We start from the raw sequence: 55,575 nt of genomic DNA, 5'->3' as shown, positions 1-55,575 counted from the left end.
CGAAAGGTTTGACCAGGTAATCGTCGGCACCCAACTCCAGGCCGTGCACGCGGTCTTCGACGGCGTCCCGTGCGGTGAGGAACAACACCGGAATTTCCAGACCTGCACCCCGCACGGCCTGAAGAATCTGCCAGCCGTCGCGGCCCGGCAGCATGACATCGAGGATCAGCAGGTCATAGTCACCGGTCAACGCCAGGTGCTGGCCACTGGTGCCATCGGCCACCAGTTCGGTGGTAAAACCCGCCTCGGCCAAGCCCTGGCGCAGGTAATGGCCGGTTTTGGGTTGGTCTTCGACGATCAGCAGTTTCATGGGCAGCTCTTGGCAACAGGTAACGACAGGCTTTATACCGTGGGCATCGGGACGGGAGTGCAACCTGACAAAGTTGTAATCTAGCAGTCAGCTCGCTGGCAGCCGGGCAATCTTAGAGTGCTGCCCAGGCGAATCCCACATTTCTGGAGAAAGAACGATGGCATTGCGTACACCCGGGTTGCTGGCTGCTTGCCTGCTGGCGCTGAGTTTCGATGCGGTCGCCGATGCGACTCACACCTTCGCGTTCGGCCAGCCGGCGCCGGCGAGCCAGGCCACGCGCACGGTGGAAGTGACGCTGCAGGACATTGCCTTCTCGCCCAAGTCCCTGGAGGTCAAGGCCGGCGAGACGGTGCGTTTTGTGCTGGTGAATAAAGGGCAGTTGCTTCACGAATTCAATCTGGGTGATGCGGCCATGCATGCCGAACACCAGAAAGAAATGCTGAAAATGCAGGCCAGCGGCATGCTCACCGCTACCGGCATGGGCAAGATGGACCACAGCGCCATGGGTCACGGCGATATGGGCGGCATGAAACACGACGATCCCAACAGTGTGCTGGTGGAACCCGGCAAAACCGCCGAGCTGACCTGGACGTTCGCCAAGGCCACAGGCCTGGAGTTTGCCTGCAACCTTCCCGGGCATTATCAGGCGGGGATGGTCGGCAAGCTAAGCGTCGATTGATCCAGTGGCGTTTAGGCGCGGGGGCAAAGGCTGGTAGACTGCCGGGGTTTATTTAGCCAGGTTTCCGCCATGCATCCCGCAGCCGAACATTCGCCGCTGGGCAAGTCCAGTGAATACATCTCCACGTACACCCCGTCGTTGCTATTCCCGATCCCTCGCGCGGCCAAGTGGGCCGGACTGGGCCTGAGCGCCGAGACGCTGCCATACAAGGGCGTGGATTTCTGGAACTGCTTTGAGTTGTCCTGGCTGTTGCCTTCGGGTAAACCGGTGGTGGCCATTGGCGAATTCAGCATCCCGGCCGATTCGCCGAATATCATCGAATCCAAGTCCTTCAAGCTGTACCTCAACTCGTTGAACCAGACCGCGTTTGCCGATACGGCCAGCCTGGAAACGACCCTGCGTACAGATCTCAGTGCCGCCGCCGGCAAGGCCGTGACCGTGCGTATTCGTACATTGGCCGAGATCGAGGCTGAGGGCGTGATGGCTTTGCCGGGCGTATGCATCGATGGCCTGGATATCAACGTCAGCAGTTATGAGCATCCGCGCCCGGAACTGCTGCGTTGTGATCAGTCGCGTGTTGTGGAGGAGAGCGTGCACAGCCACCTGCTCAAATCCAACTGCCCGGTGACCAGCCAGCCGGATTGGGGCAGCGTGGTGGTGGAGTACCGTGGCCCTGCGCTGGATCACGCCAGCCTGCTCGAATACATCGTGAGCTTTCGCCAGCACTCGGATTTCCATGAGCAGTGCGTGGAGCGGATCTTTCTCGACCTGCAGCGGTTGCTCAAGCCCGAAAAGTTGACGGTGTATGCGCGGTATGTGCGCCGGGGCGGGCTGGACATCAACCCGTACCGCAGCACTGAGGATGTGGCGTTCCAGAATGTGCGTCTGGCTCGCCAGTAACTATCACACAAATCAAATGTGGGAGCTGGCTTGCCTGCGATGTCGGTGTGTCAGTCATCAAATGGGTGACTGAATAATCGCTATCGCAGGCAAGCCAGCCCCCCACATTGGGTCGTGCATTTGGTCTGGGATTTAGATCAGATCCCGATGTTGCCCAAGGTGATCAGAATGTTGCGCAATGTCCCGGAAATCACCGGGTGGTCAGTGTCGAACTCGATGGCGGCTTGATTCACATCATCGGAAATACTCGGTGTTTGAGTAGCCGGCTCAAGTTCAAGCTGCAATTCAAACTTGGCAATCAAGGCTTCCAGTGCTTCACGTTTTTCTTCTGGCAGCGGCGGTTCCTGTTCCAACTGCCCGCGCAGGATCTCGACCTGTTCTTCCAGCTTTTTGCGATCAGGCATGGCGTATTTCCTTTTATCGATAGGCACTGGCATAGACCACGGCGCGCCGTGAAAGGTCTACGGGCTGACCTGTAGATTAATCCACCGGCGCCGACTGTGCATGACCTCGATCAGGGCTTCTCGCCTTTGAGCCGGCGCAGACTGATGTCAGCCAGGCAGGTGTCGAGCTCGCCGAGGTGATCGATCACCGAGTGCACGCCCAACCCGTACAGTGCCACGGTGGCTTTCGCGCGTTTGTGCTCGCGTTGCTGCTCGGTGAGTGCCTGCCAGGCTTCGGGCGCCATGCCGCACAACGAACCGCAGGACGCGAGCCCGATGGTCCACAGCCCGGCGTTGAGTCCGGATTGCAGCAAGCGCGGCTCTCCACTGATCAGCACGCAGCCTTCCAGGCGTTCGATGTTGAGTTCCATCAAGGCCTGCCAACATGCATGGGGCGCCGGCCAGCGGATCGAGGAGGGTTGTGTGGCGTTCACCCAGGTCGGCAGGGCGGCGGACAAAGGCGTGGTGACGGCGGGGGGCAGCTCATCCAGCCAGGCGCAGGGCACGCCGCGCTCCTTGAGGCTGCGCAGAATCTTCAGCGCGCCCGGCGTGGCCAGGGAACTGGAAGCGGGCGTGTCGCTACGGGCCTGGGAGCCGAAATCCACGAGGCAGCCACTCAGGCCAAACAACACGGCAGTCAAGGCGGGGGGGCTGGCGATGGCAATCTCGGCGTGAGGCATTAGGACATCCCTGAAATAGCTGTGACGCTATCGATGTGGGATGACAAGCGGATGACATTGCTGATCAAATTGTAGGAATTTTGTGCATTTGGCGTGTGACGTTTCCTGCTTGCTGCCTAAATGGACACTTCCGTCATATACTGACGGCCTTATTCAGGGCATAGCGCCCATGACAGATTATTCAAGGAGCCAAAGCTATGCGCTGGAGCCAATATTTCGCTCAGCTGTCGGTGTGCGCCACTATCCTCATGGCGCCGTTCGCCGCTCAGGCTGCGTCGGAAGATGACCCGTGGGAAAGCGTCAACCGGCCGATCTTCACCTTCAACGACACCGTTGATACCTACGCGCTCAAGCCGCTGGCCCAGGGTTATCAGTTCGTGACTCCGCAGTTCATGCAGGATGGCGTGCATAACTTCTTCCGCAATATCGGTGACGTAGGCAACCTGGCCAACGACCTGCTGCAACTCAAGCCGCACGCGGCGGGCGTCGATACCGCGCGCTTGCTGATGAACACCACCTTCGGTGTGTTGGGTTTCATTGATGTCGGCACCAAAATGGGGCTGGTGCGCAACGACGAAGATTTTGGCCAGACCCTCGGCTACTGGGGCGTAGGCAGTGGCCCTTACGTGATGCTGCCGCTGCTGGGCCCAAGCACCCTGCGTGACGCGCCGTCCAAGTACGTGGACAGCTACACCCAGCCCTACCGTTACATGAACGATATCGGCTGGCGCAACAGCACGTTCGGGCTGAACATCGTTGATACCCGTGCCAGCCTGCTCGACAGCGAGAAGCTGATCACTGGCGACAAATACACCTTCATCCGCAACGCTTACCTGCAGAACCGCGAGTTCAAGGTCAAGGACGGCAAGGTGGTCGACGACTTTTAAGTCGTGATGTTTTGAAATGAAAAAAGGCGATCCGATTGTGATCGCCTTTTTTATGCGTGGTTTTCAGTGCATTTTCAGTATCTTGAGGCCCAGGTGCTGGTCATCCCCAACGGTTTTGGTCCACACCACTTCAGTGTCGGCCTCCAGACCCTTGAGCGCCGCGTGTTCCGAATCGATGCGCACGACCAGACGGTCGCCGACGTTGAACTGGCGAGGCGCCTGCACCTGCATGCCGGAGCTGGAAAGGTCCAGGCACACCCCGGCAATCTCTTGCCCGGCATGGATCAACGACACATCGGCATCCACGCGCATGCTGATGAAATCGCGTTTTTCAGCGTAGTCGCGCTCACGTTCGCTCACAGGTTCCATCCTTACTTTGTGTTGTGGTGGTGGCTGTTCTTATAACTCTCGGTGATTTGCGGTGTAAAGACGCTCGGCGACCATCGGCATGAGCTTGAAACCCCTGGCGGATGGGAGTACCGTCTGCGCCTTAGAAGGGCACCTCTGCTTTACGGTTGTGCATGGGTAAGATCCCAATGCTTTGTAGGACAGAGAGGCTAGAAAGCGAATCCAGTAGTGCGAGCCCGGCCATTGTCGAGCTGCCTACGCCAACCTAATTCTGGCGCCGTTTGCCCACATGCAAAAAACCAGTGCCACGCTGCTGATAATCGATGACGACGAAGTAGTGCGCGCGAGCCTCGCGGCCTATTTGGAAGACAGTGGCTTCAGCGTCCTGCAGGCCAGTAATGGCCAGCTGGGTCTCCAAGTGTTCGAGCGCGACCAGCCCGATCTCGTGATCTGCGATCTGCGCATGCCCCAGATGGGCGGCCTTGAGCTGATTCGCCAGGTGACCGATCTTGCCCCGCAGACGCCGGTGATTGTTGTCTCCGGTGCCGGGGTGATGAACGATGCGGTCGAGGCCCTGCGCCTGGGCGCCGCCGATTACCTGATCAAACCCCTGGAAGACCTGGCGGTGCTGGAGCACTCGGTGCGCCGTGCCTTGGACCGTGCGCGCCTGCTGGTGGAGAACCAGCGCTACCGCGAAAAGCTGGAAACCGCCAACCGCGAGCTCGAAGCCAGCCTGAACCTGCTCCAGGAAGACCAGAACGCCGGTCGCCAGGTGCAGATGAACATGCTGCCGGTCAGCCCTTGGACCATCGACGATTTCAAGTTTGCGCACCAGATCATCCCGTCGTTGTACCTGTCGGGTGATTTTGTCGATTATTTTCGTGTGGATGAGCGGCGTGTTGCGTTCTACCTGGCCGATGTCTCCGGCCACGGTGCTTCATCCGCCTTTGTGACCGTGCTGTTGAAGTTCATGACGACACGGCTGCTGTTTGAATCCAAGCGCAATGGCACCTTGCCGGAGTTTACCCCCTCCGAGGTGCTGGGCCACATCAACCGGGGCCTGATCAGCTGCAAGCTGGGCAAGCACGTAACGATGGTCGGCGGCGTGATTGATGAAGAAACCGGTCTTTTGACCTACAGCATCGGCGGCCACCTGCCGATGCCGGTTTTGTACACTCCTGACAGTGTGCGTTATCTGGAAGGGCGTGGTCTGCCCGTGGGCCTGTTCAATGAGGCGACCTACGAAGACCACATTCTGGAGCTGCCCCCGACGTTCAGCCTTACGCTGATGTCTGATGGCATCCTGGATCTGCTTCCAGAGCCTACACTCAAAGAGAAAGAAGCCGCCTTGCCCCAAAAGGTCAAGGCAGCGGGCGGCAGCCTGGATGGCCTGCGGCAGGTTTTTGGATTGGCCACGCTGGGGGAGATGCCGGATGATATCGCCCTATTGGTGTTGAGCAGGAATCTTTGATGAGTACCGGAAGAATCCAGTTCGCCGAGCAAGACGGGACTTTCGTCCTGAAGTTTGTCGGTGAAGTGCGCCTGACCTTGTGTTCGGCGCTGGATGCGACGATTGAGCGGATTTTCACTGCGCTGAATTTCTCGGCGATCGTGATCGATCTGACCGAAACCCGCAGCATCGATAGCACCACCCTTGGCTTGTTGGCCAAGTTGTCCATTCTGTCGCGGCAGAAGGTCGGCCTGTTGCCAACGGTTGTCACCACCCACGAAGACATCACCCGTCTGTTGCAGTCCATGGGTTTCGATCAGGTGTTCAACATCGTTGATCGTCCGATTCCCTGCCCGGAGTGCCTGACCGATCTGCCGTCCCAGGACCAGTCCGAGGAAGTGGTACGGGTCAAGGTGCTGGAAGCGCACAAGATCCTGATGGGCTTGAACGAGTCCAATCGTGAAGCGTTTCACGACCTCGTGAACGCCCTCGAGCGCCACTGACGGAACGCTGCCCTTGTAGCAGCGGCGCAGGGCTTCAGGTCAGCGAATAAAAAAGGGCGGCACCCGCAAAGGTGCCGCCCTTTTTTGCCGCCTTCTGTCTTACAGCTTGGCAGTCAACAACGCCTCAAGCTTCTCTTGGTCGCGCGCAAACTGACGAATACCTTCGGCCAGCTTCTCGGTTGCCATCGGATCCTCGTTGGACAGCCAGCGGAACTGCGCTTCAGTCAGATGCACCCGCGCTTCACCCGCATGCCCTGGCGACAGCTTGCGCTCCAACTTGCCCTCGTCGGATGCCAGCTTTTCCAGCAAGTCCGGGCTGATGGTCAGACGGTCGCAGCCGGCCAGTTCTTCGATCTGGCTCAGGTTACGGAAGCTCGCGCCCATCACCACGGTCTTGTAACCATTGGCTTTGTAGTAGTTGTAGATGCGTGTCACTGACTGTACACCCGGATCATCGGCGCCACTGTAGTCGTTGCCGTTGGCCTTCTTGTACCAGTCGTAGATGCGGCCCACGAACGGCGAAATCAGGTACACCCCGGCTTCGGCACAGGCCACGGCCTGGGCGAATGAGAACAGCAGGGTCAGGTTGGTCTGGATGCCTTCTTTTTCCAGCTTCTCTGCGGCGCGGATGCCTTCCCAGGTGGAGGCGATCTTGATCAGCACGCGATCACGGCCAACCCCGGCTTTTTCATACAGGTCGATCAGACGGTGCGCACGTTTGAGAATGGCAGCTTCGTCAAACGAAAGACGGGCATCTACCTCAGTGGAAATACGGCCCGGCACCACTTTGAGGATCTCTTGGCCCACCGCTACCGCAAAGCGGTCGCTGGCCAGGCCTACGTCACCGTTGCAGTCCTGCACGCTTTCATCCAGCAGCTTGGCGTAGGCCGGAATCGATGCTGCCTTGAGCAACAGGGAAGGGTTGGTAGTGGCGTCTTGTGGCTTGAGCTTGGCGAGGGTGGAGAAATCGCCGGTATCGGCTACGACGGTAGTGAACTGCTTGAGTTGTTCCAGCTTGGAAGTCATGGGCGTGCTCTGTCCTGTGGGTCTGGTGACATTACCCGAGCGCCGACAGGCGCTCAAGGGCGCAAATGCGTTCGATCGTTTGCGAGGGCAACAACCTGAAAACAGCTGTTTGAATGACCGGCCTTGCTGGTAAATAAGAGGTCCAAATGGCTGACAGGTTCAATGTGATTGAGGTTGGCAGACGAGGTTATTGCGCGAGCATTAATTAATAAGGAGAACGCTGCTGTTTGGATAATGTGAAAAATTTTATTTTTAGTTGATTGAGTTGTTCCTGTTGTTGCCTGTGCTATACCTGATTCGCAGACGCCATGTAGGCCGATAAAAACTCTGATGACTTAACTGTCCGCGGCGAAGTGCGTGTTGCCTGTTCATTCAACTCTATTTGTTCGCGTATTGCCAAGTGCAGGAGAAATGTGATGAAACGGAATGCAGCAACATTATTCGCCGTCGTGGGTTTTCTATGTTCAACAACGGTGTTGGCAGATGTCACGGTAAAGCAGGCACTTTCCCAAGGCTGTTACGACAATGAGGAAATGCGTAAAAACATTGATGCAGCCAAGGCCGCCAGCCCCATAGGCACTCGTACTCTCGAAAAGGAAAAGGAGCTGACCTCAAGCTACGGGGACAAGATCACTTACGCCAGAGTGACGGCACCTGATACCTGGGTCTATCGAGCGTATGAAGGTGCGAACACCAACAATTGGCATGTCAGCAAGCTGAAGGAGGGCGTGATCTACTCCAAGGCCCAGAACGAAGTGCAAAGGTATATACGCGACGGCCACACCGCCGCAGATTTCTGGTTGAGGGACGGACCTGACTTACAGACTCCGGGTCTTGCCAGTGCCATCTACACAACCATGCGCTTGCTCGCGCTACAATCCAGCGACACGCCGCAAAGCCAGTTTGTGAGTTTTGCCCTGGATTACGCCACCACCGGTACATTCGGAGACGCTGTGTATGCGCTTCAGGTCAATCCGGATTCACCCATTCTTGGGTTGGTCGACTGCAAAACAGCAAAGGGTGAAGTTCAAGTTCAAATTCTGGGTGGTAAAACGTTTGACACGCTGTATCGAAAACTCAGAAGTGAGCATACGTGGAAACGATATGACCGGAATACTCAACAATGGATAGCGGTGTCCAACGGAACAGTGCCGGAGCACTAAGTAAGGTATTAGCGAGGGCCGACAACTTAGTCGCGCCCTCGTTCTCAACGCCCTTCCAGCAATGCAGCGGCCTTGTCGAGCAATTCCAGTGGGTCGCTGGCCTTATGAATATCCACCGACAACAACTGCCTGAACTTGCGTGCTCCCGGGAAACCGGTGCCCAGCCCCAGCACATGCCGCGTAATGTGGTGCATGGTTCCGCCGGTGGCCAAATGCTCGGCAATATAGGGGCGTAACTGCGCCAGCGCCTCTGCCCGGCCAATGACTGGCTGTGTGCTGCCAAACAACTGTTGATCCACATGCGCCAGCAAATACGGATTGTGATAAGCCTCGCGGCCCAGCATCACCCCATCAAACGTCTGCAGGTGCTCATGGCACTGCTCCAAGGTCTTGATGCCACCGTTGAGGTTAATCTCCAGTTCAGGGAAATCCCGCTTCAATTGCGCCGCCACGTCATAACGCAACGGCGGAATGTCACGGTTTTCCTTGGGCGACAGCCCTTCCAGAATCGCAATCCGCGCGTGTACGGTGAAACTCGTGCAGCCGGCGTCCTTCACCTGCCCAACGAAATCGCAGAGCTCGGCATAACTGTCCCGCCCATTGATCCCGATGCGATGCTTCACCGTCACTGGAATCGACACCGCATCGCGCATCGCCTTCACGCAATCTGCCACCAGGGCAGGGTGCGCCATCAGAATCGCGCCGATCATATTGTTCTGCACCCGATCACTGGGGCAGCCGACGTTCAGGTTCACCTCATCGTACCCCGCGACCTCGGCCATGCGGGCGCACGCCGCCAAGTCCGCCGGAACACTGCCGCCCAACTGCAACGCCAACGGGTGTTCGGCTTCGTCATGACGCAGAAAACGCTCATGATCGCCATGCAGGATCGCGCCGGTGGTGACCATCTCGGTATAGAGCAGGGCGTGTTTGGACAGCAGGCGCAGGAAGTACCGGCAATGTCTGTCCGTCCAATCCATCATAGGTGCAACGCTGAACCGGCGTGACGGCTCTGAGCGTAAAGGGCTAGCGTTTACTGGAGATACGGCTTTTTCGGAATTCATTAGTACTGATCTTTTATACAGCGGTTTTTACCCGTTTTCCCTTGTTTTCTAGAGTCGGTTGCTACATTGGAGTGATCGAATTCGGCAATGTAGCAACTGGAAATGGGCACGATCACAGCACGTAAGCGCAAGGACAACTCGACAGCCTACACGGCGCAGATACGGATCAATCGGGATGGCAAGACAGTTTATCAGGAAAGCCAAACCTTCGACCGTAAGCAGGTCGCCCAGGCCTGAATCAAGCGACGGGAGGCCGAGCTGGCCCAGCCAGGTGCCATCTGCTGAAACCTGTTCTCTACTCTCTGGAGTTAACTATTGGGGTCGCTGGAGATAGCCTGGCATTAATATTATTTCGAAGGTGTCCGTGCGCGAAAACTTACTATATCCAGGCATTAAGAAGAGTACGGCCAAATCGTTCCCCTCTCGAATGGGAAGGGTGAGTTTGGCCATTTATTTCAATTACCATTCTATAATGCATAATTCGTTTAAATCATGGAGGACCTGCTGTGACGTCACACACAAGCGACCTGCTAGTACAACAAGTGAATTGTTTCTATAACTACACAGTAGGGCTGGATGTCACAGAGGTAGACTTGCTCAAAACAGCCAAAAAGCTGCTCAAGTCTGGCTTAGTCAGGACCGTTTGTTTTTCGGACCTAAAGGCCATTTACCTTGATGAGAATGATGATATCCAGCTCGAATGGCTTCAACCGCAAGGACGTCAATGGGATAGTCATTGGACAGTTAGGTTCAGCGAAGCCTTGCCAAAGAAAACTGTAGGGGATCTAACCCTTTGTCTGGAGTTGTCCTTCCATGAGCGGCGCATTGAAAGCGCAGAGGCTAAACAAATACCGCTATATCTGCGAGCAGCTCTATCGCCTTTAATTCTTGAGCGCGACGACTTGAGCCTACCCATCTATCCATGGCTCAAAATTTATTCTGACGGCATTATGTCTATTAGCTTTCAATTCGACTCCAAGTGGGACAATATCAGTGAAAAAGACTTCATTCAAAATATCGTCAACTTGTTTCAATGTTACTTCGATCGCATTTGGGTTGAAGCAGAGCTTCAGCGAATTGATGGAGAGCAACTTCTGCCCGGCGCCTTCGAGGGTGAAATTTCAATTGGTGGCCAGAACATTGTTGACCGAAAAACCCGTAAGCTCGTTAAAGAAATGCGCCGAAGAGCTAAAGCGGTACTTGATGAGTCCCTCTGCGCGGAAGGGCGAGTTTTCAACTTGCACGGAGAATCATGGATTCTGCACCAAATCGCCGGTTCCGAAGAAGATGCGGAATGGGAAGCAACAATTGACCTATGCCGATCCATCTACATAAACGCCATCGCCTCACAAGTAGTAGTGAGGAGTAATAAAAAAAACAAGGTAACGGCGGGAGTCCAGTTATGGCAAGGCCGTCCATCAATCTCACTAATGCGATTTGTAAACCAGCCCAAATGCAAAAATGAACTCTTCGAAAAATACGGGCCCTCGATTTCACGAATTCTGATGCGCTCCCCTGAAGTTGACAGTCCACCGCCGCTACCACCTGATTTACGTCCTTTCGATGATTATTGTTTTCACGGCAACAGAGCGCTATTGCTCTGGACTTGGATGCGGCCATGCAATGCACATGAAGATGCTTGGCGGGATGCAAACACTCGGGCTCATTTGATGGAGAATCAAGCGAGGGCTGAGCACTTTGAGTACCACAACATGCGTATTGCCCGAGCATGCGCGATCGCGAGCTCGCCACTTTCGGATGAGCGTCTTGTTTATGCGTACGAAACCCTAGCAATCGCAGACACCGTAATCCACCAATCAAGCCACTCGGGAGAAATCACAGAGGCTCTGGAATACTTGATGAGTGCCGCAGGGACAATGAACCTGGTTGCATCCGGTAAGGAGCAGGCAAGGTGGCACTTGGATGAACGTCGCTTTAGGTACGAAAAGTTGAGGTCTCGTGTGGATCGGTGGCTGGCGGGCGTGTTTGGGTTCGTTGGTGCTGCGGGGCTGGCTGACTTAGTCATTCAGCCGTTTCTCAAAGCAGTATATTCCGGTTGGGCAGACTGGTTTACCGGTTTGGCTGCATTCGCGATCGCATCATTCGTGGTTGGAATTTTTGCGGTTCCCATCTGGTTCGTTAACAAAATAAAAAAGGAATAGTTCTAATACTGGGGCTACTTACTAACAAATCGCTGACACCGGCCATTGCTTTTGCTGGAGCGAAAGCAATTTCGAGGAGTCCTCGGAAGGTGACGCTGGCGCAGGTGAATCGCCCCTGATTTCATAGACGCGCTCAATTGTCTGACTTTTGCCAATTAGCCAGTTCTGAATGACGGAAGCGGGTCGGAAGTCGCCTGACCCGACCGGCGGCTTTTGGCCGAAAACTGCCTGTCACGAATGATTCCACTAGGCAACGAGCTGTGCTGTCCGCGGTCAACAGCAGATTTCGGTATGGACAAATTAGACTCTGAAAGCCCTTCACAGGGGGATGTCCATGGCCATGGTGTATTCAGCGGAAAACTAGAGTCGGCGCGGGTTTCACTCATGTCCATGGGTTGACATCTTTCCTTTAGATCGACGAGGCTTTCGCTGATTTGACCGGTATCGGTGAGCTGGACGCTTTAGGCCAGCAGATTCGGACCCAAGTGCTTCGCTGCACTGGTATCCCGGTCGGTATTGGTATCACTCACACAAAGACCTTGGCGAAGCTGGCAAACCACACCGCGAAACGCCTGCAGGGTCTGCCCTGATCAAAATTCATGGCGCGCGATTGTAGTGGCTGTGCAAAAAATGCGCAAAAAAGTTGTTTTTAATAATTATTCGTATTGTTGTGTTGGGGGAGGTTACTGAATGGATTATCGGAATAGTGAGCCTAATGGAGTTTATATAGATGAATTTGGCCGTATAACGGAGGCGTCTGGAAGTTTTGAGAAAGCCCCACGGGATGTCGTTTATACATGGGAACCCAATGTTCTAATTAAGAAAAAGAATGGTTATTCGAGGCTGGAGATTTTTTTTGCTGCGATTATAGCTGCGTGTCTTACAATATTTTTCTTAGTTATGCCAACTGATTTTACGATTGAGTTGTCGAGGGAAACTCTGAAGTCTATAGATTATAAGGTCGTTATTGCCATTTTAGGGCTGGCGATAGGGGTGTTCCTTTGTTATGTGCAATATCGCGAAAACGCAAGTCCAAAACGGAAATCGTCAACGAGCTTTGTAGAGCTAGATGAACGTGCTAGTAATATAAAGTTTGAGTCACAAATTCTTGAGTTAAAGCACCTTCTTCATACTGCAAAATCGAAAGGGGTCGAACTATCGGACGAAAGCTCTAAGGTTGATGTTGTCGATTCACAGCAAGATCTTCGGGATGTTACCTCTGTTGAAAGTTACATTCAGGCAATTACGAAGTCTCTTGATAGGCATATAGAGCTTTCGGAAAAGAAGGCTTCTAAACTACTTGATACTGGGGCAATGTATCTGCGTAGGGGTATCTACTTTTATGTCGCTTCAATATTTGTTTGGCAGCTAATTGCTCATATGTGGGGTGTTGATAAGCAGTTGGTTTTTGGGGTGGTGTCATGCTCGTTGACATTCCTAGTGGTTGAATTTTTGGCGGCATGGTTTCTTAAGCAGTATCGAAGTTTCATAGATTCCTCTATTCAGTTTATGAAAGTTAAATCTGTTTTTGATCGTTACTTGTTATCCTATTATGCAGTTAGGGAGTTTGCTGGTGAAGGCTCCGAGGATATGGTCGAGTCGAAGGCGCAGATTTTGAAGGTGCTGTCGGAAGAGATCAAATGGCCTGAGGCATTAAATACGAAAACGGCTGATATTAATCACATGGTTCAAATGTTCGACTCATTGGCCGGAGTGCTTGAGAAGATGAAAAAGGTGCCTGCAAGAAATGAAGCGGGCGGCACTTGAGTGGTAAACATTGGGTGGTTACTTGAACTCTTCTGATCCCTAAACAAGCGGTTGGTAGCAGTGGTGAACTACGGACTTTTCACAGTTTTGAATAACCGAAACTCAGATAGGGATAGATCAATGTGGGAATTTTTTGCTAGTGACGTTGGGAAGGTTGCTCTTGGAGGTCTCATCGCAACGACCGGCTCTTTGATCCTATTTGCTTTGGGATGGGTGAAGGAGTCGCGCCTCTCATCCAAAAAGCAAGAAATCGAAGCTCAGCACCTTGGCATTCGGCTGGTACTTGTCCTAGATAAGCTTGTAGCCGATTGTTACAACGCGGTACACGATCCACTTTTCACGGATGACCAGGGCTACACCCATAGCACGGTGCAAAACCCTGAATTCGCGCTTCCTAAAGGCGGCGACTATCGGGTACTACCGACCCAGCTTATGTACGACATCATGTCGATGCCCAATCGACTCAACGCGATCAAAGAAGGCCTGGAGTCTGTCGGGGACCAGTCTTCCCCACCTGACTACGAAGAGTATTACCAGTACCGGGATGAAAACCTGTCAAAGCTAGGGTTAAGAGCAATCGGACAAATCGAATCTCTCTGTGAGAGATACAAAATCCCACCACCTGAACGGCCTAAGTATTACGACCCAAAGCAAGACTTAATATCCAAACTGGAAAGAATGGAAGAAATTGACAAGATGCGCGCTACATTTTGAGGGGCGACCACGCTGCCTGTTCAGCAATGAGCAATGCAGTCATTGATCCGTCCAAAGCCCCTCCAATTTAGGTATGTTTAATTTCTACACATACCACAGGCACGGTCTGAGACTGTTGACTTTGCTGGCGGCGACCAATGTTTACGGCGGTTTAACTCGGCCTCATATCCTTTGGTGCACGGTTCAACTCCACTTGGGCCCACCAAAATACAAGCCGTGGATAACCCGGCTTTAGTGTGTCTGGTGCAGCCATTTTAATGTGGCGGGTCTGACTACCTCCTTATCTAGCAAAAAACCTGTACATACTCTTACACAATCAGGGTGTGCCTTGATGGCGTTATGACGCGACTCATTTCTTGAGCACCTTGCATCATCTGGCAAAGGAGTGAATGGCACCCAGTTCGTATGCGTCCGGCCAAGTCATCTACCCAGCCTCGCAAGGCCAAGACATGATGTGCACTTAAAATTTAAGTGGGCACCAGTTCTAACCTATTAAGCGGGTATTTCATGCAGCCAACACGCCGTTCCTATTCAAAATCCTTCAAAGCCCAGGTCATTCAAGAGTGTGCCCAGCCCGGCGCTTCTATTGCCAGCATCGCACTCGGCCATAGCCTCAACGCAAACCTCGTCCACGTACGGTAGGTGCTACGGCGCAGGCGCACCATTTCGCTAAGGTGGGCAGTTGCGAGGCGCCCAGGTTAACCTACCCATTACAATCAAGTCATCGCGTCTAGGCGGTACGACGTTAGGCAGCCCGCTAAATAAAGTTCAGAACCCTAGGTCTTCAGGTACTCATCCATATCCAGCTCGGGAAACTTGCGCGTCATGAACTGCAGAGCATCCGGATCCCGGTTGTCCCGATAATGTCGTACGGCATTCAGGACATCGATTCCGCTCCACATCTCGGTCCATAGGATTTCGGGTTGGTGGCGCAGCAACACCTTCAGTGCTTCCAGAGAAGTACCGCCCAAATCGGTCACATGTCTTGCCGCTGAATGCCCTTGACGGTCGACAGCATGAATATCGGCTCCCGCCTGCAGCAGGCGCTCCATGATCTCGGGGTGACGTCTGTTGGTCGCCCACATCAAGGGCGTCAGTCCAAGAAAAATCGGGTCCTTGATGGGCTCGTCCGGATGCTTACCAGCCGATAATAGCGCTTCGACCACCATCAGGTCACCATTCATCGCTGCTTTCGCCAACGCGCCATCCTCGGCATACATACCGCCACGTCGCACTAGCTCCACAGCCAAGGCGGATTGCTTGTAGCCAATTGCACAACTGAGAGCGGTTTCTCCCCATTCGCCACGCAGATAACGCAACCTCCACGGCCGCGCCAATTGCAATGCAGCTTGGTCATTGCCCAGTTCGATCTCTTGAAAAAGTCGAGAGCGAATGGTTCGGCGAAACCAATGGTTCAAATGGTAAGAATTCCAGTGTTCTGGAACAGTGAAAACGAAAGTTCTCCACCCAGGAATCCGTATAACAAAAACACTTGTCATCATGCACCCGGCGCTGAAATAGATGGCCAGATACTATCGCTGCACGTTCCAATCCAGAACCCTCAGCTTTTGCTTGTACTCCTGAAACACCTATGTGTGCCGCCGTACTCGAGCAAATGAGCCGCAGATCCCGGCAGGTCGAGTTTCTGAATGCCCACGCGGTGATGTTCATCGGGTGTACAGAGTATCTGAGCGGGAAGCGGTGATGTTGCAGCGCTTGCGCTGGTGGTGAAAGTCAGACAGGCGAAAAATGTGGGGATGCAAAGCTTCATCGCATTGTTCCTTAGTGAGAGCCCACATTCACGGTGGTGTAGCCTCGGGTCCAAACCTTTCCTGTGTCTTGCCATAGAGTTCCCCGCTGACAGTTACCTTAAAAATGCTTTGAGGCGCTACCGGTCAGGCAAGTCGATGGTTGCTTAAAGTTTGCTACAAGAGCAGCGCCCAAGTGTTTTTTGAGTAGTAATTCAGGGAGCTAAAGGGAGACCTGCGTCCAATCCATCATAGGTGCAACGCTAAAGCGCCGAGACAGTGCGGGGCTTGATTCTGCTGGGCTAAAGCTTTGTTTATCTGGCATTTTACTCAACGTGTTTTGGGGCGAGTCGGTGTGATACAGCGATCACTTTCAGAACAGGGGCGCAATTCTAACAAGAGACCCAGGCGTTCGCCTGAAAACACGCTTTGCCGGTGCAGACCGGTGCAATGCCTTGGTAGTGCCCTGCCTACGTTGCATAAGCAGGGCGGCTGTAGGATGGGGCGTTGTCGTTATTTCACGAGCGCATGCCCAATGCTTGTCGCTGGATCGCTTTGCAAAAAGTTTGTCACGAGCGTGTTGAATGCCTGGGGATTTTGCAGGAACGCGAAGTGGCTGGTGCCTGGAATAAATGCCAGCGACGCATTGGGGAGGGTATTGGCAATGTAGCGAGTATGTTCTGGGCGGATAGCCTCGTCATGCTCGCCGTCAACGACCAGCACGGGGGCTTTGATGGTTTTCAGTTGTGCTTCAGTCCAATCCGGCTGGGTGCTGTACATCAGCGTCAGCTGAGCATTCAACTGTTCAAACCCCTTGGGGGTTGGGGACAGCGTTGCATATTCCTGCGGGGCGCGTTTCAGCATTTGCGCGAAGGCCGGTTTTTTATCGGCGCCGGTGAATGTTCCAGCGGTATCAACGTTTGCGCCAAAGGCGACGACGCGGTCAACTTTAAGTGGATAGCGCATGGCCAGGTCCAGAGCGGTAATGCCGCCATCGCTCCAGCCCAGAAAGTTGGCCTTGGCCACCCCGAGTTGGGTCATCAGGACTGCGACGTCGTCGGCAAACAAGTCATAGCCGAGGGGCTGTTCGCCCTGGGAGCTACGACCGTGCCCGCGGGTGTCTACGGAAATGACTTTAAAGTGTTTGGAAAGCAATGCTGCCTGGTTAGCCAGGTAGTCCGAATTGGCAGGTCCACCGTGAAGTATGACCAGTGGATAACCCTCGCCGCTGATGGAATAGGCCAACTTTATTCCATTGACATCCGCTGTTTTAAACAAGGCTGAATTTTTTGGCGTGGGTGGCAGGATCTCCCATTGATTGGCTGCTGCATGGGCAGTGCCTCCCGCTAAAAGGCCGGCGAGTAAGCCGGCATGAAGGAGGGTCGTGCGCAGGGTGATGAAGGGGGTGTTGAACAGCGAGAAGTTCATGAGCATTTACCTAGAGTTCAAGAAAAAAGTAACGTACTTGATTAGCACTAGGGAGACGCCTGAGAGGGAAATCTATTCCTGACTGGTGGTTTTCCGTAGGGCGGGTAAATGCTCTTTGGTCGAAGAGACAGAGGGCGCGCGGTGTTTTGAGGCCTGGGAGCAAACGCTCAGGCAGCGTTATCGGCAAGGTTGCAATATTGCCCTTTGAAATACAGCAACGGCTGCGTAGCAGGGCCTTCTTGCACGTTGAGCGCTTTCACTTCGCCGATCACGATCAGATGGTCGCCGGCAACATGTTCGGCGTGAATTTCGCAATCAAGCCAGTGCAGGCTGCCGGCAATGATCGGATTGCCCAGCGGCGACTTCTGCCACTCGACGTCCTGCCACTTGTCTGTCCCTTTGCGGGCGAACTGGTTGGAAATCCTGACCTGTTCACCCGAGAGGATGTTGACGACGAATCGACCGGCCTGGCGAATCTTGGGATAACTGGCCGAGCTGGACATTACGCTGAATGACACCAGTGGCGGGCTCATCGACACGCTATAGAACGATTGGCAAGTGAAACCAATCGGCTCGTCATCAATGTGCGATGTAATCACTGTGATACCGGATGCGTAGTGTCCGAGAGCTTCGCGAAAGCTCAATGGCTCGATAGCGGTATGGGGACGTGACATAAGTAAGTCCTGAATGGTGTTCGCGACTCGACACCAGTGAGGCGGGCATGGCGCAGCGTAATGATCTGGTTGATTCAAACGGCGCCAATGCCTGCTCCGATGTCAGTGCTGCACTAGTTCGAAAGTTCTCTTCGGACGATTTCTGCACCGGCACTCAATGCATTCAGCTTGCCCCTGGCCACGCGGCGAGACAGCGGAGCCATGCCGCAGTTGGTGCAAGGGTAGAGTTTGTCGGCGTCTACAAACTGAAGTGCCTTGCGCAACGTAGCGGCCACTTCCTCGGGCGTTTCAATGGTATCGCTCGCCACATCGATGGCGCCGACCATTACTTTTTTGCCACGAATGAGCTCAATGAGGTCCATGGGCACATGCGAGTTGTGGCATTCCAGCGAAATGATATCGATGCTGGATTTTTGCAGTTTGGGGAAGGCTTCTTCGTATTGCCGCCACTCTGACCCCAGGGTCTTTTTCCAATCCGTGTTGGCCTTGATGCCATAACCGTAGCAAATATGCACCGCGGTTTCGCATTTAAGGCCTTCGATGGCCCTTTCCAGGGTGGCAACGCCCCAATCATTTACCTCATCAAAGAACACGTTAAAGGCGGGCTCGTCGAATTGGATGATATCCACGCCGGCTGCCTCGAGCTCCCTGGCTTCCTCATTGAGGATCTTGGCGAATTCCCACGCCAGTTTTTCGCGGCTCTTATAGTGGTTGTCATAGAGCGTATCGATCATCGTCATGGGACCCGGCAGCGCCCATTTTATGGGCTGTTGGGTTTGCTGACGCAAGAACTTGGCATCTTCCACAAACACCGGTTTCTGGCGGGCAACAGCGCCTACCACAGTCGGTACGCTCGCATCGTAGCGATCACGAATTCTGACGGTTTCACGTTTTTCGAAATCAACGCCGCTGAGGTGTTCAATAAACGTGGTGACGAAATGCTGGCGAGTTTGTTCACCGTCGCTGACGATATTAATACCGGCGTGTTGTTGTTCCTGCAATGACAAACGCAAGGCATCCTGCTTGCCTTCAATCAAGGCGTCGTCTTGCAATTTCCAGGGTGACCAAAGGGTTTCCGGTTGTGCCAGCCAGGATGGTTTGGGGAGGCTGCCGGCAGTTGAAGTGGGTAACAGTTTTTTCATAAGAGATAACCTTGTGTTTTTAATGAGTCAAAGCGCGTAGTGGGCGGACCACTGCTCAAGCGTGGCCTGGTAGGGCTTGATAAAGTGCTCTTCGACAAACGCGCCTTGCTCGACCGCCAGACGGCTACGCTCTTCGCGGTCGTAAACAATTCGGGTTAACGAATAATCCTGGTGTTTCAAACTCGGTGTATAGGACTTTCCTGCTGCAGAGTTCGCGTTGTAGATCTCGGGACGGTAGATCTTCTGGAAGGTATCCATGGTGCTGATGGTGCTGATCAGCTCGAGGTTCGTGTAGTCACCCAGCAAATCGCCGGCAAAGTAAAAGGCCAGCGGAGCGACGCTGTTGGGTGGCATGAAATAGCGCACCTTCAAGCCCATCTTCTTGAAGTACTCATCGGTCAGAGAGTAATCATCCTGCTGGTATTCAACACCGAGTACCGGGTGCTGATTCTCAGTGCGTTGATAGGTCTTGCTGCTCGAGACGCTCAGGCAGATAACCGGGGGCTTGTTGAAGTGCTCCTTATAGGTATTGGAGTTGACGAAACACTTGAACAGTTTTCCGTGTAGCTCTCCAAAATTCTCAGGGGTGCTGAACGTCGACTGGTTCTTGTTGTGCCCCAGCAATAGCACGCTGAAATCATAGTCTCGCACGTAGGAGGAGAAGTTATTGCCGATCATGCCCTCGATACGCTCGTTTGTTTTGCGATCGACAATGTTGGTTTTCAATATTTCAATCAAAGGCAACGCCTTGTCGCTGCGATCGGCATCCAGTTTCATTTCAATGGAGATGATTTCAAGTTCAACCGTGTAGCGGTCACCCTTGGGATTGTCCCAATGCGCCAGCGCATTGAAGCGGTTGTCAATCATCTTCAAGGTGTTGCGCAAGTTCTCTTGGCGACTCTGGCCACGGGCCAGATTCGCAAAATTGGTCGTAATGCGTGTGTTGTCCGAGGGATGATAGTTTTCATCGAAACTCGTGCTTTTGATCGTGAATGCAAATTCTGTATTCATTGTAATTGGCTACCCTGATGTCTGAGATAACGCCTGAATGCGCAGGCTGTTTTGTTATCCTGGCGGCTTATTTTCTAAGATTGACGGGCATTTTAGGCGGGGCCATGGGTTGACTGAAAACGAATTGATTTCACTAAATCTTTAGTCATATTCATGAAGGGACGGCGCAGGTCACCAGGCATCCTGGCTTGCGGTGCAGCGCTCTTTCAAACCTCTGCAATCCTGCGACCGGACGAAATTTCATCATTTCCCGTGGCATTAAGGTTTAGGCTCCTGTCCACGAGAGGATTCCATGCCTCAGCCCTCAGGAAACTGAAAAATGATCTTGAATCTTGCCAAAGTTGGAATGGTCGCCAGTGTGTTGCTAGTTGAGGCGTGCTCGTCGGGTTCGTCGAGTGTGGGTAGTGACCCTTGCTTTTCGGGAGGATGCCAGGCGTTCGGTGACCACATCCTCAACAAGGCCACCAAAATGAGCTTTGGTGGCAGTGGGCTCGGTAGTCGTTATGGTGAGTACGGTTCCGGGTTGTTGAAGGACGACTGACCTGGACGCAAGGCTACTACGCAACCCGATACGCTCGCCCCCTCCCTGGCAGCATGAACCAGCCGTGCAGTTTACGGCTGAGTGGCGGACCTGTATTGGCGTAGCAGGACGCTGGCGATCACACATGAGCTGCCAAGAATAAAGCCCAGGACGGCCCCGAGGAGCGTGAGTGCTTTTGCATTTTCATTATTGATGACTTTGACATCGTCAATGAGGTTGAAGGCTTTAAGGCCGTGCTCTGAGGGGGGTGTTGAGAGATTAAGTGCCAGGGCATTGCTATTGGCTTGATTGAGTGCGGTGTTTAACTTGGCCTTGGCAAGTTCTTTTGTGTCAGCTGTGAAAGACGCGATATAAAGAACAGGATCGTCTTTTCTGGACGAAGGCATGACCTGTTTCAAGTGGACCGAGTGGGCGGTCAACGTCCCAATCGCGGTATAAAATATATCGCTTTGCAGAGTGCTCAATATTTTTGGTTCTAACAGTGTGTGTTTTTCAATTGAGGCAATAGCCTCATTATAAGGCGCTAGAAGTGAAGGTTTGGAGAGATAGGTGCTAGCCGTCCATTGCTCAGGTGATAATGCATGAATTGACAACGAGATTATGGCTCCCGCAATGGTCGTTGCGATGATGACTATTTTGTTTCGCAGCAAGGCCTGAAGAAAGGGCATCAAATCTATTTCATCTTCAGAGACGTTACTTTTTGGGTGGTTTGAGGGCAGCACAAAAAATCCTTTTGTCGTATAAAAATATGCGCTTTAAAACTCGTCCATGAGCGGGTTGAATTTTATTCAATCCGGATGCGATCTTGTCTTTTTGATAGTTTTCCGTTTGCCTCACACTGTTTAGCTGTGAAGACCTCAGCATAGCAGTCGCCTGAGTGGGCATTATTAAGTTCCGACGACCTGTCTGTTTATGCCTGTCTCGCTGAGCAGTTGCCCACGCCTTTGCCGCCAACAATAAAAGTTGGTGGCATTGCGATATCACGTTGCTTCAGTCGGTGTCGATCTTACTTGCTGTAGGGTAATTGTCTGTTTGCTGTGGGAAGTTTCAGGCTTGGACAGCGCTCGAACCCAAAATCAACCGAACCCCTAACGCACCCATCACCACGCCTGCCGTGCGATCAAACCAATGCTTGGAGCGCAGATACAGCGCACGTGGACGCTCGGACGAAAACGCCAGTGCCACCACCGTGTACCAACCCGCTTCAATGGCGAAAATCGCCGGCAACAGCACGGCAAAGGTCCAAACCGGTGGATTGGCCGGTAAAAACGCCGCGAAGATACTGCCGTAGACAATCGCCGCCTTGGGGTTGCTCAACTGTGTCACGGCAGCCAGGGAGAAAGATTTGCGCACGCTCTGTGGGCGGCCATCGGCGGTGGTGGGCACGACGATCGGGCTTTTGGCCGAACGCCACAGTTGCACGGCGAGCCATACCAGGTAGGCGCCGCCAAGGATTTTCAGGATCACGTACAACCACTGCGCCTGGGCGAGCAGGGTTTGCAGCCCGAGCAGACCCAGCCCGCCATATACCACGCCGCCAACACCCATGCCCATGGCAGCTGCCAGTGCGTCACGGCGAGAGAGGGCGATGGCGGTGCGGGTGACGAAGACGAAGCTGGGACCGGGGCTGGCGGCGCCGACTGCGATGGCGCCGAGGATGCTGAGCAGGGGGAGGGTGATATCCATGGAAAGCCCTTCTTTTTGTGCTGCGTGAGTTGGGGATAAAGATGTCTCAACAGCACAACAGTTCAGGGCCCGGGTTTATTCCCTGCGATCAATGCCCGCCTTTCATGCGTCGCGCCATCACGTAGAGGCCCAGCCCCACCAGCGCTGTCGCCGCGCCGATGTAGCCGGTGCTGGTCCAGCCCAGCCCGGCGGTAATCGCCATTCCGCCAAACCATGGCCCCAGCGCGTTGGCCAGGTTGAATGCGGCGTGGTTGGATGCCGCCGCCAGGCTCGGGGCTTCATGGGCGATATCCATCAGGCGGATCTGCAAGGGGGCGGCCAGTGCGACCATCGTACCGACCAGCCCCATGCTCAGCAGCACGCCCCAGAGTGAGGCTGCCGCGAAGGGGAAGAACAGCAATACCGCCATTGACCACACCAGGATCAAACCCACCGCACGGAACTGCAAACGGTCGAAGAGCTTGCCACCGGCGATGTTGCCGATGATGCCGCCGATGCCAAATGCGGCCAGGCCAAAAGGAATCCATTGGGGGGTAACCCGGGTCACTTCCAGCATGGTCGGCGCCAGGTAGCTGAAGACGCAGAACATTCCGGCAAAACCGATGGCACCGATGGACAGGGCCATCCACACCTGGGGTTTGGTAAAAGCGCGCAATTCCTTGCGCGGGTCGCTGCGTTGTTCGTCGTGGCGGTGCGGCACGAACTGCCAGACCAGCGCGATCGTGCACAGGGCAATCACGCTGACCAGTGCAAACGCCGAGCGCCAGCCCAGGTGTTGGCCGAGGAAGGTGGCGATGGGGTTGCCCAGCAGCATCGCCAAGGTCAGGCCCATCATCACGCGCGCTACCGCATCGGCGCGCTTGTCGTTGGGCACCATGCTGGACGCGACCACGGCGGCAATCCCGAAATAGGCGCCGTGGGGCAGGCCGCTGATAAAACGGAAGGCTACCAGCGAGCCGAAGGTCGGCGTGAAGGCCGTGGCGAAGTTGCCCAGGGCATACAAACCCATCAGCAACAGCAGCATATGCTTGCGCAGCAGTTTGGCGCCCAGGATCGCCAGCAGTGGCGCGCCGACCATCACGCCGAGGGCGTAGGCGCTGATGGCATGGCCCACCTGGGGCTCGCTCAGGTTCAGGTTATGAGCGATGTCAGGCATCAGGCCCATGATGGCGAATTCGCCAGTACCGATCGCGAAGGCGCCCACAGCCATGGCCGCTTCCATCTTGGCAGCGCTGCGCGCGGGCAGTACGTGCCCCGGTGTTTGGTGGATAGACATGGATCGCTCTGTATTGAAGGGTGGTACGGGGAGGAGGCGTCGATGCTACGCAAGCTGCGGCAAGGGTGTCTAGAACAGCCTTTTGCCTGAGCGTTCCAGGGCTGTGACCCCAGGTCGCGCCCGTCGGTCTTGACAGCTGTGGAGCAAAACCCGCGATTTAGAGCTGTCAATTGGCCAAACGGAGCATAAACGCTGTTTGGCGTGATATTCTGCGCGCCGTCTTGGTCTAGTCTTTCCCCGGTGCGTACACCTGTATACGTCCCGGCGGTTGGCTGTCGGCCAGGTAGCTGAAGCCAATAATGATAAGAAGTCAGCGCAGAAGGGACATAAAAGTGAGGTCGATGCATCGGCCTTGTGTGCCCACCCTGCGGTTTCCGAATGAATGTGCACACCCCACGGTGCGTTGCCTGGCGCAGCGTGAAGGCGGGTTGCCCATGATCAGGGGCGGTAGGGCGGATGGCGTTTTATCATAGGTGCTACTGATGTTTAAAAAAGTAAACACTGCCCTGCTGGGGCTGGCTTTGTCGCTGGGGATCACGTCCGTTCACGCGGCAGAGGCAAAGAAAGTCGATGTGCTGCTGATCGGCGGCGGCATCATGAGTGCCACGCTGGGTGTCTGGCTCAATGAGCTGGAGCCGGGCTGGTCGATGGAGATGGTCGAGCGTCTCGACGGCGTGGCCGAAGAAAGCTCCAACGGCTGGAACAACGCCGGTACCGGTCACTCCGCCCTGGCTGAACTGAACTACACCCCGGAAGACAAGAACGGCAACGTTGAGATCCCGAAAGCGGTCGAGATCAACGAAGCGTTCCAGATCTCCCGTCAGTTCTGGTCCTGGCAGGTCCGCCAAGGCGTGCTGAAGGACCCGCGTTCGTTCATCAACACCACACCGCACATGAGCTTCGTGTGGGGCGATGACAACATCAAGTTCCTGAAAAAACGCTACGAAGCCCTGAAGGCCAGTCCGCTGTTCGCTGGCATGCAGTACTCCGAAGACCCGGCGCAGATCGCCAAGTGGGTTCCGCTGATGATGGAAGGGCGTGACCCGAACCAGAAAATCGCGGCTACCTGGAGCCCGCTGGGTACCGACATGAACTTCGGCGAGATCACCCGCCAGTTCGTCGCTCACCTGCAGACCACGCCTAAGTTCGACCTGAAACTGTCGAGCGAAGTGCAGGACATCACCAAGAACGCCGACGGTTCGTGGCGTGTGAGCTACAAAAACCTGAAGGACGGCACCAAGACCGAAACCGACGCCAAGTTCGTGTTCATCGGCGCTGGCGGTGGTGCACTGCACTTGCTGCAAAAGTCGGGTATTCCTGAAGCCAAGGAATACGCTGGCTTCCCGGTAGGTGGTTCGTTCCTGGTGACCGATAACCCAGCGGTTGCCGAGCAACACCTGGCCAAGGCCTACGGCAAGGCTTCGGTTGGCGCGCCACCGATGTCGGTTCCGCACCTGGACACCCGCGTGCTGGATGGCAAGCGCGTGATCCTGTTTGGCCCATTCGCGACCTTCTCGACCAAGTTCCTGAAAGAAGGCTCGTACCTGGACCTGCTGACCAGCACCACCACCCACAACATCTGGCCAATGACCAAGGTCGGTATTCGTGAATACCCACTGGTCGAGTACCTCGCCGGCCAACTGATGCTGTCCGATGACGACCGCTTCAAGGCGCTGCAAGAATACTTCCCGAACGCCAAGCAATCCGACTGGCGCCTGTGGCAAGCCGGCCAGCGCGTGCAGATCATCAAGCGTGACGAAGAGCAGGGCGGCGTCCTGAAACTCGGCACCGAAGTGGTCAGCTCCGCCGATAACACCATCGCAGGTCTGTTGGGGGCATCGCCAGGCGCGTCCACCGCGGCTCCGATCATGCTGACCGTGCTGCAGAAAGTGTTCAAGGACAAGGTCGCGACGCCTGAGTGGCAGGCCAAGCTGCACCAGATCGTACCGAGCTACGGCACCAAGCTGAACGACAGCCCGGAAGCGGTTGCCAAGGAATGGGCCTACACCGCCGAAGTCCTGCAACTGCCCACGCCGCCTGTGATTCCGCAAATGGCTGCACCAAAGGCCACCGAGGCTGCCAAGCCTGCGGCTGAGCCGAGCAAGCCGGCGTCCGACCTGGCGCTGTAAGCGACACCTCGATGTACAAAAGCCCGCTGAACCGGTAACGGTCAGCGGGCTTTTTCATGGGGTTGATTCAGAGCGTGAAGCCGTTTTTGACCTGCTCGTAAAGGTGCAGGGCCAGCGCGTTACTCGAGTCGCACAACAGGTACAGATGATGTTCCGGCAGTGCTGGCAAGTTGAACTTTGCGCTGACCGGTACAAGCCCCATGCCCATACGGCTTTCTTCTATCAGGCCCATGGCGGCGCCACTTCGAATACAGGCTTCGACGGCTGATGAGTTGGGACTTTCCATCAGTACCCGATGATAGACGCCGTGATCTTGGAGGGCTTGCAACGCTGCTGCACGGTACGGGCAGCCGGAGATCGGCACGGTGATCGGCAGCGGTGCATGAGGGGCGCAATGGAACCCTTCGGCGGCTACCCACAGTGGCTGGACCGGGCCCAGACGTTCGCCCTGTTCCAGCGGCAGTGCGCTGACGGTCAATGTCAGATGGAGTTGGTTGGCGATGAAGAGTTTCAGTAGTTCGCCGCTGGTGCGGGCTTCGATTTCCAGTTCGAGCAGCGGGTTGTCGGCGATCAAGCGCGGCAGGCAGGCTTGAATGAAGGCGGGGGCGTAGGTGTCGGGGATGCCGAGGCGGATTTTCCCTTCCATGCGCTGAGGCATCAGAGCGATCAACAGGCGGTCGTGACTTTTTAGGAATTCCGTGGTGTCTCCCAGCAGTTTCTTGCCGAAGAGCGTCAGTTCCACCCCCTGGTTGTTACGGCTGAACAGTCGCTGGCCCACCTGATCTTCCAGCTTCTGGATGTGCGTGGTCACGGTCGAGGCACTGCGGTGCACGTGATCGGCCGCTTCGTTGAAACGACGGAAGCGCGCCACGGCATGGAAGGTGCGGAGCAATTCAATATTCAGCCGAGGGGTCATGATTTCACTTTTACGGATAATAGGTGCAGGTTATTCAAATATACACAAGGATGTGAGGCCCTTAGCCTTCCAGTCAACTCACACCGACTGGAGGTCTCATGAAGCGATCCACCCTGGGGCTGTTGCCATTGCAGGCAGCCTTCGTGCTGTCGTGGAGTTCCGGCTATATCGGCGCCAAACTGGGGACGCAAGGTGGCGAGGCCTTCAACCTGCTGTTCTGGCGCTTCCTGCTGGTCACGGTGTGTCTGGGCGTGTTTTTGAATAACCGGTTGCGGACGGTGTCATGGATGCAGATTCGCCATTACGCGGTGATCGGCTTTCTATCGCAATTCCTGTACCTGAGTTGCCTCTATGTGGCGATACAAAAAGGCTTGCCGCCGGGTATCGCGGCGATCATCGCTGCGCTGCAGCCCTTGATGACCGCGGCGCTGTCGTCACGCAGTACTACTGAGCGCAGTGGCGCCTGGCAATGGTTGGGCCTGCTGATCAGCTTTGCTGGCGTATCGGTGGTGATTGCCGGGCAATACAGCAGTGAAGGGCAGACTGTCGGAGTGCTCATGTACCTGATGCCGCTGGTGTCAGCACTGGGCCTGACGTTGGCGACCCTGTACGAACGTCACTCCGTACAACCGGAGCAGACAGGCCTGGTGTTGCCGCTGTTCATTCAATCTCTGTTGAGCCTGGTGGGTTTTACCGTGGCGGTACTCTGCACCGGCACGCTGAGTATTCCCCATACCACCGAGATGTTGGTCTCGATCGTCTGGCTGACAGTGTTTTCCACCTTCGTCGCTTATCTGAGCCTGTGGATGCTGTTGCGAACGATGACCGCCACGCACGTCGCGGCCTTGGTCTATCTGGAGCCGCCGGTCACTCTGGTGTGGGCTGCGTGGCTGTTCGGCGATGTGATTCAACCCGCAACCTATGCCGGTATCGCCGTGGTGATCGCAGGGTTGATGCTGGTGCGGGTGACGCGACGTGGAGCGCTTTGCACCTCCTGATTGCACGTTAGATCGGCTTCCGGGTGCCCAACAGTCGAACCTCCCGCAACAGTGCGGCACCGAGTTGGTCGGTGCCCAGCTCGCGGTAGCCGACCGCCTTGATATCACCATTTTCTTCTGCCTGGATGATGATCACCGGCGTCTCCTTGCCGGTGGTTTCGTCCACATGCAGGGCATACTGGGGGATGTCCAGCTTGATCGGCGTACCTGCCGCCAGGCCTTTCACATTGATCAAAAACGCCGCGCAACCGGTGTCCACATCCGTGCTGGTAGCGGAGCGACCGCTGACAAAGCAGGTTTGCGGCAAATCAGGCCAGGCAATCGTGTCGGCATTGGCCAGGCTTGAGGTTGTGGTCAAGGCAGCGATAAGCAGCGCGCGCACGTGGGTCGTTCTCTTGATCAGGTTTGAACGCGACTTTTACCAAAGCCCGGCTTGAGCCGCAACGCCGAACTCACGCGAGGCGTTTCATGCCCGCGGTCCTGGCAGCGTCGAGGTCGAAAGTGGCCGTGTACTTGCACCCTGCCGCGTGGGCGCAGCGTTCGATCAGGCAGTCTGCAAAGTCGGCTTTGTTGGAAGTGAACCGCCGCAAGGCCTGCCAGACGATTTCGGCATGCTCGATGATCAGCTCCCGGGTGCGCAACAGCGTCTCCAGAACGTTGATCACGTCGCTTTTGGCCGACTGATAGCAACTTTGTAAAACCCAGACCAGTTCCACCACGGACACCAGGCTGACAAAACCCGGCGACGCCGTAGTGAGCGACTCGATCAACTCGCAGGCCTTGGGCGATTGGGTCGGGTCATCCTGAGTGACGTAACGAACCAGTACATTGGTGTCCAGGCCGATCATCCTGCCTTGGCTCCCTGTGCGGCAATTGCACGGTTCATGTCCTCGATGGACACCGGCTGGGCAGGTTTGCGGATCAACCCCTTGAGGTCGTGCACGGTCTTGCTGGCGGCAATGATGGAAAACCGGCCGTCGTCCGTTTCTACGAACTCGACGCGGTCTCCGGTTTCCAGGCCCAGAGCGGTTCTGACTTGAACCGGAATGGTGATTTGGCCTTTTGAGGTCAGTGTGGCGGTCGCCATATTGAATATCTCCATCGTGATGCTCCTTACCTTAGGGTAAGGAATGCTGGAGGACAAGATCCGTTGGTCCATAGGGGGCTTCTCTGGTGTGGGCGAGTCGGAACAGGTAAAAAGATAGCCCGACAAATGACGTCGACACGCCTGAATGCCCCTGCAAAGAGATACAGCATATGACTGACCGCCAACTCATCATTCCCCCCGTCATGCAGGCCATCGTCGAACGTGCCGGCTACGTGCCCGCCGTCAAGGTCGGCAAGACGCTTTACTGTGCCGGGCAGGTGGGCCGCACAGCGGCACTGGCCGTGATCGAAGACCCCGAGGCGCAATTCGTCGCCGCCTGGGAGAACCTGCGACTAGTGCTGGAGGAGGGAGGGTGCAGCTTTGACGATGTGGTGGACATGACCACGTATCACGTGGATATGAGCCGGCACATGGCGGTCTTTCGAGAGGTGAAAAACCGTCTGTTCCCACGCGGACATTGCGCCTGGACCACGATCGGGGTGTCCGAACTGGCACACCCCGGTCTGCTGGTGGAAATCAAATGTGTGGCGGTGCAACGCTGATTTATTGCACCACTCGGTAGCACGGTACATACGCCGCACCGCCCGGCAGTTTCATGCGGTGCTGGGCGACGAACGCCTGTAGCAGTTCATCCAGTGGCTTCATGATGGCGGGGTCGCCGTGGATCTCATACGGGCCGTGCTGTTCGATCAGGCGAATGCCCTTGTCCTTGACGTTGCCCGCCACAATCCCGGAGAACGCACGGCGCAGGTTGGCCGCCAGTTCGTGCGGGGGCAGGGCGTGGCTCAGTTGCAGGCTGGCCATGTTGGCGTGTGTCGGGTCGAACGGGCGCTGGAAGCCCTCGTCGATCTTCAGCAGCCAGTTGAAGTGGAACGCGTCGTTGCGCTCACGACGGAATTGCTTCACCGCCTTCAGGCCGGCGGTCATCTGGCGCGCCACTTCGGCCGGGTCATCGATGATGATCTGGTAGTGCGCCTGCGCCGCTTCGCCCAGGGTGGCGCCGACGAACGCGTGCAGTTGCTGCAGGTATGGCGCGGCGTGCTTCGGTCCGGTCAGGACGACCGGGAACGGCAGGTCGCGGTTGTCCGGGTGCATCAGGATGCCCAGCAGATAAAGGAATTCTTCGGCCGTGCCGGCGCCGCCAGGGAAGATGATGATGCCGTGGCCGACACGCACGAAGGCTTCCAGGCGTTTTTCGATATCCGGCAGGATGACCAGTTCGTTGACGATCGGGTTCGGTGCCTCGGCAGCGATGATGCCCGGTTCGGTCAGGCCCAGGTAGCGACCGCCGGTGATGCGTTGTTTGGCGTGGGAAATGGTCGCGCCTTTCATCGGACCTTTCATCACGCCCGGGCCGCAGCCAGTGCACACGTCAAGGCTGCGCAGGCCCAATTCGTGGCCGACCTTCTTGGTGTATTTGTATTCTTCGGTGTTGATCGAGTGGCCGCCCCAGCACACCACGATCTTCGGCTCTACACCGGGGCGCAGCGTGCGGGCGTTGCGCAGCAGGTGGAACACGTAGTCGGTGATGCCCTGGGAGTTGCTCAGATCGATGCGCTGGCTGTCCAGCTCGTTCTCGGTGTAGACGATATCGCGCAGGGCGCTGAACAGCATCTCGCGGGTACTGGCGATCATTTCGCCATCGACGAATGCGTCGGCAGGCGCGTTCAGCAGTTCCAGGCGCACGCCGCGATCCTGCTGGTGGATGCGCACTTCGAAGTCTTTATAGGCGTCGAGGATGGTCTTGGCGTTATCGATATGCGCGCCAGTATTGAGGATCGCCAGGGCGCACTGGCGGAACAGGGTGTAGATGCTGCCGGTGCCGGCTTCGCTCAGTTGTTGCACTTCACGCTGGGAGAGGGTTTCGAGGCTGCCCTTGGGGCTGACGGAGGCATTGATGACTTGGCGTTGGGGCATTCTGATTCCTTGAAAGCACAGCCATTGCACCGGTAAAGGGCCGCAATGGCTCTGGAAGAGTGGGCGCCGAGTTCGGTCGCACGAGACGGTTATTTACCTCAGGTACAAGGCCGAGCGCAAACACCGTCCACCCCCATCATGCCGCAGAACTTACTGAATCAGCTTCCAGTTTTTGTAGAAAACCCGACGCAGGGTAAACACCAGGCCGGCAAAGCCCGCAATAACCGCATTGAGAATCGACGGCAATGGAGTCGGGCGGACGATATCGATAAACAGGCAGTAGCGCTTGGCGTCATTTTTGTTGAAGGACGCGTGCATCAGCGTGTCGTCGAAAATGAACAGTGGGTCGTCGTGCCAGTAGTGCTTGTGCTTGCCTACCTGAATGTAGACGCCCTCGTGATGGGGGGCTGGCGCCATGTTGTAGAGCACGCGGAACATCATGCGCAGCGGGCCGAAGTGAAAAGAAGTGGAGCGGTTTTCGTTGAAGACCGATACGCCGATGGTTTTCACGAATGGCAGTTTTTCCCGCAGCCGTGGAATATCCAGAGTGGTCTCGATGGGGCGACCGTACCACTGGAAAAACAGCATTCCGCGCTTCTTCTCGGCCATGCGCTCATCGAGATAACCGATGATTTCATCCTTGTGCGCCATGGCGTCGTCGATCACCTGTTGCAGGTCCTTGCGCCAGGCGGTCGGCAGGTCGGCCATCGTATACACATGGCGGTTGCGGCTGCTCACCAGGTCGAACAGGGTGTTGAACGGCGCCAGCAACCAAGTGTTACGGCCATTGCCGATGAAGTATTTCTTGAGAGTGTCGCGGTCGTACAGGCCATTGCGCAGGAAGTCGTAAATGCCGCACACCACTACAAGCAGCAGAAACCCGAGGGTCGTGCGGGGAAAGCAGTAAATGACCAGCAGGACACCCAGCGCCCACGCGGCGGAAACCAGTTTTTTGCGAACAGCGCTTTTACTCATGAAACTCGGCTCCGGAGCGCGAAATAATTCGAAACAAAGTCGCTATGATAGGGGGTTATTGCCGCGCCGGGCGTTTTAAATATTGCGAAATTGTGAAGACGTTGAACAAAATTTTACGTTTGTGGCCTGCACGTTAGCTCAAGTGTCACAAAAAGCCCGGAATGGATTGAATTTTGTAAACAGAAGATTTGCGACTATCGTGACGCTTCGTTTTTTCGGACGTCATAGACCGGTACGATTGAAGTTGAATGGCCACCACTGGCCTTCGGCACCTTGGAAGAGGCAGAAATTTTATGATCATCAAACCGCGGGTTCGTGGCTTTATCTGTGTGACCGCTCACCCTGTTGGCTGTGAGGCGAACGTCAAGGAACAGATCGACTACGTGACGCAACACGGCGCCATCGCAGGCGGCCCGAAGAAAGTACTGGTCCTGGGTGCTTCCACCGGCTACGGCCTGGCCGCGCGCATCAGTGCTGCGTTTGGCTGCGGCGCCGACACCCTGGGCGTGTTTTTTGAGAAAGAAGGCGAAGAGGGCAAGTTGAGCTCGGCCGGCTGGTACAACAGTGCCGCGTTCGAGAAGTTTGCCGTCGAAAAAGGCCTGTACGCCAAAAGCATCAACGGCGACGCGTTTTCCGACGAGATCAAGCGCCTGACCATCGAAACCATCAAGAAAGACCTGGGCAAGATCGACCTGGTGGTCTACAGCCTGGCCGCGCCACGCCGTACCGACCCGCAAGGCGTGGTGCACAACTCCACCCTCAAGCCGATCGGCAAGTCCGTGACCCTGCGCGGTATCAACACCGACAAGGGCGTCGTGGTCGACACGACCCTGGAGCCGGCGACCCAGGAAGAAATCGACGGCACCGTCAAAGTGATGGGTGGCGAAGACTGGCAGTTGTGGATCGACGCCCTGCGTGACGCCGACGTCCTGGCCGAAGGTGCCAAGACCACCGCGTTCACCTACCTCGGCGAGAAGCTGACCCAGGACATCTACTGGAACGGCTCCATTGGCGAAGCCAAGAAAGACCTGGATAAAAAAGTCCTGACCCTGCGTGACAACCTCGCGGCGTTCAAGGGCGACGCCCGTGTGTCGGTGCTCAAGGCCGTGGTCACCCAGGCCAGCTCGGCGATCCCGATCATGCCGCTGTACCTGTCGCTGCTGTTCAAAGTGATGAAAGAGCAGGGCACCCACGAAGGCTGCATCGAGCAGGTCTACGGCCTGTTCAAGGACAGCCTGTACGGCAGCGAGCCAAAGCTGGACGCCGATGGCCGCTTGCGCGCCGACCTGGCCGAGCTGGAGCCGAAAGTCCAGGATGCCGTGGCGGCCCTGTGGAACCAGGTGACCGACGACAACGTCAACGAAATCAGCGACTTTGCCGGCTACAAGGCTGAGTTCCTGCGTTTGTTCGGCTTTGAAGTCGATGGCGTGGATTACGATGCCGACGTCAATCCGACCGTGAAGATCAATGGCCTGATTCAGGCCTGAAGCGCGCTTCACAATAGATGAAGACTTTTGTGGGAGCTGCCTGCGATGCTATCGCGGGCAAGCCCGGCTCCCACAAAAGCCCGCTCCCACATTTGTATTGTGTAACGCTCAGGAACCTTCCTACACGCCATCGCGCTCCCGGCGACCCTCACAATCTGCCAGACTCCCAGCGCTATCACTCACGCTAACGGAGGATCTGATGACGATTCGTGCAGTAGTTTTTGATTTCGGCGGTGTTCTGTTCGATTGGAGCCCGCAGCACCTGTATCGCAAGCTGATTGCCGACGATCACGAACGGCAATGGTTTCTCGACACTATCTGTACCCAGGCCTGGAACACCGAGCAAGATGCCGGTCGCACCCTGGCTGACGGCACCCGCAGCCTGATCACCCAATACCCTCAACATGAAGCCTTGATCCAGTCCTATTACGACCGCTGGCATGAAATGCTGCGCGGCCCGTTGCCGGAAGGGGTGGCGATCCTTGAAGCCCTGCATCAGGCCGGCATGCCCTTGTTCGGGCTCACCAACTGGTCCGCCGAAACCTTCCCGTACGCCCGGGCCAACTACCCGTTCCTGCAGCGCTTTCGCGATATCGTCGTGTCGGGCGAGTTGAAGCTGATCAAACCGGACCCCGCGATCTATCACGCCAGCCTCGATCAGGTACGCGCCCACCTGCCGGATATCCAAGCCGCAGAAGTCGTGTTCATCGACGATGTGGCCGGTAATATCGAAGCCGCCGTGGCCCTCGGCTGGCAGGGTATTCACCATGTATCAGCCGAGCGCACCGCTGCGCGCTTGCGTGAGTTGGGTGTGGCGTTCTAAAGCGCCCACGTCTCCATCGCGAAGTCCACGAATGCGCGCAGTTTGGGCAGGCGGTAACGGTCCTGGCGATAGAGCAGGTGCATGGGCCGGCTGGGGAGTTTGTAGGACGTCAACAAAGCCACCAGCTTGCCGCTCTCCAGGTCCGGCTGTACCAGGGCATCGGCCAGCATGATGATGCCCATGCCGTTGACCGCCGCCTGCCGCAAGCCTTGCGAACTGTTGATGGTCAGTGAGCCGGATACCGGAACCTCTACGTCGCCCTCATCGCCGCTCATGCGCCACAGTTTGCCGGTGTCGCGCCAGTTATCGTTCGCCGGGTAAGCGAACGCCAGGCAGTCGTGCTGTTTCAGGTCATCGGGCTTCGACGGCGTGCCGCGTCGCGCCAGGTACTCAGGCGACGCGCAGAGGGTAAGGGTGTAGGCCTGCATGGGCCTGGCGATCAAGCTGGAGGTTTCCAGTTCGCCAAGACGGATCGCCACGTCGAAGTCGCTGTCGACCAGGTCCATCCGTTCATTGCTCAACACCACGTACAAATTGATAAGCGGGAAGCGCCGGGAAAACTCGCTCAAGGCCGGCATCAGGCGTTCGGTGCCGAACACCGGTGGCGCGGTGATGCGCAGGTTGCCTTTGGGGATTTCGCTGTGGGTCTGCTCGGCCAGCCGTTCAGAGTCGGCCACCAGGCCCAGCACTTCCAGGCAGCGCTGATAATACTGCCCGCCAAACTCGGTGAGGCTTTGTTTGCGCGTGGTGCGCTTGAGCAGGCTGACCCCCAGCCGTTGTTCAAGCGCACGCAGGTGGTTGCCGACCATGGTGGTCGACATTCCGCATTCCAGCGCTGCAGCGGTCATGCTGCCGGTTTCGACCACTTTCACGTAAACCGACATCGCCTGGAACAGATCCATTATCAAGCCCTTATTTAAAGTCATTGCAGGAATGCGCAGTTTATCCATCCGGGGTGGTTAACGATACTGCACCCACCCAAACGAAAACCGGAGCCTGCCGCCATGACTGCCGCCTGTCTGATGACCACTTATCAACCGCTGGACCTGAGCTTTACCCGTGGCTTGGGCACGCGTCTGTGGGACCAGCGTGGCCGCGAGTACCTCGATGCCGTGGCCGGTGTGGCGGTCACCAATGTCGGCCACTCCCACCCGAAATTGGTGGCGGCCATCAGCGAGCAGGCGGGGTTGCTGCTGCACACCTCCAATCTTTACAGCATCGACTGGCAGCGGCGCCTGGCGCAGCGGCTGACGCAGTTGTCGGGCCTGGACCGTGCGTTCTTCAACAACTCCGGCGCGGAAGCCAACGAGACGGCATTGAAACTCGCCCGGCTGCATGGCTGGAAAAAAGACATCGAAGAGCCGCTGGTGGTGGTGATGGAAAACGCCTTTCACGGGCGCACTCTCGGCACCATGGCGGCCAGCGACGGGCCCTCGGTGCGGTTGGGTTTCCAGCGCCTGCCGGGAGATTTCGTCAAAGTGCGCTTTGGTGATTTGGCCGCGCTGGAGGCTATCACCCAACAGTTCGGCACGCGCATCGCCGCCGTCCTGTTGGAGCCGATCCAGGGGGAAAGCGGTGTGCTACCCGCGCCGCCGGGTTATTTGAAAGCCCTGCGCGAGCATTGCACGGGCCATGGCTGGCTGCTGATGCTCGACGAAATCCAGACCGGTATCGGGCGCACCGGCACCTGGTTTGCCTTCCAGCATGAGGGCATCGTGCCGGACGTGATGACACTGGCCAAAGGCCTGGGCAACGGAGTGCCCATCGGTGCCTGCCTGGCCCGGACAGCGGTGGCGCAGTTGTTTACGCCGGGCAGTCACGGCAGCACCTTCGGCGGTAATCCGTTGGCGTGTCGGGTGGGCTGTACGGTGCTGGACATCATCGAAGAGCAGGGGCTGTTGCAGAATGCCGCCCAACAGGGCGAACGCTTGCTGTCGCGCTTGCGGGTGGAATTGAGCGAGCATCCGCAGGTTCTGGCGATTCGTGGGCAGGGGCTGATGATCGGCATCGAGCTGGCCAGTCCTTATCGCGACCTGGCCCAGCGGGCAGCACAGGAGCATGGCCTGCTGATCAATGTGACGCGGGGCAAGATCATCCGCCTGCTGCCGCCGTTGACCCTGGATACCAAGGAAGTGGAGATGATCGTAAGAGCCATCACCCGCCTATTGGATTGAAACACAATCAAACTGTGGGGGCGGGCTTGCTCGCTCCCACATTCGACCTGGGTGATTTTCAAGGCCAAGGCCGGAGACAGCCTGTTCTGTGCCCAGGCCACGCATGAAGGGCTGACCGGCGGCCTAAAAGGTCACTTCCATATTGAGCGTCGGCGTCGACGTGCGGCTACCCCGCCCGCCGTCCACGCCGAACTTGTTGTGCCAGTACTCGTAACCCACACCGAGGTAAAGGTTAGGCTTGACGCTTGTGCCCGGGCGTACCGCCACCATCAGCGCGGTGCGCATCAGCGCTTCCGGTGCGGTGTCGCGACCATGGTAGTCATCGCCTTTTTCCCCGACGTAATTGATGAAGCCCTGAAATCTCGCGCTGTGATTGGCGATCTCGAAAGGGCGCATCCAGGTCAGATTGAGCATGTAGGTATCGTCGAAGGTGTGATTCGACTCCTGTGCGCCGGGAATGCCGGTGTGGTTCTTTTCCTTGTAATACAAGAGGCTCAGGTCCAGCACGCCGACGGTGTTGAACTTCAGCGTCGGGCCGAGCACCAGCGCGCGTTTTTTCGCCGAGGCAAGGTTGTTGTTGCGGCTGGCGTCGAAGCCCAGGGTCAGGGCGTAGTCCTTGATCAGACCAGTGCCCAACGGCATGTCGAACACCCGCGAGGCATATACCTGGTGCCGGTAGACGGCATACACCTCGCTGCCTCCGTGGTCGGTGCCCTTGCGTGGGTCGCGGCTGTCGGAGAGGAACACATCGAGGTTCAGAAAGTTGCTGCCGTAGCGGTAGCCGCTGGCATGGGTGAAGCTGTAAATGCGTTTGCTGAAGTCATCGGGGTTATTCGGATTGGTGAACTGTTGGCCGTAGCGAAATCCTACGCTGTTGTTCATCCACTCCACTGCGACGGCCTCCCCGCCGCCGAGCAGTGACAGTAATACGGTTGCGCCGTGCAATGCCTTTTTCATTGTTCTGATTCCTTTGGCGTTTGGCTCATGGCGGTTCTGCAAGGGCCGCCGGGCGCAGTATTCGCCCAAGGACGGCGCGGGCCAAAGAACAGAATCTCGCCTGGGCCGATGCCGAAATGGCAGCAGCAAAACTAGCTTGAAAGTCAGGAAATACAAGGCGCCAAGGCCGACTCCTCACGTTCGCGCAGGGCGATTTCCTCACCCAGCAGGTGGGTCAGGGCCTGTACGGCAACAGGCAGGTCGCGGTCTTTGCGGGCATACACGCCGAGGTCACTGAAGATCCCGCCCTGGTCGCTCAGTGGGACGTGCAGCAGTTCACCGCGCGCCAGGTCAGCCTCGATGCCGATGCGGGTCTGGAAGGCAATGCCCAGTTGCTGGCGCACCAGTTGCCGCGCCAGTTCCATGGAATTGCTGTGCAGCAACGGTTTGTGGCCACTGGCTGTGCGGCGATGCAACGGCGCGATCAGATGGTGCACCGACAGCTCGCTCTTGGCCTGGATCACGCCATGTTCACAACACTGCCCGTAGCTCACACGGAGTTGCGTAGCCAGCGCATGCGCCGGCGTCATCAATGCGCCCAAGCGGAAATGCCCGACACACAACTGTGTGATTTCGCTGCTGCGGGGCAGGGCAAACGCCAGGCCAAGGTCGGCCTGGCCCTGAATCACCGCGGCAGGTATGGAGCGCGAACCCTGCACCGTGACGCCGATGGTCACCTTCGGATAGCGCTCGCGCATGCGCCTGAGGGCGGCCGGCAACAGTTCGACGGCAGCCCCTTCCACCGTGGCGATCTCCACGTGCCCGGTCTGCACGCCGTGCAAGCCATCCAACTCGCCACGCATGCGCTCAACATCCTGCAACAGCAGCGTCACGTGACGGCTGAGTATCTCGCCGGCGGCGGTGACGCGCAGTCCGCCGGGCAGGCGATCGAACAGCGCCGCGCCCATCTCGTCTTCCAGTTTGAGGATCTGCCGGTTCACCGCCGATGACGCGACATTCAGGCGCCGCGCGGCCTCGCGGATCGAATGGCAGCGCCGCACCATGTCGAAGTAGTAGATGGCCGGGGCGTGGAGGCGCAGCTTGCGATTGAGCATTTTTTTCAGGTCCTTTTGCGCAAGGCTTCAAGCCACAAGGCTGGGCGGCTGAATGGATTTTTGTAACTTTAGTAATGCTTGTATTGTGAAATTGATTGTATACAACTCTATGGACATCCCATCTTTCCTTTGCATACAGTGAGCGCACAACAAAAACAGAGACCCCTCACCATGACTATCCCGAAGGCGTCACCGCAGCGGCCAGAAGATGAGAATCTCGGCGTCGCGGCCAACATGGCTTACGGCCTGCAACATGTGCTCACCATGTACGGCGGTATCGTGGCCGTACCGTTGATCGTCGGTCAGGCGGCGGGTTTGTCGCCGGCGGACATCGGCTTGCTGATTGCCGCGTCGTTGTTCGCCGGCGGCCTGGCAACCCTGTTGCAAACCCTGGGTTTGCCGTTCTTCGGCTGCCAGTTGCCGCTGGTGCAGGGCGTGTCGTTTGCCGGTGTGGCGACCATGGTGGCGATTGTCGGCAGCGACGGTGCTGGTGGCGTACCGGCGATTCTTGGGGCGGTGATGGCCGCTTCGCTGATCGGGTTGCTGATCACCCCCGTGTTCTCGCGGATCACCAAGTTTTTCCCACCTCTGGTGACCGGTATCGTGATCACCACCATTGGCCTGACCCTGATGCCCGTCGCGGCGCGCTGGGCCATGGGCGGCAACAGCCGCGCGGCGGATTTCGGCAGCATGCCGAACATCGGCCTGGCGGCGCTGACCCTGGTGCTGGTGTTGCTGTTGAGCAAGATTGGCAGCGCGACCATCTCACGGTTGTCGATCCTGCTGGCGATGGTGATCGGTACCGTGATCGCGGTATTCCTGGGCATGGCCGATTTCTCCGGTGTCATCCAGGGACCGATGTTCGGCTTTCCCACGCCCTTCCATTTCGGCATGCCGACCTTCCATGTGGCGGCGATCATTTCCATGTGCATTGTGGTGATGGTGACGTTGGTGGAGACCTCGGCGGACATTCTGGCGGTGGGTGAGATCATCGACACTAAAGTCGACTCCAAGCGCCTGGGCAACGGCTTGCGCGCCGATATGCTGTCGAGCATGTTCGCGCCGATCTTCGGTTCGTTCACCCAGAGTGCGTTCGCCCAGAACGTCGGGCTGGTGGCGGTGACCGGGGTGAAAAGCCGCTTCGTGGTGGCGACGGGCGGGGTATTCCTGGTGGTGCTCGGCCTGCTGCCGTTCATGGGACGGGTGATTGCGGCAGTACCGACGTCGGTGTTGGGCGGTGCCGGGATCGTGTTGTTCGGCACCGTGGCGGCGAGCGGCATTCGCACCCTGTCCAAGGTGGATTACCGCAACAACATGAACTTGATCATCGTCGCCACGTCCATCGGTTTTGGCATGATCCCCATCGCAGCGCCGAGCTTCTACGATCACTTCCCCAGCTGGTTCGCGACCATTTTCCACTCGGGCATCAGTTCGTCGGCGATCATGGCGATCCTGCTGAATCTGGCGTTCAACCACTTCACCGCCGGCAATTCGGACCAGCAGTCAGTGTTCGTGGCGGGGACCGAGCGCAGCCTGTGCTTCCACGATGTGGCGGCGTTGCGCGATGGGGATTACTTCCGGGGCGGCAAGCTGTTTGATGCTGAGGGTAAGGAGATTCCACTCGTAGCTGATGTATCAAGGAAGACCGCGAAACCTGAAACCACCGAAGTCTAAAGCCGATTGAGAAACCCATGTGGGAGCAGGCAAGCCAGCTCCCACATTTTGATTTAGCCAGCTTTAAGCTTTGGGTACGGCATCGAGCAGGCCTCATCCAGAAACTTCACCACCGTCCCCATGCACGCCTGGCGTTCTTCCACATGGGGCATGTGGCTGGAGTCTTCGAACAGCGCCCAGCGCACATCCGCGATCTCATCCAGGAACGGCTTGACCACCAGTGGCGTGGCTTCGTCGTGTCGACCGGAAATCACCAGGGTCGGTACGTTGATCGCCGACAGCCGGCCGATCACGTTCCAGTCTTTCAAGCTGCCGATCACATGGAACTCGGTCGGTCCGCTCATGGCGTGGTACACCGTCGGGTCCGAGTCGACCTGGGCAAAGGTGCGCGCCACTTCGTCCGGCCACGGGTTGACCCGGCACACGTGCTGGTCGTAGAACACCCGCGACGCCGCGAGGTATTCCGGGTCTTGATAGGTGCCGGCGGCTTCGTGCTTGAGCAAGGTTTCATGCACGCCTGCGGGCAACAATTTGCGCAGACGATTGGCTTCGCTGACCCAGGTGCGCATGCAGGTCGGGGAGTTGGCCGGGATGAACGCGCGCAGGCCCCGGGGTTGCAGGATCGCGTGCTCGCTGCCCAGCATGCCGCCCCAGGACTGCCCGAGGATCGCGTAATTGTTGCTGATCTGCAGGTGGTCCAGCAGGTTGTTCAGTTCTTCGAGGAACAGGTTGACGGTCCAGAACGATGGGTCTTTGTCGGGCAGGTGCGTCGAGCGGCCATTGCCCAGTTGGTCGTAATGGATCACGGCATGACCGCTGGCGGCGACATCCTTGAAGGCGTCGACGTAGTCGTGGGTGCAGCCGGGGCCGCCATGGATGACCACCAGAGGTGTGCGGCCGGTGTTGAGATCGCCCGTGACGCGGTACCAGGTATGGTAGGCGCCGAAGGCCGCATACCCTTCGCGGATTTTTTCGATGAAGTCCATTTCGTACCCTGCGCTGAAAAAAGGATCAGGGACACCATAGTCCGCACACAGGGTTTAGGTAACTAGCAAAACAGCTAGGTTTTTGTCGGTGGGTCAGTCTTCGAGCAAACGGTAGTGGGTGGCGCGAACCACGGCTTGCACGCGATTCTTGGCCCCCAGTTTATGCATCGCCGAGGCCAGGTGCAGGGTGACCACCGCCAGTGACCGGTTCAGTTGCGCAGCGATTTCTGCAGCGGTCAGGCCCTCGGCGGCCCATTTCAGGCATTCGCGTTCGCGCTTGGTCAGGTGAATGTGCGGATAGACGCGCAGTTCCTTGCTGAATAAGGGGTAGGCCGCTTCCTGCAAGGCGTGGGTAATCAGAGAAAAGTCCGACAACGTCTGCTGGGCATCCTGTAGCACGGTGCGCGCCTTGCCGGTCCGCAGGCCGGTCAGTGAGGCGAAACCGCCCCGGGGCAAATGGATGGGCACGCTTACGCCGCAGGTCAGTTGCTGCTCGTGCAGGTAAGTGGAAACCGGGGCGTGGCAGGGGTCGATGATCTTTTGCAGCGCGGTCTCGGCCTTGGCTTCGTAGGACCAGACAAAGGGGGACACGCTGTTCAAGGCCAGGTGTTGCACCGGGTCGATCTGATAGAACCCTTCGCTGCACCACAGGGTATGCCAGTCGGGCGGCGTGTTGCGCAACTCCAGTACCGAGGGCGTGATCAAGGTACCGTCGTGGTCGATCGGCACCGGCGTGTAGTCGTACACCAGTGCATCGAAGCCCAACTGCTGGGCAAGGATGAAGGTGTTGTCCATCTGTTCATCCAGGCTCCTGCCCGGCATCAGACGGTGGTTGAAGGCGGTCAGCTTGGCCAGCATCCGTTCTGCTCCCGAATTCATTTGAATCTCGACTTGCTGCAAGTAGAATGCCACGCCCCGGCGAAGGACTGCCAGGCCAAACCTATAAGAAATGCTAGGTTATGGACGCGCGGCATCCTCGGTAGTGTTGGCCAGATAAACGGCCGCTACCTGCCAGGCCGACACAAGACAAGGAATGTATGCATGTGGCGTGAAATTGCTCCCGACCAGCGGTACACCGTGCAAGTCGACGGCCATGACCTCGTGGCCTACAGCTTTGGCGAAGGCGACGAGGTGCTGTTGTGCCTCAACGGTGGCCCGGGCCTGCCGTGCGACTACTTGCGCGATGCCCACGGTTGGCTCAAGGCGCACAACCTGCGCGTGGTTGCATTCGACCAGCTTGGCACGGGCGCATCAGCCAGACCCACCGATGTTTCCCTGTGGGAAATCGGCCGTTATGTCGAAGAAGTCGAAACCGTGCGCCAGGCCTTGGGTCTGGGGCGTGTGCACCTGCTCGGGCATTCCTGGGGTGGCTGGCTCGGTATCGAGTACGCCATTCATTACCCCGATGCACTGAAAAGCCTGATCCTCGAAAACACCGTCGGCGACATTCCACACCTGTCCCGGGAGCTGGAACGCCTGCGCGGTGCCCTGGGCAGCGAGACCGTGGCCATGATGCAGCGCCACGAGGCCATGGGCACCCTGGATCACCCGCAGTACCAGGCGGCGATCACCTTGCTCAACTACCGCCACGTGTGTCGCCTGGACGAGTGGCCGGAGCCGGTCAAACGCTCCCTGGGCGACTGGAACATGGGGCCCTACGAAACCATGCAGGGCCCCAACGAATTTCTCTACATCGGCAACCTCAAGGACTGGAACCGCCTCAAGGAGATGGCCGAGTTCAAGATGCCGATCCTGATCACCACAGGCCAGCATGACGAACTCACTCCGGCCTGCGCCCAGCGCATGAAGCTGGCGGCACGCCACGCCGAGTTGCATGTGTTCCCCAACAGCAGCCATATGCCGTTTTATGAAGAACCCCAGGCGTATTTCCCGGTGCTGCTGGACTTTCTCGCTCGCCACCGGGGCTGACGGATGAACCTGGCGCGCTACCGTTTTGTGTTGTCCCGGCCGCTGCAATTGCTGCCGGTGCTGTTCGGCATCAGCCTGATCACCTTCGTGCTGGTGCGCTCGATTCCCGGTGACCCGGCGCGCGCGTTGCTGGGCTCGCGCAGCACACCGGATGCGCTGCTGAAGATCCGTGCGCAATACGGTCTCGATCAACCGCTGTGGCAGCAATATTTCTACTTCCTGAAGAACCTGCTCAAGGGTGACCTTGGGCAATCGCTGTTGTACAAGGTCGATGCCCTGAAGCTGATCGTCACCCGCATCGAACCGACCCTGGTGCTGGTGCTCGGCAGTGTGCTGTTGGCGCTGTTGATCGCGGTGCCGCTGGCCACGCTGGCCGCGCGCAACAAGGGCGGCTGGGCGGATAACCTGATCCGCGTGTTCACCACCGTTGGCCTGGGCATGCCGGCATTCTGGCTGGGCTTGATGCTGATTCTGTTACTGAGTGTGCAGTGGGGTTTGTTCCCGGTGTCTGGCTACGGTCGCACCTGGCTCGACAAGGCCCACCATATGGTGCTGCCGTGCCTGACCATCGCCCTGGCGTTGTCGGCGGTGCTGGTGCGCAACCTGCGGGCGAGCATGTTGATGGAGTTGCAGGCTGATCACGTCACCGCCGCGCGGGCGCGTGGGGTGTCGGAGGCGCTGGTATTTCGCCGCCATGTGTTGCCCAACTCGCTGGTGCCGGCGGTCAACCTGCTGGCGGTGAACATTGGTTGGCTGATCAGCGGCACGGTGGTGATCGAAAGCCTGTTCGCCATTCCCGGCATCGGTCAATTGCTGGTACGTGGCATCTTCACCCGCGACTACATGGTGGTGCAGGGCGTGGCCATGGTGCTGGCCTGCGCGACCGTGGTGGTCAATTTCATCGCCGATGTGGTGACGGTCACCCTCGATCCCCGAGTGAAGATGCAATGAGCAGTCGCCCGTTGGTCGCGCCCTGGCGTTTGCGCCTGCGTTTCGGTTTTCGCAATGGCCGCCTGACGGCCGCGTGGGGCTTGCTGATTCTGCTGGGGTGGCTGGCCCTGGCGTTGTTCGCGCCGTGGATCGCGCCCTATGATCCCATCGTGCAGAACACCGAGATCAGCTTGATCGGCCCCAGCCTGGCACATCCCTTTGGCACCGATAACTACGGCAGGGATATCCTGTCGCGGGTGATCTGGGGCGCACGCATCGACCTGCAACTGGCCATCGTCGGGGTGATCTTCCCGTTCATCATCGGTACCTTCATCGGCGCGGTTTCGGGTTACATCGGCGGGCGTTTCGACAGCTTCTGCATGCGTGTGATAGACGTGATCCTGGCGTTCCCTTTCCTGGTGCTGATGCTGGCGATCATGGCCATCCTCGGCCCGGGCCTGCAGAGCTTTTACATCGCCATGGCACTGGTGGGCTGGGTGTCGTATGCGCGGTTGATCCGCTCGCAGATTCTGGTGCTCAAGGAGAGTGACTTTGCCCTGGCCGCCAAAAGCCTGGGGTTTGGCCATGGGCGCATTCTGTTCCGGCATTTGCTGCCCAACGCGCTGTTCGGCTCGATTGTGTTTTCCATGTCGGACGCGGTGCTGGTGTTGCTCAACGGCGCCGCCGTGAGTTACCTGGGCCTGGGCGTGCAACCGCCCACCGCGGAGTGGGGGACGATGGTTGCCGAGGGCCAGGCCTTTATCACCACCGCCTGGTGGATCTGCACGTTTCCGGGCCTGGCCATCGTGACCCTGGCCATGGGCTTCAGCCTGCTTGCCGATGGCGTGGCGCAAGTGTTGGGGGATCGCTCATGAGCCTGTTGCAGGTACGGGACCTGAGCGTGATCGCCCACACTGCCGGGCGCGACGTCACGCTGGTGGACCGTGTGTCTTTCGACCTGGCCGAAGGCGAGATCCTCGGTCTGGTGGGCGAGAGCGGTTCAGGCAAAACCATGGCGTGCCGTGGGCTGATGCGTCTATTGCCGTCGCCCAACCTGCGGGTGCAGGGCGGCGCGGTGCGGCTGGCTGGCCAGGATCTGCTGACACTCGACGACGCGGGGATGCGTGCCGTGCGAGGCGGGCAACTGGGCATGATCTTTCAGAACCCCAGCAGCCACCTCGACCCGCTGATGCGCATCGGTGAGCAGATCGCCGAGGGCATCCGCTTGCATCAAGGCGCGTCGAAAAAGGAAGCGCGCCAACAGGCCATCGAGGTACTGCGCCAAGTCGGCATTCCCGATCCGCAAGCGCGGGTCGACAACTACCCTCACGAGTTTTCCGGCGGCATGCGCCAACGCGCGATGATCGCCGTGGCCCTGGGCTGCAACCCCAGGGTGTTGATCGCCGACGAGCCGACCACCGCATTGGATGTGACGGTGCAGGCGCAAATCCTGCGTCTGCTGCTGGACCTGCGTGACCAGCGTGGCTTGTCGATCATCATGATCACCCATGACCTGGGCGTGGTCGCGCAAACCTGCGACGCCATCGCCGTGATGTACGCCGGGCGCCTGTGCGAGCACGGCAGCAAGTACGACCTGCTGGCGCAGCCGCAGCATCCCTACACCGCGGGTTTGATCGATTGCCAGCCGGCCCACAGCAGCGGTCATGCCCTGCTGCGCTCGATTCCCGGTCAGCCGCCGTTGCTGGATGCCTTGCCCGGCGGTTGCCGTTTCCATCCGCGCTGCCCGCAGGTGGGCGCCTTGTGCACCGAGGTGCTGCCCGAAGGTGCGCGCGTGGCCTGTCATTACCCGTTGGGAGCGCACCCATGAGCCTGTTGCAGATCAAGGACCTGGAGGTGAAGTTTGCTGCGTCCGGCACTGGCCTGTTCGGGTTGAACAAGCAGTGGGTGAGGGCGGTGAACGGGGTGTCGTTGAACCTTGCCGCCGGTGAAACCCTGGGGCTGGTGGGGGAGTCGGGCAGCGGTAAAAGCACCCTGGGCCGGGCGATTCTGCACTTGAACCCGATCAGTGCCGGGCAGGTGTTGTTCGACGGTATCGATATGGCCCATGGCAGCGGGCTCGACATCACGCGCCTGCGCCATGAAACCGCGATGATCTTCCAGGACCCTTACGCTGCGCTGAATCCGCGTCACACCATCGGCGAAACCATCGCCGAAGTGCTGCGGGTGCAACGCAAGGTCGCACCAGAGCAGATTCCGGCTCGTGTGAATGAGCTGCTTGACCTGGTTGGCCTGCGCCCCGAGTTGGCCAGCCGCAAACCCGGCTCCCTCAGCGGCGGCCAGTGCCAGCGTGTTGGCATCGCTCGGGCGCTGGCAGTGGAGCCGCGCCTGATCGTCGCTGACGAGTGCGTGGCGGCGCTGGATGTGTCGATCCAGGGGCAGATCATCAACCTGCTGCTGGAACTGCAACAACGCATGAACCTGGCAATCCTGTTTATCGCCCATGACTTGGCCATCGTGCGGCGCCTGTGCGACCGCGTGGCGGTGATGTACCTGGGCAAGATCGTCGAAGAAGGGCCGGTGGAGGCGGTGTTCACCGCGCCGCGCCATCCGTATACGGCGGCGCTGATCGAGGCGATTCCGGAGATCGATCCCCATCGGCCCCTGCCCGCCGAACCCCTGCCGGGAGAACCGCCGAGCCCGCTGAACTTGCCCACGGGTTGCGCCTTTCACCCGCGCTGTCGGCATGCACGGACGATGTGTTCCGTGGTGTTGCCGCCGACCCATTTTCTGCACGAGCATCGATACAGTTGCGTGCTTGAAGAACCGTTGAACCTTCCTGCCATTCATGAACAAGGAGTTATGACATGCAATCCCGTCACTTGAAGTTGCTCGCCGCCGCCACGCTCACGGCGTGGTCGCTGACTGCCGGTCTCGCCCAGGCCGCCGGTGTGCTGACCATCGGCTGCCGTGAAGACAGCACCACGTTCGACCCGATCAAAAGTGCGCAGAACCGCGACACCTGGGTGTTCGCCAACGTCTACGACACTCTGGTGCGCGTGGACAATTTGGGCACCAAGATGGAGCCAGGGCTGGCAGAAAGCTGGGACATCTCCAAGGACGGCCTGACCTACACCTTCAAGCTGCGCGACGCGAAGTTCTCCGATGGCTCGACGATTACCGCTGACGATGCGGCGTTCAGCCTGTTGCGCATCCGTGACAACAAGGCTTCGTTGTGGGCTGACCCGTTCAACCTGATCAACACCGCCAAGGCGACGGATCCGAAAACCCTGGTAGTCACGCTGAAGACCCCGGCTGTGGCTTTCCTTTCGCAACTGGCATCGCCGACGGTATCGATCCTGTCGGAAAAAGCCATGACCAAGATGGGCGAAGACGCCTATTCGGAAAACCCGGTGACCTCCGGCGCGTTTACCGTTGATGAATGGCGCAAGGGCGATCGCGTCATCCTCAAGAAGAACCCGAACTTCTGGCAGGCCAAAAATGTGAGCCTGGACGGCGTGGAGTGGGTCTCGGTGACCGACGACAACACCCGCATGCGCATGGTGCAGAACAACGAGCTGGATACGGCGATCTTCGTGCCGTTCTCGCGGGTCGAAGAGCTGAAGAAAGACAAGAACGTAGTGGTGCATTCCGACCCGTCCACCCGTGAAGATCATCTGTTGATCAACCACGAGCACGGCCTGTTGGCCAAGCCGGAAGTGCGTCAGGCGCTGGACATGGCCATCGACAAACAATCGCTGGTCAAGACCGCCACGTTCGGTCAGGGCACTGTGGCGTATTCCTACATTCCAAAGGGCTCGCTGTACCACTACGCCAACAACCTGCAACGCCCGTACGACCCGACCGCCGCCAGGAAACTGCTGGAGCAGGCGGGTGCCAAGGACTTGAAGCTCAACTACGTGGTCAACGCCGGCAACGAAGCCGACGAGCAAATTGCGGTGATCATCAAGGACCAGTTGGCCAAGGTCGGCGTGACCGCCAACCTGCAAAAGGTCGACCCGACCCAGAGTTGGCAGATGCTGGTGGACGGTGACTACGATATCTCGGTGATGTACTGGACCAACGACATCCTCGACCCGGACCAGAAGACCACGTTCGTACTGGGCCACGACACCAACCAGAACTACATGACCCGCTACAGGAACGACAAGGTCAAGGAGTTGGTGGCGACCGCTCGGATCGAGTCTGACCCGGTCAAGCGTGAGCAGATGTATGTGGAGCTGCAGAAACTGGCGAAACAGGATGTGAACTGGATCGACTTGTACTACAGCCCGTATATCAACATCTCACGCAAGAACATCAGTAACTTCCTGCAAAACCCGCTGGGTCGCTTCACCCTCGAGGAAGTGGTGAAAAACTAAGTTCCAGAGAACACTGCAATACAACTGTGGGAGCGGGCTTGCCCGCGAAAGCGGAGTGTCAGTCAACAGAGATATCGACTGATCTACCGCATTCGCGGGCAAGTCCGCTCCCACATTTGGATCTGCGTCCTTCCTGTTACTGCGCGTCGAACGCCTGGCCATTGATGCCGGCACTGTCCGGTCCCATCAGGTACAGATACACCGGCATGATCTCTTCAGGCGCGGGCCTTTCCATCGGGTTTTCTCCCGGATACGCCTGAGCCCGCATGCTCGTGCGCGTGCCGCCCGGGTTGATGCTGTTGGAGCGTACTGATGCAACGCTGTCGAGTTCGTCGGCCAGGGTTTGCATCAGGCCTTCGGTAGCAAACTTCGATACCCCGTAAGCGCCCCAATACGCACGGCCCTTGCGCCCCACGCTGCTGGAGGTGAACACCACCGACGCATCCTGGGACAGCTTGAGCAGAGGCAGCAAGGTGCTGGTCAGCATGAACATCGCGCTGACATTGACCTGCATCACCCGCATGAAATTTTCGCCCGACAGCTGCTCGATCGGCGTGCGCGGGCCGATGATCGAGGCGTTGTGCAGCAGACCATCGAGGTGGCCGAACTCCTTTTCGATCATCGCCGCCAGCTCATCGTATTGATGGGGCAGGGCGGTCTCCAGGTTGAACGGGATCACCACCGGCTGAGGCTGGCCGGCAGCTTCGATTTCGTCATACACCTGGGCCAGGTTGGCTTCGGTCTTGCCCAGCAACAGCACGGTGGCGCCATGGGCGGCGTAGGTTTTCGCCGCCGCTGCGCCAATCCCGCGGCCGGCGCCAGTCACCAGGATGACCCGGCCTTTGAGCAATTCTGGACGTGCGGAGTAATCAAACATAAATAGCCTCGACAAAATTCAGCGGGGTACAAACACCAGACTTGAAAGCTGTAGAGATCCCATATTCAGGTCTCCATTGGCCCTAGCAGCTGCACAGTGCGTTATCCAGCACCTTGCGCAGCTCGAGCGGGTGATCCACCACCACGTCGGCGCCCCAGTGGCGCGGGTTGTCGTCCGGGTGAATGTAGCCGTAGGTCACCGCCGCCGTACGGGTGCCTGCGTCACGGCCAGACTCGATATCGCGCAGGTCATCGCCGACAAACAGCACGCTGGCCGGGTCCAGGTCGAGCATCTTGCAGGCCAGGATCATGGGTTCCGGGTCCGGTTTGCTGTTTTTCACGTGATCCGGGCAGATCAGCAGCGCCGAGCGCTCGGCCAGGCCCAACTGCTGCATGATCGGCTCGGCGAAGCGCAGTGGCTTGTTGGTGACCACGCCCCAGATCAGCTTGGACTTCTCGAGGTCTTCCAGCAGTTCGGCCATACCGTCGAACAGTTTGCTGTGGACCGCGCAGCCTTTGAGGTAGCGCTCGAGGAATTCCTGGCGCAGTGCTTCAAAACCAGGGGATTCCGGGTCCTTGGAGAAGGTCACGGCCACCATCGCCCGCGCGCCGCCGGATATTTCATCGCGGATGTGCTGAGGGTTGATCGGCGCCAGGCCACGGTCGGCGCGCATGGCCTGGCAGATAGCGATAAAGTCCGGCGCGGTGTCCAGCAAGGTACCGTCCATATCGAAGAGAACCGCTCGCAACTTCACAGGCTCACTCCTCGCGCAGGGTCTGGATCATGTAGTTGACGTCAACGTCGTTGGCCAGCTTGTAGTGCTTGGTCAGCGGGTTGTAGGTCAGGCCGATGATGTCCTTGACGGTCAAGCCGGCCTGACGGCTCCAGGCCCCCAGCTCGGACGGGCGAATGAATTTCTTGAAGTCATGGGTGCCGCGGGGCAGCAGCTTCATGATGTATTCGGCGCCGATGATCGCAAACAGGTAAGCCTTGGGGTTGCGATTGATGGTGGAGAAGAACACTTGGCCGCCTGGCTTGACCATGCGGAAGCAGGCGCGGATCACCGACGAAGGGTCCGGCACGTGTTCCAGCATTTCGAGGCAGGTGACCACATCGAATTGCTCGGGCATTTCTTCCGCCAGGGCTTCGGCGGTGATCTGGCGGTATTCCACGTTCACGCCGGATTCCAGTTGGTGCAGTTGGGCCACGGCCAGAGGGGCTTCGCCCATGTCGATGCCCATCACGGTGGCGCCCCGTTGCGCCATGGCTTCGCTGAGGATGCCGCCGCCGCAGCCCACGTCCAGCACCTTTTTGCCGGCCAGGTTGACGCGTTCGTCAATCCAGTTGACCCGCAGCGGGTTGATGTCGTGCAGGGGCTTGAACTCGCTTTCGCGGTCCCACCAGCGGTGGGCCAGGGCTTCGAATTTGGCGATCTCGGCGTGGTCGACGTTGCTCATGGTGAATCCTCTGAATCTGATAATCGGTTTGCCGGTCCTGAACGGCAAGGTTCAGGACCTGCGTTATTCGGTGTGCCCGCTGATGCGCTGGCCCCAGGCGATCGCCGTGGCGGTCAGTTGCTGTTCATCCATGCGGGTCAATTGCCGGTCGTCGAGCAGTTGCTTGCCGGCGACCCAAAGGTGTTTCACACAATCGCGTCCGGTGGCATATATAAGCTGTGAGACCGGGTCGTAGACCGGTTGTTGCGCCAGCCCCGACAGATCGAAAGCGACGATATCCGCGGCCTTGCCCACCTCCAGTGAGCCGATCTCGGTTTCCAGGCCCATGGCCCGCGCGCCGTTGAGGGTGGCCATGCGCAGGGCGCGGTGGGCGTCGAGGGCGGTGGCAGCACCGGCGACGGCCTTGGCCAACATCGCGGCGGTGCGGGTTTCGCCCAGCAGGTCGAGGTCATTGTTACTGGCGGCGCCGTCGGTCCCTATGGCCACATTGACGCCAGCCTGCCACAGACGTTCAACCGGGCAAAAGCCGCTGGCCAGTTTCAGGTTGGATTCCGGGCAGTGGATGATGCTGGTGTTGCTTTCTACCAGCAATGCCAGGTCATCCTCGCTGATCTGGGTCATGTGAACGGCCTGGAAGCGTGGGCCCAGCAGGCCGAGGCGGCCCAGGCGCGCCAGCGGCCGCTCGCCGGTCTGTTCCACGGCTTGTTGTACCTCGAACGCGGTTTCATGCACATGCATGTGGATCGAGGCGTCCAGCTCCTCGGCCATGATCCGGATCTTTTCCAGGTTTTCATCGCACACGGTATAGGGCGCATGGGGACCGAACACGATTTTGATGCGTGGGTGATGCTTGAGGTCGCCGAACAATTCCACGCCCTGGCGAATGGCCTCGTCGGCAGTGCTGGCGCCCGGGATCGGGAAGTCGAGGATCGGGAATGCGATTTGTGCGCGTATGCCGCTGTTGTGTACGCAGTCGCTGGCGACCTTGGGGTAGAAGTACATGTCGGAGAAGCAGGTGATGCCGCCCTTGAGCTGCTCGGCGATGGCCAGGTCGGTGCCGTCGCGCACAAACGCTTCGTCGACCCACTTGGCTTCGGCGGGCCAGATGTGTTTTTCCAGCCAGGTCATCAGGGGCAAGTCGTCGGCCAGCCCGCGAAACAGGCTCATCGCCGCATGGCCGTGGGCATTGACCAGGCCGGGACTGAGCAGCATGCCCGGCAGTTCGCGCACTTCGCGGGCCTCCAGCTTCAACGCTGCCGTTCGTGGCCCGATAAACGCAATGCGCCCGTCGCGGATGCCCAGGCCGTGTTCCTTGAGCACCACGCCGGCGGGTTCGACAGGTACCAGCCAGGTGGGCAGCAGTAAGAGGTCGAGCGGGGCGGCAGTGGTGGTCATCGCAGGCTTCTTCCCGGGCAGCTATATAAAGAAGGGCGAAGTATACCCGAGCGTCCTGACTGGCGGATCGCTATAATCGGCGGCTTTTGTTCATGAGTGCGGAGTAAGGGATGCGCGATCGACTGTTGGCTGCGGAGAGAGTGAAGGCCATCGATTGGCGTGATGGCGCGCTGTACCTGCTCGATCAGCGTGCCTTGCCGTCCCGGGAAAGTTGGGTGGCCTGCGCCACGGTCGACGAGGTCGCCGCGGCCATTCGCGGGATGGTCGTGCGCGGGGCGGCGGCGATCGGCATTGCCGCCGCCTATGGCCTGGTACTCGCCGCCCGTGAACGGATCGCCGAGGGCGGTGACTGGCAGGCGGGCTGGGAGGAAGACTACGCGCTCTTGGCCGATAGCCGTCCAACCGCGTCAAACCTGTTCTGGGCGCTGAAAAGCATGCGCGACCGCCTGGACCGTCTCAAGAAGCACGCCGATCCGCTGGCCGCGCTGGAGGCCGAGGCGATCGCGATCCATCAGAGCGACCGCGAAGCCAACCTGACCATGGCCCAGTTAGGGGTGGAGCTGATCCGCAAGCACCAGGGGAACGCCCAGGCGATTCTCACCCATGGCAATGCCGGCGCGCTGGCGACGGGGGGAGTGGGCACGGCCCTCGGCGTGATTCGTGCGGCTTTCCTGGAAGGCATGGTCGAGCAGGTCTATGCCAACGAAACCCGGCCCTGGCTCCAGGGTTCGCGGTTGACGGCATGGGAGCTGGCGGGCGAGGGCATTCCGGTGACCGTCAACGCCGATTCGGCGGGCGCCCATATTCTCAAGACCAAAGGGGTGACCTGGGTGGTCGTCGGCGCCGACTGCATTGCGGCCAATGGCGATGTGATCAGCAAGATCGGCACCTATCAGTTGGCGGTATCCGCCATGCACCATGGCGTGCGCTTCATGGTGGTGGCGCCCAGCTCGACCCTGGATCTGATGATAGCCAGTGGCGATGATGTTGCGCTTGAAGAGCGGGATGCCGATGAGCTGCTGGAGGTGGCCGGACAGAGGTTTGCTGCGGATGTGCAGGCCTACAATCCGGTGTTCGACGTGACCCCCGCCGACCTCATTGACGTGATCGTGACTGAAAAGGGCGTCGTCGAGCGGCCGGACACTGCCAAGCTGGCCAAATTGATGTGCCGCAAGCGGCTGCATTAAGGGGTTGGCGCCGGCGAAGTCGTCATCGCAGGCAAGCCTGCTCCCACATGGAATGTGTTCACAGGTCAAAATGTGGGAGCGGGCTTGCCAGCGATTGGCGTTGAAAGTCAACAAATCCATTGGATCAGCCCCCTGAAAATAGCGCGGGACAGCCTCTGAGCCTCTCTCGTCGCCCTCAAGCCTGTCATCCGTCAACTAACTATGCTCCATGCGCGTCAGGGGGATAGGTGCGTGGCGGCGATTGTGATAACATCCGGCGGTTTCCAGGGTTGCCCCGAGGGGCTGCCTCTAACGTGCAGATCCGTGTCATAACTCGTTGATTTGTCGTAAGTCGTTGTCAGGCACTCGGCCGGCGGCGGCGAGCTTCGTTCGTCCCATATGGATGTGACGAGGTTTCACCCGAAAAAGGAATCAGGCTTCTCATGGGCGAACTGGCCAAAGAAATCCTCCCGGTCAATATCGAAGACGAGCTGAAACAGTCCTACCTCGACTACGCGATGAGCGTGATTGTCGGTCGGGCACTGCCTGATGCGCGCGATGGCTTGAAGCCCGTGCACCGGCGTGTGCTGTTCGCGATGAGCGAGCTGGGTAACGACTGGAACAAGCCGTACAAGAAATCTGCCCGTGTTGTCGGTGACGTGATCGGTAAGTATCACCCTCACGGTGACACTGCGGTGTACGACACCATCGTCCGGATGGCTCAGCCGTTCTCCCTGCGCTACCTGCTGGTAGACGGGCAGGGCAACTTCGGTTCGGTCGACGGCGACAACGCAGCTGCCATGCGATACACCGAAGTGCGCATGACCAAGCTGGCGCACGAACTGCTGGCCGACCTGCATAAAGAAACCGTGGACTGGGTGCCGAACTACGACGGCACCGAAATGATCCCGGCGGTCATGCCGACCAAGATCCCCAACCTGCTCGTCAACGGTTCCAGCGGTATTGCCGTGGGCATGGCGACCAACATCCCGCCGCACAACCTCGGTGAAGTCATCGACGGTTGCCTGGCCCTCATCGACAACCCCGAGCTGACCGTCGATGAGCTGATGCAATACATTCCCGGGCCGGACTTCCCGACCGCCGCGATCATCAACGGTCGTGCCGGTATCATCGAAGCCTACCGGACTGGCCGTGGCCGCATTTACATGCGCGCGCGTTCCACCATCGAAGACATCGACAAGGTCGGTGGTCGTCAGCAAATCGTCATCACCGAACTTCCTTACCAGTTGAACAAGGCTCGCCTGATCGAAAAGATCGCCGAGCTGGTCAAGGAGAAGAAGCTCGAAGGCATCACCGAACTGCGTGACGAGTCCGACAAGGACGGCATGCGTGTCGTGATCGAGCTGCGTCGTGGCGAAGTGCCGGAGGTGATCCTCAACAACCTCTACGCCCAGACCCAACTGCAGAGCGTGTTTGGTATCAACATCGTCGCGCTGATCGATGGCCGTCCACGGATCCTGAACCTCAAGGACTTGCTGGAAGCCTTCGTGCGTCACCGTCGCGAAGTGGTTACCCGCCGCACCGTGTTCGAGCTGCGCAAGGCTCGCGAACGCGGGCACATCCTGGAAGGCCAGGCGGTTGCGCTGTCGAACATCGATCCGGTGATCGCGTTGATCAAGGCATCGCCGACTCCGTCGGAAGCCAAGGAAGCGCTGATCAGCACGCCTTGGGAGTCCAGTGCGGTGATGACCATGGTCGAGCGCGCCGGTGCCGACTCGTGCCGTCCGGAAAACCTCGACCCGCAGTACGGCATGCGCGAGGGCAAGTATTTCCTGTCACCGGAACAGGCCCAGGCCATTCTGGAACTGCGCCTGCACCGCCTGACCGGTCTGGAGCACGAGAAGCTGCTGGCCGAGTACCAGGAGATTCTCAACCAGATCGGCGAGCTGATCCGCATCCTCAGCAGCGCCGTGCGCCTGATGGAAGTGATCCGCGAAGAACTGGAAGTGATCCGCGCCGAATACGGCGATGTGCGCCGCACCGAAATCCTCGATGCCCGCCTGGACCTGACCCTGGGTGACATGATCCCGGAAGAAGATCGCGTGGTGACCATCTCCCATGGCGGCTATGCCAAGACCCAGCCATTGGCTGCGTACCAGGCCCAGCGTCGTGGCGGTAAAGGCAAGTCGGCTACTGGCGTGAAGGACGAGGACTACATCGCTCACCTGCTGGTCGCCAACAGTCACACCACGCTGCTGTTGTTCTCCAGCAAGGGCAAGGTGTACTGGCTGAAAACCTACGAAATCCCGGAAGCGTCCCGTGCTGCCCGGGGTCGTCCGCTGGTCAACCTGCTGCCGCTGGATGATGGCGAATACATCACCACCATGCTGCCGGTCGAGGAATACACCGAAGGTCACTACATCTTCATGGCAACCGCCAACGGCACCGTGAAGAAGACCCCGCTGGAATCCTTCAGTCGTCAGCGCAGCGTGGGCCTGATTGCCCTGGAGCTGGATGAAGGCGATGTGTTGATTTCTGCGGCCATCACCGATGGCGAGCGTGAAGTCATGCTGTTCTCCGATGGCGGCAAGGTCACGCGCTTCAAGGAATCCGACGTTCGCGCCATGGGTCGTACCGCCCGTGGTGTGCGCGGCATGCGTCTGCCGGAAGGACAGAAGCT

Annotated in this window: 55 protein-coding genes and 2 pseudogenes (2 of these 57 running past the window's edge); 28 read left to right on the top strand and 29 right to left on the bottom strand. The window is 58.1% G+C overall.

Annotation, left to right across the window (positions count from 1 at the left end; translation table 11 throughout):
• Positions 1–310 carry the 5' end (the start) of a heavy metal response regulator transcription factor gene (locus tag ACW9IN_RS03660; RefSeq protein ID WP_457364588.1) on the bottom strand. It extends 371 nt beyond the left edge of the window, so 310 of the gene's 681 nt are visible here — the first part of the coding sequence; the start codon lies at positions 308–310; its stop codon lies off the left edge, out of view.
• A gap of 157 nt (positions 311–467) precedes the next feature.
• On the opposite strand from ACW9IN_RS03660, the gene copI reads away from it, so the two are divergent.
• Entirely contained in the window at positions 468–989 is a 522-nt protein-coding gene (copI, locus tag ACW9IN_RS03655; protein ID WP_457364587.1) for a copper-resistant cuproprotein CopI, read from the top strand.
• Positions 990–1,058: 69 nt separating this feature from the next.
• Entirely contained in the window at positions 1,059–1,889 is an 831-nt protein-coding gene (gene queF / locus ACW9IN_RS03650; RefSeq protein ID WP_457364586.1) for an NADPH-dependent 7-cyano-7-deazaguanine reductase QueF, read from the top strand.
• A 137-nt stretch (positions 1,890–2,026) separates the two neighbouring features.
• On the opposite strand, the gene ACW9IN_RS03645 is transcribed toward queF, so the two are convergent.
• Entirely contained in the window at positions 2,027–2,293 is a 267-nt protein-coding gene (locus ACW9IN_RS03645) for a DUF4404 family protein (RefSeq protein WP_457364585.1), read from the bottom strand.
• Positions 2,294–2,403: 110 nt separating this feature from the next.
• A complete protein-coding gene (locus tag ACW9IN_RS03640; RefSeq protein ID WP_457364584.1) occupies positions 2,404–3,012 on the bottom strand; it encodes an HAD family phosphatase in 609 nt (202 codons plus the stop codon).
• Between the two features lie 248 nt (positions 3,013–3,260).
• Here ACW9IN_RS03640 and ACW9IN_RS03635 point away from each other — a divergent pair, with 248 nt between their 5' ends.
• A complete protein-coding gene (locus ACW9IN_RS03635) occupies positions 3,261–3,899 on the top strand; it encodes an MlaA family lipoprotein (RefSeq protein WP_457364746.1) in 639 nt (212 codons plus the stop codon).
• 63 nt (positions 3,900–3,962) lie between these two features.
• Here ACW9IN_RS03635 and ACW9IN_RS03630 read toward each other — a convergent pair whose 3' ends face one another.
• Complete coding sequence (locus tag ACW9IN_RS03630) at positions 3,963–4,259, bottom strand: PilZ domain-containing protein (protein ID WP_457364583.1); 297 nt, start codon at positions 4,257–4,259, stop codon at positions 3,963–3,965.
• A gap of 277 nt (positions 4,260–4,536) precedes the next feature.
• Here ACW9IN_RS03630 and rssB point away from each other — a divergent pair, with 277 nt between their 5' ends.
• The gene (rssB, locus tag ACW9IN_RS03625; RefSeq protein ID WP_457364582.1) at positions 4,537–5,718 is read left to right on the top strand and encodes a two-component system response regulator RssB; all 1,182 of its coding nucleotides are present in this window, start codon (positions 4,537–4,539) and stop codon (positions 5,716–5,718) included.
• Positions 5,718–6,200, top strand: a complete 483-nt coding sequence (gene rssC / locus ACW9IN_RS03620; protein WP_003172602.1) for an anti-sigma factor antagonist RssC — start codon at positions 5,718–5,720, stop codon at positions 6,198–6,200. Before rssB ends, rssC begins: the two co-directional genes overlap by 1 nt.
• A gap of 99 nt (positions 6,201–6,299) precedes the next feature.
• Here rssC and tal read toward each other — a convergent pair whose 3' ends face one another.
• Positions 6,300–7,226, bottom strand: a complete 927-nt coding sequence (gene tal, locus ACW9IN_RS03615; RefSeq protein WP_457364581.1) for a transaldolase — start codon at positions 7,224–7,226, stop codon at positions 6,300–6,302.
• Between the two features lie 416 nt (positions 7,227–7,642).
• Between tal and ACW9IN_RS03610 the strand changes: the two genes are divergently transcribed.
• A complete protein-coding gene (locus ACW9IN_RS03610) occupies positions 7,643–8,389 on the top strand; it encodes a hypothetical protein (protein ID WP_457364580.1) in 747 nt (248 codons plus the stop codon).
• A 44-nt stretch (positions 8,390–8,433) separates the two neighbouring features.
• Here ACW9IN_RS03610 and dusA read toward each other — a convergent pair whose 3' ends face one another.
• Positions 8,434–9,453, bottom strand: coding sequence for a tRNA dihydrouridine(20/20a) synthase DusA (gene dusA / locus ACW9IN_RS03605; protein ID WP_457364579.1), 1,020 nt, complete (start codon positions 9,451–9,453; stop codon positions 8,434–8,436).
• 102 nt (positions 9,454–9,555) lie between these two features.
• Between dusA and ACW9IN_RS03600 the strand changes: the two are divergent.
• From ACW9IN_RS03600 to ACW9IN_RS03575, 6 genes and pseudogenes are all read left to right on the top strand, one after another.
• Positions 9,556–9,687, top strand: a pseudogene (locus ACW9IN_RS03600) (site-specific integrase); the annotation flags it as partial.
• A 359-nt stretch (positions 9,688–10,046) separates the two neighbouring features.
• Positions 10,047–11,615: a hypothetical protein gene (locus tag ACW9IN_RS03595; RefSeq protein ID WP_457364578.1), complete on the top strand. Its 1,569-nt coding sequence runs from the start codon at positions 10,047–10,049 to the stop codon at positions 11,613–11,615.
• Positions 11,616–12,028: 413 nt separating this feature from the next.
• Positions 12,029–12,193: pseudogene (locus tag ACW9IN_RS03590) on the top strand (Y-family DNA polymerase); the annotation flags it as partial.
• Positions 12,194–12,305: 112 nt separating this feature from the next.
• On the top strand, positions 12,306–13,382 hold the full coding sequence (locus ACW9IN_RS03585) for a hypothetical protein (RefSeq protein ID WP_457364577.1): 1,077 nt from the start codon (positions 12,306–12,308) through the stop codon (positions 13,380–13,382).
• A 120-nt stretch (positions 13,383–13,502) separates the two neighbouring features.
• A complete protein-coding gene (locus ACW9IN_RS03580) occupies positions 13,503–14,096 on the top strand; it encodes a hypothetical protein (protein ID WP_457364576.1) in 594 nt (197 codons plus the stop codon).
• A gap of 507 nt (positions 14,097–14,603) precedes the next feature.
• Positions 14,604–14,738: a transposase gene (locus ACW9IN_RS03575; protein ID WP_457364575.1), complete on the top strand. Its 135-nt coding sequence runs from the start codon at positions 14,604–14,606 to the stop codon at positions 14,736–14,738.
• Positions 14,739–14,872: 134 nt separating this feature from the next.
• Here the strand turns inward: ACW9IN_RS03575 and ACW9IN_RS03570 are convergent, their stop codons facing one another.
• The 5 genes from ACW9IN_RS03570 to ACW9IN_RS03550 form a co-directional block, all read right to left on the bottom strand.
• Positions 14,873–15,514 (bottom strand): ankyrin repeat domain-containing protein, encoded by a 642-nt coding sequence (locus ACW9IN_RS03570; protein ID WP_457364574.1) that lies wholly within the window; start codon positions 15,512–15,514, stop codon positions 14,873–14,875.
• A gap of 843 nt (positions 15,515–16,357) precedes the next feature.
• Positions 16,358–17,272: an alpha/beta fold hydrolase gene (locus tag ACW9IN_RS03565; protein ID WP_457364573.1), complete on the bottom strand. Its 915-nt coding sequence runs from the start codon at positions 17,270–17,272 to the stop codon at positions 16,358–16,360.
• Positions 17,273–17,439: 167 nt separating this feature from the next.
• Positions 17,440–17,946, bottom strand: a complete 507-nt coding sequence (locus ACW9IN_RS03560) for a flavin reductase family protein (RefSeq protein ID WP_457364572.1) — start codon at positions 17,944–17,946, stop codon at positions 17,440–17,442.
• Positions 17,947–18,059: 113 nt separating this feature from the next.
• Entirely contained in the window at positions 18,060–19,088 is a 1,029-nt protein-coding gene (locus tag ACW9IN_RS03555) for a methionine synthase (RefSeq protein ID WP_457364571.1), read from the bottom strand.
• A gap of 27 nt (positions 19,089–19,115) precedes the next feature.
• On the bottom strand, positions 19,116–20,099 hold the full coding sequence (locus tag ACW9IN_RS03550; RefSeq protein WP_457364570.1) for a DUF1852 domain-containing protein: 984 nt from the start codon (positions 20,097–20,099) through the stop codon (positions 19,116–19,118).
• Between the two features lie 319 nt (positions 20,100–20,418).
• Here ACW9IN_RS03550 and ACW9IN_RS03545 point away from each other — a divergent pair, with 319 nt between their 5' ends.
• Positions 20,419–20,640: a hypothetical protein gene (locus ACW9IN_RS03545; protein ID WP_457364569.1), complete on the top strand. Its 222-nt coding sequence runs from the start codon at positions 20,419–20,421 to the stop codon at positions 20,638–20,640.
• Between the two features lie 71 nt (positions 20,641–20,711).
• Here the strand turns inward: ACW9IN_RS03545 and ACW9IN_RS03540 are convergent, their stop codons facing one another.
• The 3 genes from ACW9IN_RS03540 to ACW9IN_RS03530 form a co-directional block, all read right to left on the bottom strand.
• On the bottom strand, positions 20,712–21,362 hold the full coding sequence (locus ACW9IN_RS03540; protein ID WP_457364568.1) for a Wzz/FepE/Etk N-terminal domain-containing protein: 651 nt from the start codon (positions 21,360–21,362) through the stop codon (positions 20,712–20,714).
• A 325-nt stretch (positions 21,363–21,687) separates the two neighbouring features.
• Positions 21,688–22,326, bottom strand: coding sequence for a LysE family translocator (locus ACW9IN_RS03535; RefSeq protein WP_457364567.1), 639 nt, complete (start codon positions 22,324–22,326; stop codon positions 21,688–21,690).
• Positions 22,327–22,414: 88 nt separating this feature from the next.
• The gene (locus ACW9IN_RS03530; RefSeq protein WP_457364566.1) at positions 22,415–23,602 is read right to left on the bottom strand and encodes an MFS transporter; all 1,188 of its coding nucleotides are present in this window, start codon (positions 23,600–23,602) and stop codon (positions 22,415–22,417) included.
• Between the two features lie 482 nt (positions 23,603–24,084).
• Between ACW9IN_RS03530 and mqo the strand changes: the two genes are divergently transcribed.
• Positions 24,085–25,731 (top strand): malate dehydrogenase (quinone), encoded by a 1,647-nt coding sequence (mqo, locus tag ACW9IN_RS03525; RefSeq protein ID WP_457364565.1) that lies wholly within the window; start codon positions 24,085–24,087, stop codon positions 25,729–25,731.
• Positions 25,732–25,798: 67 nt separating this feature from the next.
• Here the strand turns inward: mqo and ACW9IN_RS03520 are convergent, their stop codons facing one another.
• Positions 25,799–26,647: a LysR family transcriptional regulator gene (locus tag ACW9IN_RS03520; protein ID WP_457364564.1), complete on the bottom strand. Its 849-nt coding sequence runs from the start codon at positions 26,645–26,647 to the stop codon at positions 25,799–25,801.
• Positions 26,648–26,745: 98 nt separating this feature from the next.
• Between ACW9IN_RS03520 and ACW9IN_RS03515 the strand changes: the two genes are divergently transcribed.
• Positions 26,746–27,645, top strand: coding sequence for a DMT family transporter (locus ACW9IN_RS03515; RefSeq protein WP_457364563.1), 900 nt, complete (start codon positions 26,746–26,748; stop codon positions 27,643–27,645).
• Between the two features lie 7 nt (positions 27,646–27,652).
• On the opposite strand, the gene ACW9IN_RS03510 is transcribed toward ACW9IN_RS03515, so the two are convergent.
• From ACW9IN_RS03510 to ACW9IN_RS03500, 3 genes are all read right to left on the bottom strand, one after another.
• Positions 27,653–28,027, bottom strand: coding sequence for a hypothetical protein (locus ACW9IN_RS03510; protein WP_457364562.1), 375 nt, complete (start codon positions 28,025–28,027; stop codon positions 27,653–27,655).
• A 70-nt stretch (positions 28,028–28,097) separates the two neighbouring features.
• Complete coding sequence (locus ACW9IN_RS03505; RefSeq protein WP_457364561.1) at positions 28,098–28,493, bottom strand: PIN domain-containing protein; 396 nt, start codon at positions 28,491–28,493, stop codon at positions 28,098–28,100.
• Positions 28,490–28,747: an AbrB/MazE/SpoVT family DNA-binding domain-containing protein gene (locus ACW9IN_RS03500; RefSeq protein ID WP_457364560.1), complete on the bottom strand. Its 258-nt coding sequence runs from the start codon at positions 28,745–28,747 to the stop codon at positions 28,490–28,492. Before ACW9IN_RS03500 ends, ACW9IN_RS03505 begins: the two co-directional genes overlap by 4 nt.
• 155 nt (positions 28,748–28,902) lie before the next feature.
• On the opposite strand from ACW9IN_RS03500, the gene ACW9IN_RS03495 reads away from it, so the two are divergent.
• On the top strand, positions 28,903–29,295 hold the full coding sequence (locus ACW9IN_RS03495; RefSeq protein WP_457364559.1) for a RidA family protein: 393 nt from the start codon (positions 28,903–28,905) through the stop codon (positions 29,293–29,295).
• Between the two features lies 1 nt (position 29,296).
• Here the strand turns inward: ACW9IN_RS03495 and ppnN are convergent, their stop codons facing one another.
• Both ppnN and ACW9IN_RS03485 read right to left on the bottom strand, forming a co-directional pair.
• Complete coding sequence (ppnN, locus tag ACW9IN_RS03490; protein ID WP_457364558.1) at positions 29,297–30,670, bottom strand: nucleotide 5'-monophosphate nucleosidase PpnN; 1,374 nt, start codon at positions 30,668–30,670, stop codon at positions 29,297–29,299.
• A gap of 150 nt (positions 30,671–30,820) precedes the next feature.
• Positions 30,821–31,645, bottom strand: a complete 825-nt coding sequence (locus ACW9IN_RS03485) for an aspartyl/asparaginyl beta-hydroxylase domain-containing protein (RefSeq protein ID WP_457364557.1) — start codon at positions 31,643–31,645, stop codon at positions 30,821–30,823.
• Positions 31,646–31,938: 293 nt separating this feature from the next.
• Here ACW9IN_RS03485 and fabV point away from each other — a divergent pair, with 293 nt between their 5' ends.
• Positions 31,939–33,132, top strand: a complete 1,194-nt coding sequence (fabV, locus tag ACW9IN_RS03480) for an enoyl-ACP reductase FabV (protein ID WP_457364556.1) — start codon at positions 31,939–31,941, stop codon at positions 33,130–33,132.
• A gap of 199 nt (positions 33,133–33,331) precedes the next feature.
• Positions 33,332–33,955 carry an HAD family hydrolase gene (locus ACW9IN_RS03475; RefSeq protein ID WP_457364555.1) on the top strand — a complete coding sequence of 208 codons (624 nt, stop codon included), beginning with the start codon at positions 33,332–33,334 and terminating at the stop codon, positions 33,953–33,955.
• Here the strand turns inward: ACW9IN_RS03475 and ACW9IN_RS03470 are convergent.
• Complete coding sequence (locus ACW9IN_RS03470; protein WP_457364554.1) at positions 33,952–34,857, bottom strand: LysR family transcriptional regulator; 906 nt, start codon at positions 34,855–34,857, stop codon at positions 33,952–33,954. The genes ACW9IN_RS03475 and ACW9IN_RS03470 overlap by 4 nt on opposite strands.
• A gap of 102 nt (positions 34,858–34,959) precedes the next feature.
• Here ACW9IN_RS03470 and ACW9IN_RS03465 point away from each other — a divergent pair, with 102 nt between their 5' ends.
• A complete protein-coding gene (locus ACW9IN_RS03465; protein WP_457364553.1) occupies positions 34,960–36,129 on the top strand; it encodes an acetylornithine/succinylornithine family transaminase in 1,170 nt (389 codons plus the stop codon).
• 123 nt (positions 36,130–36,252) lie between these two features.
• Here ACW9IN_RS03465 and ACW9IN_RS03460 read toward each other — a convergent pair whose 3' ends face one another.
• Together ACW9IN_RS03460 and ACW9IN_RS03455 are read right to left on the bottom strand one after the other, a co-directional pair.
• Positions 36,253–37,086 (bottom strand): nucleoside-binding protein, encoded by an 834-nt coding sequence (locus tag ACW9IN_RS03460; RefSeq protein WP_457364552.1) that lies wholly within the window; start codon positions 37,084–37,086, stop codon positions 36,253–36,255.
• A 143-nt stretch (positions 37,087–37,229) separates the two neighbouring features.
• Positions 37,230–38,180, bottom strand: a complete 951-nt coding sequence (locus ACW9IN_RS03455) for a LysR family transcriptional regulator (RefSeq protein WP_457364551.1) — start codon at positions 38,178–38,180, stop codon at positions 37,230–37,232.
• Positions 38,181–38,351: 171 nt separating this feature from the next.
• Here ACW9IN_RS03455 and ACW9IN_RS03450 point away from each other — a divergent pair, with 171 nt between their 5' ends.
• Positions 38,352–39,854: a nucleobase:cation symporter-2 family protein gene (locus tag ACW9IN_RS03450; RefSeq protein ID WP_457364550.1), complete on the top strand. Its 1,503-nt coding sequence runs from the start codon at positions 38,352–38,354 to the stop codon at positions 39,852–39,854.
• Positions 39,855–39,907: 53 nt separating this feature from the next.
• On the opposite strand, the gene ACW9IN_RS03445 is transcribed toward ACW9IN_RS03450, so the two are convergent.
• On the bottom strand, positions 39,908–40,840 hold the full coding sequence (locus ACW9IN_RS03445; RefSeq protein WP_457364549.1) for a proline iminopeptidase-family hydrolase: 933 nt from the start codon (positions 40,838–40,840) through the stop codon (positions 39,908–39,910).
• A gap of 93 nt (positions 40,841–40,933) precedes the next feature.
• Positions 40,934–41,698, bottom strand: a complete 765-nt coding sequence (locus ACW9IN_RS03440; protein ID WP_457364548.1) for a LuxR family transcriptional regulator — start codon at positions 41,696–41,698, stop codon at positions 40,934–40,936.
• A 183-nt stretch (positions 41,699–41,881) separates the two neighbouring features.
• On the opposite strand from ACW9IN_RS03440, the gene ACW9IN_RS03435 reads away from it, so the two are divergent.
• The 6 genes from ACW9IN_RS03435 to ACW9IN_RS03410 are packed head-to-tail and all read left to right on the top strand — an operon-like array spanning position 41,882 to position 48,039.
• Positions 41,882–42,769 carry a proline iminopeptidase-family hydrolase gene (locus tag ACW9IN_RS03435; RefSeq protein WP_457364547.1) on the top strand — a complete coding sequence of 296 codons (888 nt, stop codon included), beginning with the start codon at positions 41,882–41,884 and terminating at the stop codon, positions 42,767–42,769.
• Positions 42,770–42,772: 3 nt separating this feature from the next.
• On the top strand, positions 42,773–43,720 hold the full coding sequence (locus tag ACW9IN_RS03430; protein WP_457364546.1) for an ABC transporter permease: 948 nt from the start codon (positions 42,773–42,775) through the stop codon (positions 43,718–43,720).
• Positions 43,717–44,574 (top strand): ABC transporter permease, encoded by an 858-nt coding sequence (locus tag ACW9IN_RS03425; protein WP_457364545.1) that lies wholly within the window; start codon positions 43,717–43,719, stop codon positions 44,572–44,574. Before ACW9IN_RS03430 ends, ACW9IN_RS03425 begins: the two co-directional genes overlap by 4 nt.
• Positions 44,571–45,527: an ABC transporter ATP-binding protein gene (locus tag ACW9IN_RS03420; protein WP_457364544.1), complete on the top strand. Its 957-nt coding sequence runs from the start codon at positions 44,571–44,573 to the stop codon at positions 45,525–45,527. Before ACW9IN_RS03425 ends, ACW9IN_RS03420 begins: the two co-directional genes overlap by 4 nt.
• The gene (locus tag ACW9IN_RS03415) at positions 45,524–46,543 is read left to right on the top strand and encodes an ABC transporter ATP-binding protein (RefSeq protein WP_457364543.1); all 1,020 of its coding nucleotides are present in this window, start codon (positions 45,524–45,526) and stop codon (positions 46,541–46,543) included. Before ACW9IN_RS03420 ends, ACW9IN_RS03415 begins: the two co-directional genes overlap by 4 nt.
• Positions 46,525–48,039 carry an ABC transporter substrate-binding protein gene (locus tag ACW9IN_RS03410; protein WP_457364542.1) on the top strand — a complete coding sequence of 505 codons (1,515 nt, stop codon included), beginning with the start codon at positions 46,525–46,527 and terminating at the stop codon, positions 48,037–48,039. The genes ACW9IN_RS03415 and ACW9IN_RS03410 overlap by 19 nt, the downstream gene beginning before the upstream one ends.
• Before the next feature lie 136 nt (positions 48,040–48,175).
• On the opposite strand, the gene ACW9IN_RS03405 is transcribed toward ACW9IN_RS03410, so the two are convergent.
• The 4 genes from ACW9IN_RS03405 to ACW9IN_RS03390 form a co-directional block, all read right to left on the bottom strand.
• Positions 48,176–48,916: a YciK family oxidoreductase gene (locus ACW9IN_RS03405; RefSeq protein ID WP_457364541.1), complete on the bottom strand. Its 741-nt coding sequence runs from the start codon at positions 48,914–48,916 to the stop codon at positions 48,176–48,178.
• An 82-nt stretch (positions 48,917–48,998) separates the two neighbouring features.
• Positions 48,999–49,670, bottom strand: a complete 672-nt coding sequence (mupP, locus tag ACW9IN_RS03400) for an N-acetylmuramic acid 6-phosphate phosphatase MupP (RefSeq protein WP_457364540.1) — start codon at positions 49,668–49,670, stop codon at positions 48,999–49,001.
• Between the two features lie 4 nt (positions 49,671–49,674).
• On the bottom strand, positions 49,675–50,373 hold the full coding sequence (gene ubiG / locus ACW9IN_RS03395; protein WP_010211967.1) for a bifunctional 2-polyprenyl-6-hydroxyphenol methylase/3-demethylubiquinol 3-O-methyltransferase UbiG: 699 nt from the start codon (positions 50,371–50,373) through the stop codon (positions 49,675–49,677).
• 63 nt (positions 50,374–50,436) lie between these two features.
• Entirely contained in the window at positions 50,437–51,768 is a 1,332-nt protein-coding gene (locus ACW9IN_RS03390) for a TRZ/ATZ family hydrolase (RefSeq protein ID WP_457364539.1), read from the bottom strand.
• A 110-nt stretch (positions 51,769–51,878) separates the two neighbouring features.
• Between ACW9IN_RS03390 and mtnA the strand changes: the two genes are divergently transcribed.
• Together mtnA and gyrA are read left to right on the top strand one after the other, a co-directional pair.
• Positions 51,879–52,955 carry an S-methyl-5-thioribose-1-phosphate isomerase gene (mtnA, locus tag ACW9IN_RS03385; protein ID WP_457364538.1) on the top strand — a complete coding sequence of 359 codons (1,077 nt, stop codon included), beginning with the start codon at positions 51,879–51,881 and terminating at the stop codon, positions 52,953–52,955.
• A 422-nt stretch (positions 52,956–53,377) separates the two neighbouring features.
• Positions 53,378–55,575: the 5' portion of a DNA gyrase subunit A gene (gyrA, locus tag ACW9IN_RS03380; RefSeq protein ID WP_457364537.1), read on the top strand. Its footprint extends 457 nt past the window's final position; only the first 2,198 of its 2,655 coding nucleotides appear in the window; its start codon is at positions 53,378–53,380; the stop codon falls past the right edge of the window.

This window comes from Pseudomonas sp. SDO5271_S396, from assembly GCF_054071795.1.
The sequence above is the reverse complement of the archived record's forward strand: the minus strand, read 5'-3'. Positions and strand labels throughout refer to the sequence as shown.

What these genes read in the sequence shown, in the direction of transcription:
- copI (WP_457364587.1), top strand. Translation starts at nt 468, where the DNA reads ATGGCATTGCGTACACCCGGGTTGCTGGCTGCTTGCCTGCTGGCGCTG.
- queF (WP_457364586.1), top strand. Translation starts at nt 1,059, where the DNA reads ATGCATCCCGCAGCCGAACATTCGCCGCTGGGCAAGTCCAGTGAATAC.
- ACW9IN_RS03645 (WP_457364585.1), bottom strand. Translation starts at nt 2,293, where the DNA reads ATGCCTGATCGCAAAAAGCTGGAAGAACAGGTCGAGATCCTGCGCGGG.
- ACW9IN_RS03640 (WP_457364584.1), bottom strand. Translation starts at nt 3,012, where the DNA reads ATGCCTCACGCCGAGATTGCCATCGCCAGCCCCCCCGCCTTGACTGCC.
- ACW9IN_RS03635 (WP_457364746.1), top strand. Translation starts at nt 3,261, where the DNA reads ATGGCGCCGTTCGCCGCTCAGGCTGCGTCGGAAGATGACCCGTGGGAA.
- rssB (WP_457364582.1), top strand. Translation starts at nt 4,537, where the DNA reads ATGCAAAAAACCAGTGCCACGCTGCTGATAATCGATGACGACGAAGTA.
- rssC (WP_003172602.1), top strand. Translation starts at nt 5,718, where the DNA reads ATGAGTACCGGAAGAATCCAGTTCGCCGAGCAAGACGGGACTTTCGTC.
- tal (WP_457364581.1), bottom strand. Translation starts at nt 7,226, where the DNA reads ATGACTTCCAAGCTGGAACAACTCAAGCAGTTCACTACCGTCGTAGCC.
- ACW9IN_RS03610 (WP_457364580.1), top strand. Translation starts at nt 7,643, where the DNA reads ATGAAACGGAATGCAGCAACATTATTCGCCGTCGTGGGTTTTCTATGT.
- dusA (WP_457364579.1), bottom strand. Translation starts at nt 9,453, where the DNA reads ATGAATTCCGAAAAAGCCGTATCTCCAGTAAACGCTAGCCCTTTACGC.
- ACW9IN_RS03585 (WP_457364577.1), top strand. Translation starts at nt 12,306, where the DNA reads ATGGATTATCGGAATAGTGAGCCTAATGGAGTTTATATAGATGAATTT.
- ACW9IN_RS03580 (WP_457364576.1), top strand. Translation starts at nt 13,503, where the DNA reads ATGTGGGAATTTTTTGCTAGTGACGTTGGGAAGGTTGCTCTTGGAGGT.
- ACW9IN_RS03575 (WP_457364575.1), top strand. Translation starts at nt 14,604, where the DNA reads ATGCAGCCAACACGCCGTTCCTATTCAAAATCCTTCAAAGCCCAGGTC.
- ACW9IN_RS03565 (WP_457364573.1), bottom strand. Translation starts at nt 17,272, where the DNA reads ATGAACTTCTCGCTGTTCAACACCCCCTTCATCACCCTGCGCACGACC.
- ACW9IN_RS03560 (WP_457364572.1), bottom strand. Translation starts at nt 17,946, where the DNA reads ATGTCACGTCCCCATACCGCTATCGAGCCATTGAGCTTTCGCGAAGCT.
- ACW9IN_RS03555 (WP_457364571.1), bottom strand. Translation starts at nt 19,088, where the DNA reads ATGAAAAAACTGTTACCCACTTCAACTGCCGGCAGCCTCCCCAAACCA.
- ACW9IN_RS03550 (WP_457364570.1), bottom strand. Translation starts at nt 20,099, where the DNA reads ATGAATACAGAATTTGCATTCACGATCAAAAGCACGAGTTTCGATGAA.
- ACW9IN_RS03545 (WP_457364569.1), top strand. Translation starts at nt 20,419, where the DNA reads ATGATCTTGAATCTTGCCAAAGTTGGAATGGTCGCCAGTGTGTTGCTA.
- ACW9IN_RS03535 (WP_457364567.1), bottom strand. Translation starts at nt 22,326, where the DNA reads ATGGATATCACCCTCCCCCTGCTCAGCATCCTCGGCGCCATCGCAGTC.
- ACW9IN_RS03530 (WP_457364566.1), bottom strand. Translation starts at nt 23,602, where the DNA reads ATGTCTATCCACCAAACACCGGGGCACGTACTGCCCGCGCGCAGCGCT.
- mqo (WP_457364565.1), top strand. Translation starts at nt 24,085, where the DNA reads ATGTTTAAAAAAGTAAACACTGCCCTGCTGGGGCTGGCTTTGTCGCTG.
- ACW9IN_RS03520 (WP_457364564.1), bottom strand. Translation starts at nt 26,647, where the DNA reads ATGACCCCTCGGCTGAATATTGAATTGCTCCGCACCTTCCATGCCGTG.
- ACW9IN_RS03515 (WP_457364563.1), top strand. Translation starts at nt 26,746, where the DNA reads ATGAAGCGATCCACCCTGGGGCTGTTGCCATTGCAGGCAGCCTTCGTG.
- ACW9IN_RS03505 (WP_457364561.1), bottom strand. Translation starts at nt 28,493, where the DNA reads ATGATCGGCCTGGACACCAATGTACTGGTTCGTTACGTCACTCAGGAT.
- ACW9IN_RS03500 (WP_457364560.1), bottom strand. Translation starts at nt 28,747, where the DNA reads ATGGAGATATTCAATATGGCGACCGCCACACTGACCTCAAAAGGCCAA.
- ACW9IN_RS03495 (WP_457364559.1), top strand. Translation starts at nt 28,903, where the DNA reads ATGACTGACCGCCAACTCATCATTCCCCCCGTCATGCAGGCCATCGTC.
- ppnN (WP_457364558.1), bottom strand. Translation starts at nt 30,670, where the DNA reads ATGCCCCAACGCCAAGTCATCAATGCCTCCGTCAGCCCCAAGGGCAGC.
- ACW9IN_RS03485 (WP_457364557.1), bottom strand. Translation starts at nt 31,645, where the DNA reads ATGAGTAAAAGCGCTGTTCGCAAAAAACTGGTTTCCGCCGCGTGGGCG.
- fabV (WP_457364556.1), top strand. Translation starts at nt 31,939, where the DNA reads ATGATCATCAAACCGCGGGTTCGTGGCTTTATCTGTGTGACCGCTCAC.
- ACW9IN_RS03475 (WP_457364555.1), top strand. Translation starts at nt 33,332, where the DNA reads ATGACGATTCGTGCAGTAGTTTTTGATTTCGGCGGTGTTCTGTTCGAT.
- ACW9IN_RS03470 (WP_457364554.1), bottom strand. Translation starts at nt 34,857, where the DNA reads ATGGATCTGTTCCAGGCGATGTCGGTTTACGTGAAAGTGGTCGAAACC.
- ACW9IN_RS03465 (WP_457364553.1), top strand. Translation starts at nt 34,960, where the DNA reads ATGACTGCCGCCTGTCTGATGACCACTTATCAACCGCTGGACCTGAGC.
- ACW9IN_RS03460 (WP_457364552.1), bottom strand. Translation starts at nt 37,086, where the DNA reads ATGAAAAAGGCATTGCACGGCGCAACCGTATTACTGTCACTGCTCGGC.
- ACW9IN_RS03455 (WP_457364551.1), bottom strand. Translation starts at nt 38,180, where the DNA reads ATGCTCAATCGCAAGCTGCGCCTCCACGCCCCGGCCATCTACTACTTC.
- ACW9IN_RS03450 (WP_457364550.1), top strand. Translation starts at nt 38,352, where the DNA reads ATGACTATCCCGAAGGCGTCACCGCAGCGGCCAGAAGATGAGAATCTC.
- ACW9IN_RS03445 (WP_457364549.1), bottom strand. Translation starts at nt 40,840, where the DNA reads ATGGACTTCATCGAAAAAATCCGCGAAGGGTATGCGGCCTTCGGCGCC.
- ACW9IN_RS03440 (WP_457364548.1), bottom strand. Translation starts at nt 41,698, where the DNA reads ATGCTGGCCAAGCTGACCGCCTTCAACCACCGTCTGATGCCGGGCAGG.
- ACW9IN_RS03435 (WP_457364547.1), top strand. Translation starts at nt 41,882, where the DNA reads ATGTGGCGTGAAATTGCTCCCGACCAGCGGTACACCGTGCAAGTCGAC.
- ACW9IN_RS03430 (WP_457364546.1), top strand. Translation starts at nt 42,773, where the DNA reads ATGAACCTGGCGCGCTACCGTTTTGTGTTGTCCCGGCCGCTGCAATTG.
- ACW9IN_RS03425 (WP_457364545.1), top strand. Translation starts at nt 43,717, where the DNA reads ATGAGCAGTCGCCCGTTGGTCGCGCCCTGGCGTTTGCGCCTGCGTTTC.
- ACW9IN_RS03420 (WP_457364544.1), top strand. Translation starts at nt 44,571, where the DNA reads ATGAGCCTGTTGCAGGTACGGGACCTGAGCGTGATCGCCCACACTGCC.
- ACW9IN_RS03415 (WP_457364543.1), top strand. Translation starts at nt 45,524, where the DNA reads ATGAGCCTGTTGCAGATCAAGGACCTGGAGGTGAAGTTTGCTGCGTCC.
- ACW9IN_RS03410 (WP_457364542.1), top strand. Translation starts at nt 46,525, where the DNA reads ATGCAATCCCGTCACTTGAAGTTGCTCGCCGCCGCCACGCTCACGGCG.
- ACW9IN_RS03405 (WP_457364541.1), bottom strand. Translation starts at nt 48,916, where the DNA reads ATGTTTGATTACTCCGCACGTCCAGAATTGCTCAAAGGCCGGGTCATC.
- ubiG (WP_010211967.1), bottom strand. Translation starts at nt 50,373, where the DNA reads ATGAGCAACGTCGACCACGCCGAGATCGCCAAATTCGAAGCCCTGGCC.
- ACW9IN_RS03390 (WP_457364539.1), bottom strand. Translation starts at nt 51,768, where the DNA reads ATGACCACCACTGCCGCCCCGCTCGACCTCTTACTGCTGCCCACCTGG.
- mtnA (WP_457364538.1), top strand. Translation starts at nt 51,879, where the DNA reads ATGCGCGATCGACTGTTGGCTGCGGAGAGAGTGAAGGCCATCGATTGG.